We start from the raw sequence: 55,965 nt of genomic DNA, 5'->3' as shown, positions 1-55,965 counted from the left end.
GCCGACCAGGTCGGTCCGCGCGCCGGAGCAGGCCAGGTTGATGCGGGTCACCTCCGGCGGGAGCTGGAGCTGGTTGACCGGCGCGGCCGCCGACCGGTGGCACCAGTTATCCCGCTCGCCGTTGGTCCCCGCCTCGTACCGGCCGCCGCCCTCGCCGGACAGCGTGCTGTCGCCGAGGGTCACGACCGCGGCCGGGAGCTGCTTGGGTTGCAGCGGCAGTCCGGGCAGGTACTGGTCGCTGGTCAACACCGCGAGGGCCAGCACGGTGCTGACCAGCAGGAGGATTGTTGCTTTCGACTTGTGCGCCCGCATCAGGTGGAAGTCTATGGGGCCGAGGACCGGGGGCGTTCATCACCTCTGCGGGTTTTGGGAGCATTTGCGGGGCCTCGTTCGTTGAACCTGGTGACTGCCACCGACAGGAGGTCTCCGCGCCGTGCCGATCCTCGTTCTTCTCCTCGTCGCCTGTGTGGTCGAAATCGCCGTGCTGGTCGCCATCGGCCAGGCCATCGGGGTGCTGCCCACCGTTGGCCTGCTGATCGCCGCCGCCGTGCTCGGGACCTGGCTGGTGCGCTGGCAGGGCCGCCGCACCCTGCAGGAGTTCCGCGAAGCCGCGCGCCAGCGCAGGCCCCCGGAGAAGGAGCTCTCCGACGGCGTGCTCATCGCCGCCGCCGGGATCCTGATCATCATGCCCGGTTTCATCAGCGACATCGCCGGGCTGCTGTGCCTGTTCCCGCCGACCCGCGCCCTGCTGCGCAACCGGATGCTGCGCGCGGCGGAGCGGCGGTCGAAGGCGATGCAGGACCAGATGTGGCTGCACACCCAGCAGGCCTACCGCAGGCAGGGCGCGACCGCGCCCGGCGAGGACGTCATCGACGGCGAGGTGGTGTCGGTCACCGAGGACGACGAGCCGACCGCGACCGGGCCGGAGTTGCTGCCGCCACAACGATCTGCGCAGGCAGAACGGCCGGACGGCAGCCCGCGCAGGTGATCGGGTCGGCGTGCCGTCGGCGGGTCCCGGGCGGCGGGTAAGCTCGCCAGAACGATCGCGGCCGGGTTCGCCGGGGGCGTGCGACGACCCGCTTCGCCGATCTCGACCTGCGCAGTTGGAAACCCGGAACGGGGAAGCACGAAGGACATGTCCGAGACCACGTTGTTGCTCGGCGGGCGGATCCACTCGCCCGCCGACGCCGGTGCCACCGCGATGGCCGTGACCGATGGCACCATCGCGTGGGTCGGCGCCGACGAGGTCGGCCGTGCGCTGCATCCCGACGCCGAGGTCATCGACCTCGAAGGCGCGTTCGTGGCGCCTGCCTTCGTCGACGCGCACGTGCACGCGACCTCCACCGGCCTGCTGCTCAACGGCCTCGACCTGACCGGGTGCGCGTCGCTGACGGAATTCCTGCACGCACTGCGGGATCACGTCGCCGAGTACCCGGGCACGCTGGTGTGGGGCCACGGCTGGGACGAGACGTGGTGGCCGGAGCGACGGCCCCCGACCCGCGACGAGATCGACCGCGCCGCGGCGGGCGCGCCGGTGTACCTGTCCCGGATAGACGTGCACTCCGCCCTGGTGTCCACGACGCTGGTGGACCGGGCGCCGCTGACCCGCGATGCCGAAGGCTGGAGCGAGCACGGTCCGTTGACGCGCGTTGCGCACCACCACGTGCGCCGCGCCGCGCGGGAGGCTCTCGGTGCCGTGCAGCGCAAGGAAGCGCAGCTGGCCTTCCTGCAGCACGCGGCCTCGCAGGGCGTTGCGTGCGTGCACGAATGCGGCGGGCCGGACATCTCCGGGGCCGATGACCTGGCCGACCTGCTGGCGCTTTCCGCGCAGGGCGGGGTGCCCGAGGTCGTCGGCTACTGGGGCGAGCTGGGCGCCGTGGAGCGGGCCCGCGAGCTCGGCGTCCGCGGCCTGGCCGGTGACCTGTTCGTCGACGGCGCGGTCGGTTCGCGCACCGCGGCGCTGCGCGAGCCCTACGCGGACGACCGGACGACGGCGGGCGTGCTCTACCTCGACGCGCACGCGGTGGCCGAGCACCTGGTGGAGTGCACGCGGGCCGGGATCCAGGCCGGGTTCCACGTGATCGGCGACGCCGGGGTGGCCGAGGTCTGCGACGGTTTCCGCAAGGCGGCGGAGATCGTGGGCGCGCCCGCGCTGGCGAGCCTGCGCCACCGGCTGGAACACCTGGAGATGGTCGACGAGCAGCAGGCCGCGGAACTGGGCAGGTTCGGCGTCGTGGCGTCCGTCCAGCCGTCCTTCGACGCCGCTTGGGGCGGTCCCGGCGACATGTACGCGCGGCGCCTCGGCGTCGAGCGCGGCACCCGGCTCAACCCGTTCTCGAAGCTCGCCGCCAACGGCGTGCTGCTGGCGTTCGGCTCGGACGCGCCGGTGACGCCGGTCGATCCGTGGCGCGCGGTGCAGGCGGCGGTGCACCATCGCACCGCCGGTTTCGGCATCTCGCCGCGGGCGGCGTTCACGGCGCACACCCGGGGCGGCTGGCGGGCCGCCGGCGTCGACGACGGCATCACGGGCACGTTGCTGCCCGGCGCGCCCGCGACCTACGCGGTGTGGGATGCCGGGGAACTCGTTGTGGCGGCGCCGGATTCGCGCGTGCAGCGGTGGTCCACCGATCCGCGAGCGGGAGTGCCGGGCCTGCCCGACCTCTCCCCGGGCGCGCCGCAGCCGCGCTGCCTGCGCACGGTCCTGCGCGGCGAAACCATCTACACCCGGACCTCCGAGGACGACGAACTCGTCTGATCGCGCGAGGCGCACGTGCCTCGCCGTGGGCTCGGAGAGCGGCGATTTCGCGCGAAATCGCCACCTGATCCCGAGCCGTGGCTCCCGGCGCGCGGGCCGTTCGGCGTAGCGGGTTCGGGCTGGTGGCCGATGAGGTTTCCGGCGGTGTTGTGCTTCCGTGGAATGGAGGTGCTCCGCGCCGTCGGGAGGTGCGCCGGTGATCGCCCATGCGCTCAAAAGGCAGCTGCAGTCCGCTATTTCCCGCACCGAACGGCTCGCGTCCCCGGTCCGGCCGCTCGCCGCGCCGCCGCCCGGCTCGGGGCTGAAGCCGGTGCTCGGCGACTACGGGTTGCCCGTCATCGGGCACACCATCAGCGTCCTGACCGATCTGCTGGAGGCCTCGCGCCGCCGCTACGCGGAGTTCGGGCCGGTGTCGTGGGGCGGGATGCTCGGCACCGAGGTCGTCACCGTGATGGGGCCGGACGCGGTCGAGATCGTGGCGGCCAACCGCGAGAAGGCGTTCGGCAACGAGGGTTTCTACGACTACCTGATCGGCCCGTTCTTCCGCCGCGGCGTCATGCTCATGGACTTCGAGGAGCACCTGCACCACCGCCGGATCATGCAGCAGGCGTTCACCCGCGAACGCCTCGCCGACTACCTCGGCGCGATGACGCCGGCCATCGGGCGCGGCCTGGCGCGGTGGCGGCCGGGCGACCGGTTCCCGGTGTACACCGCGGCGAAGCGGCTCACGCTGGACCTGGCCACCGAGGTGTTCGTCGGCGAACGCCCCGGCGCCGAAGCGGACCGGACCGCAGAGGCGTTCGTGGCGGCCGTGCACGGCGGTCAGGCGATCGTGCGCGCCGGCGTGCCGGGTGGCACCTGGGCGCGCGGGCTGCGCGGGCGGCGGCTGCTGGAGGACTACTTCCGGGAGCGCATCCCCGCCAAGCGCGCGGGCACGGGCAGCGACCTGTTCAGCGTGCTGTGCCGGGCCGAGACCGACGACGGCGAGCGGTACTCCGACGACGACGTCGTCAACCACATGATCTTCGTGCTGATGGCGGCGCACGACACCAGCACGATCACGCTCGCGATGGCGGCCTACTACCTCGGCAGGCATCCCGAGTGGCAGGAGCGGCTTCGCGCCGAGGCCCGCGCGCTGGGGAAGCCGGCCATCGACCGGCCCGATCCGGACGGGCTTCCGCTGCTGGACATGGTGCTGAAGGAGGTCATGCGGCTCAACGCCCCGGTGGGCGGGCTGTTCCGGCAGGCGGTCGCGGACACCGAGATCCTCGGCCACTACATCCCGGCGGGCACCAGGGTGGTCGCCCAGCTGTACGCGACGCAGCGGATGCCGCAGTGGTGGCCCGCGCCGGACGAGTTCGATCCCGAGCGCTTCGCCGGGCACCGCCGGGAGGACAAGGTGCACCGCTACGCGTGGGCGCCGTTCGGCGGCGGCGTGCACAAGTGCATCGGGATGCACTTCGGCGGCATGGAGCTCAAGGCGATCATGCACCAGCTGCTGCTGCGGTTCCGGTGGACCGTCCCGGCCGGTTACGAGCCGCGGATGCGCTACGGGACCGGCCCGATGCCGACCGACGGCCTGCCGATCCGCCTGCAACGCATCTCGTGATCCGCGAGGCCCGGGTTCGCCGGGCCCCGCGGAAGCGGTCATGCGTTCAGCGGCCTGCCCAGGGCCGCCAGAACCGATTCGTGCACTGCCTCCGACAGGGTCGGGTGCGCGAAGACGACCTCGGCGAGATCATCGGCAGTGGCCTCCAGGGAACGTGCGATCCCGAAGCCCTGGACCAGTTCCGTGACGTCCGGGCCGACCAGGTGCGCGCCCAGCAGCTCGCCGGTCGCGGCGTCGAAGATGGTCTTGACGAAGCCGTCCGCCTCGCCGATGGCCATCGCCTTGCCGGATGCTTGCAGGTCGAACCGGCCGATCCGCAACGGCCGCCCGGACACCCGAGCCTGCGCTTCGGTCAGGCCGAGGCGGGCGACCTGCGGCCGCGCGTAGGTGCAACCGGGAATGTGGCTCGGATCCAGCGGTTTCACGTGCTCGACCCCGGCGAGCCGCTCGACGCACACCACGCCTTCGTGGCTCGCCTTGTGGGCGAGGCACGGCGCGCCCGCCACGTCCCCGATCGCGTAGACGCCGAACACGTTGGTCCGGCACCACTGGTCGGTGCGGACGAATCCGCTTTCCACCTCGACCCCGAGCTCTTCGAGCCCGAGCCCGGCCACGTTGCCCTCGACGCCCGCCGCGACCAGGACGCGCTCGGCGGTGAGCCGCTGCGCCGTGCCGTCGGCGAGGTTCAGCGTCGCGGTCACGTGATCGGCCGCCGCGGCGACCTCGGACACCGATGCGCCGGTGTGCACCCGGATGTCGCGCTTCTCGAACTTCTTGCGCACGTGCTCGGCGACCGCGGTGTCCTCGGCGGGCATGACCTGCGGCGCCATCTCGACGAGCGTCACCTCGCTGCCGAGATCGTTGTAGAGGCTGGCGAATTCGACCCCGATCGCGCCGGATCCGATGACCAGCAAGGACTTCGGCACCTCGGCGGGGACCAGCGCCTCGAAATACGTCCAGACCCGGTCCCCGTCGGGCACCACACCGGGCAGCGAGCGGGGTCGCGCGCCGGTCGCCAGGATCACGTGATCGGCGCGCAGCGTCGTCACCTGCTCCCCTGTGACCTCGACGACGCCCTTGCCTGCCAACCGGGCGGACCCGGTGAAGACGTCCACGCCGTTCTTGCGCATCAGGTATTCGACGCCGCCGGCGAGGCGGTCGGAAACCGAGCGGCTGAACGCCACCAGCTGCGCCATCTCGAACTCCACGCCGCTCGCGCTGAAGCCCAGCGGCCGCAGGTTCGCCAGCGTGTGGGCGACGTCCGCGCCGTGCAGCAGCGCCTTCGTCGGGATACATCCCCAGTTCAGGCAGATGCCACCGAGCCGGTCCCGTTCGACGACGGCGGTGCGCAGCCCGAGCTGGGCGGCGCGGATGGCCGCGACGTAGCCGCCGGGCCCGCCGCCGATGACGAGCACGTCGTACTTCTCGCTCATCGTTCCTCCTAGACCAACATCAGGGCCGGTGATTCGACGAAGCGCTTGAGCTCCCGCAGGAACGTCGCGCCGAGGGCGCCGTCGATCACGCGGTGGTCGCAGGAAAGCGTCACAGTCAGCACCGTCCGCGGAACGATCTGTCCATCGTCGACGAACGGGCGCTGCTCGCCGGAACCGACCGCGAGGATCGCCGCCTGCGGGGGGTTGATGATCGCGTCGAACTCGCGCACCCCGAACATGCCCAGGTTGGAGACCGTGAAGGTGCCGCCCTGGAACTCTTCGGGCTTGAGCCGGCCGCTCTTGGCCTTGGTCACCAGGGAGTGCACCTCGCCGGAGATCTCGGCCAGGGACTTGGTGTCGGCCCCGCGCACGATGGGCGTGATGAGGCCCGAGGGCAGCGCCACCGCGACGGAGATGTCGGCGGCCGAATACCGCAGCACCGCCTGGGATTCCTCGTCGAACTGGACGTTGACGTCGGGGACCTTGCGCAGGGCGGCCGCGCACGCCTTGACGACGAAGTCGTTCACCGAGAGCTTGACCGCCGGCACCGTGGCGTTGATCTGCTTCCGGAGGGCGAGCAGGGCGTCGATCTCCAGGTCTGCGGTCAGCCGGAAGTGCGGGGAGTTCTGCTTCGAGGCCTGCAGCCGTCGGCCGATGGCCCGGCGCATCGAATCGAGCGGCATGGTCTCGAATTCCGGTGTCGCCGCCGTTTCGCGGACCTCGGGTCCGGCCGTGGGAAGGAACTTCCGCTCCGCCTCGCGGACGTCCGCGACGCACACCCGGCCGCGCGCGCCGGTGGCCCGGCAGTCGTGCAGGTTGATGCCAAGGCTAGCCGCGAGCCGCCGCGCCACCGGCGTGGCGTTGACGTCGCGGTCGTCCTGCGTGGACCGTGCTGGAGTGCCGTTGCGCTGCGGTGCCGGAGGTTCGGCGACTGCGCCGCCTGCCGCGCGGATGGCGTCGTGGATGTCGGCGACCGAAACCCGTCCGGTGCGGCCGGTGCCGGGTACCTTGCCGAGGTCGACCTGGAGTTCCGTCGCGAGCTTGAGCGCGCGCGGCGTCGCGAAGACGTCGCCGCTCGTCGAGCCCGCAAGCGACGCCGGGACGACCGTCGCACCGGGCGGCGATGCGGCGGCAGCCGGTGCCGAAGCCGGTGCTGCAGCCGGCACCATGACCGGTGCTGCGGCTGGTGCTGCGGCTGGCGGAACATCCTTCGCCGCAGCGGTTTCCGCCGCAGGAGATCCCTTCGCCGCCAGGAACTCCTCGATCGCCGAGTCCGGGACGTCGGCGTCCGCCGACACCGCCATCGCGGCTCCCACCGGGAGCGTCTCGCCCGGCTTCGCGAGGATCCGGCGCAGCACGCCGTCGAAGGGCGCCTCCATCTCGTTGGTGATCTTGCTGGTCTCCACCTCGCAGATGGGGTCGCCCTTGCGGAACCCGGCGCCCTCGTCGACCAGCCACTTCGTGATGGTGCCCTCCTCCATGGAGAGGCCCCACTTCGGCACTTCGATCACGTTGATGTCGCTCATGATCAGCTCGCCACCAGCCTGCGGATCGCGGTTTCGATGCGGGCCGTATCCGGCAACCAGGCCTTCTCCAGCTTGGGGGAGAAGGGAACCGGCGTGTGCGGCGGCGTCACCAGCTCGACAGGAGCCCGCAGAGAGTCGAACGCCTTGGTCGCGATGAGCGCCGCCACGTCGTGGCCGAAACCGCAGCGCGCCGCCGACTCGTCCACGACGACCACCCGGCCGGTGGCGGCCACCGATTCGAGGATGCCCTCCTCGTCCAGCGGTGAGACGGTGCGCGGGTCGACGACCTCGACCGAGATGCCTTCCGCGGCCAGCCGGTCGGCCGCGTCGTTGGCGGCGTTGACCATGGCGGACAGGGCGATCACCGTCACGTCCGTGCCCTGCCGGGTGTAGTTGGCCACCCCGAACGGGATCGCGTAGGGCTCGTCCGGCACCTCGGCCGTCGTGTCGTAGAGGGTCTTGTGCTCGCAGAACACCACCGGGTCGTCGTCGCGGATGGCCTGGACCAGCAATCCCTTGGCGTCGTAGGCGTTCGACGGCGCCACGACCTTCAGGCCGGGCACGGCGGCGAACACGTTGTACGGCGACTGCGAGTGCTGGGCGGCCGCGGAGAACCCGGCGCCGATCATGCCGCGCATCACCATCGGTGTGCGGGCCTTGCCGCCGAACATGTACCGGAACTTGGCCGCCTGGTTGTAGAGCGCGTCGTAGCAGACCCCGAAGAAGTCCATGAACATCAGCTCCGCCACGGGCCGCAGGCCGGTCAGCGCTGCCCCGGCGGCCATGCCGATGATCGCGGACTCCGTGATCGGCGTGTCGATGACGCGCTCGGATCCGAACTGGGTCCACAGGCCCTTGGTGACGCCGAGGACGCCGCCGAACGCTTCGATCTTCTTGGTCTCCAGGTCCGGGTTGGTGCCGGCGTGGCCGCCGCGCAGGTCCTCGCCGATCTGCACGACGGTTTCGTCGCGCTCCATCTCCTGGCAGAGGGCGTCCTTCACGGCCTCGCGGTACGTCTTCTTCGACGTGGTCATCGTTGCCGGCCTTTCAGTACGAGACGTAGACGTCGGTGAGCAGGTTCTCGATCGGCGGGTACGCGGCGGCGCGGGCCCGGGCGACGGCGTCGCCGACGAGCTCCCGGGACTGCTCGTCGATGGCGTCGAGCTCCGTCGCGGTGACCTTCTTCGGGTCCGCTTTGTCGCGGAAGTTCTGCAGCGGATCCCGCGTCCGGCGCAGCTCCGCGACCTGCTCCGGCGTCCGGTACAGCTGCGCGTCGCCCTCGAAGTGGCCCCAGAACCGGTTCGCCCGGGCCTCGATGGTGGTCGGCCCGCCGCCGTCGCGGGCCCGCTCGGCGGCCTGGCGGGCGGCCTCGTGCACCTCGAAGAAGTCGGTGCCGTCGACCTTCACCGCGGGCATGCCGAACGCCGCCGCACGGGCGGCGATGTCCGGCGCGCCCACCGCGTAGTCGGTGCCGGTGGCCTCGCCGAACCCGTTGTTCTCGATGACGAAGATGATCGGCAGCCGCAGCACCACGGCCATGTTCATGGCCTCGAAGGCGGTGCCCTGGTTCGAGCCGCCGTCGCCGGTGAACGACGCGGCGATGCCGCCGTTGCGCAACGTCTTGGCACTCAGCGCGGCCCCGATCGCCAGCGACGGCGCGCCGCCGACGATCGCGTTGGCGCCGAGCATGCCGACCGACAGGTCGGCGATGTGCATCGATCCGCCCTTGCCGTGGCACAGGCCGTCGTCCTTGCCGAAGATCTCCGCCATCATCCCGCGGATGTCGCAGCCCTTGGCGATGCAGTGCCCGTGGCCGCGGTGCGTGGAGCCGATGTAGTCGGTGTCCCGCAGGTTCTCGCACACGCCCACGGCGATCGCCTCCTGCCCGGAGTACAGGTGGATGAACCCGGGGATGTCGCCGGTGGCGTTCTCCTCGTGCAGGCGGTCCTCGAACGCGCGGATCTCGGACATCCTTCGATAAGCGCGCAGCAGCTCTTGCTCGTTCAAGGCCATCTCGCTCCTCTTCCGCGTGCTGGTGGTCTGGTGACGCGAGGACCGGGCGGGTGGCCCGCCCGATCGGATCGCGCGGACCCGCCGTGGCCCTTGGGCTGCGAACATAAGCGGATCTCGGAAGCGCGGAACAGCGTTGCAGCGGGTTGCAATGCGGGATATCGAACCGTGGCAACGATCTCCTCGCCGGGTCACGTCCTCTGTGGATCGAAGATCGTCTCGACCGCACGCGGGTTCGGGGCCTCGACGAGGGATGCAACCCTGTGCAACCCTTGCGCACCCGCCCGGTCCGGTCGTCTCCTGTGGCGACGTGATGCGGGCGCGACAGCGTTGTTGCGCCGAGCGACAGGAGTTGGCCATGCGGACCCATCGCCTCGACGAGGCCGCGCTCCCGGTGGGCGCCGATCCGCGGCAGTACGCCCACGCGGTCGCCCGCGCCCACGATGCGGTCATCGGCGGCCGCCGCCCGGCGGCGCGGCCGCGGCAGCTGATCGTCGAGTCCTGGCGCCGCGCGCGCAACCAGGGCGTGAATCCGGACCACGGCGCCGACAGCCGGCCGGTGTCCGCAGGCGAGGTCGAGCGGCGCCGCGCCACTTGCGGCATCACCGATGACGCGCTGCTGGCGCTGCGCGGCGGGCTGGTCCCGGTGGCCGAAAGCGCCGGGCACATCGTGGTCATCGTCGACGTCGAGGGAAGGGTCCTGTGGCGGGACGGGCATCCTGGCGTGTTCCGCCGGGCCGACCGCCTCGGGTTCGTCGAGGGCGCGTGCTGGCTGGAGAACGCGGTGGGCACGAACGCCATCGGCACGGCCCTGGTCGAGGGCGTCCCGGTGCAGGTCCACTCGGCCGAGCACTACGTGCGCAGCCACCACGCGTGGACCTGCGCGGCCGCCCCGATCCGCGACCCGCGCGACGGGCGGCTGCTCGGCGCGGTGGACGTCAGCGGACCCGCCGACACCGTGCACCCGAGCACGTTGGCGCTGGTCCGCGCGGTGGCCGGGCTGGCGGAGGCGAAGTTGCGCGATGCGCACCGCACCCGCCTGGACCGGCTGCGCGCCGTGGCCGCGCCGCTGCTGGCGAAGATCGACGGGCAGGCCCTGGCGGTCGACCCGAACGGCTGGGTGGCCGCCTCGACCGGGCTGCCGCCGCTGGGCCGCATCGCGCTGCCGGATCGCCTGGACTCGCAGGAGGTGTGGCTGCCGGCGTTCGGCGTCTGCTCGTTCGAACCACTGCCGGAGGGCATCCTGCTGCGGCCGTGCGCGCCGGACGCGACATCGGTGGCCCGCGTCGTGGTCGACGTGCGCCGGCCGGGCCGGGCTGCCCTGACCGTGCACCGCAGCTCCGGGAACTGGACGTATCCGCTCAGCGGGCGCCACGCGCAGATCCTGCTCGACCTGGCGGAGAACCGGGCGGGCCGGAGCGCCGCCGAGCTCGCTGAGCAGCTGTTCGCCGACCGGACGCGGACGATCACGGTGCGCGCGGAGATGTCCCGGCTGCGCAAGAGGTTCGGCGATCTCCTGGACCACCGGCCGTACCGCTTCCTGGCGGAGCTGGACGTGACCGCGCTTCGCTGACCGGCACGCTCAGCAGGTGGGTTGCGTCGTGGGACTTGTAGTCTCGCCGGCATGAAGCGCACCTCCTTCGCACGCTGGCCGTGCTCGATCGCGCGGACGATGGATCTGCTGGGTGACTGGTGGACTCCGCTGGTGCTGCGCGAGGCGTTCTACGGGATCAAGCGGTTCGACGAGTTCCAGCAGGAACTGGGCATCGCCCGGAACACGCTCTCGGAGCGGTTGCGGCGGCTGGTGGACGAAGGGCTGCTGGAGAAGCGGCAGTACGACAGCTTCCCGGTGCGCTACGACTACGTGCTGACCGAGAAGGGGCGCGATTTCTTCGGCGTCCTCGCCGCGATGTCGCGGTGGGGCGACAAGTGGCTCGCGGGCGAGGAAGGCCCGCCGGTGACCATGCACCACGACCGCTGCGGCCACGACTGCCACGCCGAAGTGGTGTGCTCGGCGTGCGGCGAGCAGTTGAAGTCCGCGGAGACGAGCAAGCGGCTGGGGCCGGGATATCCGCCCAAGCTCGCCGAACGGCCGGACGTCCAGCGCCGGTTCGCGCGCTGAACCGAGTCGCCGGGTTGCGCGCTCGCGACCCTTGACATGCCAGTCTCGTTAAGCAACTCTCGTGGTCATTGCCCCTGAATGAGGCGAAGTGACGAGGAGGTCGGCCGGTGGAGTGGACGGGCGCGAGGTATGCGGACGGACCGACGGTGGAGCTGCGGACGCGGATCGACGCACCGCCGGACCGGGTGTGGGAGCTGGTGTCCGACATCGAGCTGATGCCTCGGCTGAGCTCGGAGTTGCGGTCGGTGGAGTGGGTGGACGGGGCGACCGGCCCGGCGCTGGGCGCCAGGTTCGTCGGCCACAACGCGCACGACGCGCTCGGGGAGTGGTCGACGACCTCCTACATCGTCGAGTTCGAGCCGGTGCGGGTCTTCGCCTGGGCCGTGACGGATCCGGACACCCCGAGCGCGACCTGGCGGTTCACCGTCGAGCCCGCCGACGGCGGTGCAGTGCTGCGGCAGTGGATGCGGCTCGGCCCCGGTCGCTCCGGGCTGTCGCCGGCGATCGACCGGATGCCGGAGAAGGAGCAGAAGATCGTCTTCGTGCGGCTGCGGGAGTTCGAGGCCGCCATCGCCGCGAACCTCGCCGCGATCAAGGAACTCGCCGAGAGCGAGGTGGACGCCTGATGCGCACGGCCACGTCGATCGAGGCCTCCGGTGGCGCCGACTGGTCGGAGCCGGTCGAGTTCGCGGTGGAGGCGGAGAAGCTCGGCCTGGACATCGTCTGGGTCGCCGAGGCATGGGGATCCGACGCGCCGTCGACGCTGGGCTACCTGGCGGCCTGCACCGAACGCCTGCTGCTCGGCTCGGGGATCATCCAGCTCGGCACCCGGACGCCGGTGGCCATCGCGCAGGCGGCGATCACCCTGTCGCAGCTGTCGGAGGGCCGGTTCCTGCTGGGCCTGGGGCCGTCGGGTCCGCAGGTGATCGAGGGCTTGCACGGGGTGCCGTTCGCGAAGCCGATGGCCAGGATGCGCGAGACCGTGGAGGTCGTCCGGGCGGCGCTTTCCGGCGAGAAGATCTCCTTCTCCGGCAGCCGGTTCCAGATCCCGCTGCCCGACGGCGATGCGAAGCCGATGCGCCTGTCGGCGCGGGCCGAGCACGACATCCCGGTCTACCTGGCGACGCTGTCGCCCGGGATGCTCCGGCTGACCGGCAGGATCGCCGACGGCTGGCTGGGCACCAGCTTCGTGCCCGAAGGCGCGGCCGAGGCGTATTTCGCGCACCTGGACGCGGGCCTGGCCGAGGCCGGGCGGACCCGGGCCGATCTCGACGTCTGCCAGGGCGCGGAGGTCGCCTTCGCCGCCGACGCGGGCGAACTGCGCGGGATGCTGGCCGACCGCAAGAAGAAGCTGGCCTTTTCCCTGGGCGGGATGGGCTCGTCCAGCACGAACTTCTACAACAACGCCTACAGCCGCCAGGGCTGGGCCGAGGTGGCGGCGCAGGTCCGGGGGCGGTGGCAGGCCGGTGACCGCGACGGCGCGGCGGCGCTGGTCACCGACGAGATGGTGCTCGGCACGACGCTGATCGGCACCGAGGAGATGGTCCGCGACCGGCTGCGCGTCTGGCAGGACGCCGGCGTGGACACCGTCCGGCTCTACCCGGCGGGCGAAACGCTCGACGAACGACTGACCACGCTGGGCCGCGCGATCGACCTGGTCCGCGAGGTGGAATCGGCCGCCTGACAACGATTTCGGCCGAGCAAGCGCGTTCTTCCCGCGACAGCCTTCGAGGGGCGCCGGTGCGCGGCGCCCCTCGAAGGTTTTCCGGTGCGAATCAGGTCGTGATCACGCCGAGGTCACTGCCCCCAGGCACCCCAAAGCGCCCAAGCCGACGGGCTGATGTCCTGCTGGGCGTCGTTCTGGGCGCCCCAACCGGAGCCCTGGTTGTTGTCGTTCCAGGCGTTCCCCTGCTGCTGCGGCTGCTGCTGTTGCTGCGACGGCTGCTGCTGCTGTTGCTGCTGCTGGGGCTGCTGCCAGAGGGGGTTCTCGTCGGCGCTGGCGAGACCCTGGGCGCCCAGCAGGAGGCCGGTGGATGCGGCGGCGGCAAGGGCGAGCTTGGCGGTGGTGCGCATTCTCAATCTCCTCATTGCTTGGAAGGGGTCGTGCGACTGGGAACTTGCCTTGCATCCGGGTGTCCAGCAGGGCCTGCGCCCCCAATGTGTGTCACCCCCGGCCGCCGTGTATCGGGCTGTGGTCGATCGTGCCCCGTTCGGGCTGCGTGCGGTGTCCCCCAGACGCTGAAAAGGGCGCGGTCGGGGCATTGTGACCATCCGCGTTCCGGGGCGAGCGAGTTGTTCAGTCCACTGAGGATGATTCGGCTTTTCGGATTCTGCGGCAATGGAAAGGGCTCGCCGTGCGGGTCGATCACCACTCCGCCAGGGAGCCGTCTTCGTTGCGCCACACCGGATTTCGCCAGCGCTGCCCGATTTCCGCGGCTCGGCGCACCGCCGCCTCGTCGACCTCGATGCCCAGGCCCGGTCCGGTGAGCCGGTCGACGTGGCTGTCGTGGAAGTCGAAGACGCTCGCGTCGACGAGGTAGTCCAGCAGGTCCGAGCCGGTGTTGTAGTGGATGCCGAGGCTGGTCTCCTGGATCAGCGCGTTCGGGCAGGCGAAGTCGATCTGCAGCGATGCCGCGAACGCGATCGGCCCCAGCGGGCAGTGCGGGGCCAGGGACACGCCGTGCGCCTCCGCCATCGCCGCGATCCGGCGGACCTCGGAGATCCCGCCCGCGTGCGACAGGTCCGGCTGCGCGACCGCGATGCCCGAGCCGAGCACGTCGCGGAAGTCCCACCGCGAGTAAAGCCGCTCCCCGGTGGCGATCGGCACGGTGGTGGACGCGCAGATCCGCCCGAAGTCGGCGGTCAGCTCCGGCACGATCGGTTCTTCCACGAACAGCGGGTGCAGCGGTTCCAGCAGCCGGCAGGCCTCGCGGGCGAGCGCGGGGGAGACCCGGCCGTGGAAGTCGATGGCGATGTCGGCGCGGTCGCCGATCGCCTCCCGCACCGCGGCGACGCGCCCCACCAGGAGGTCGAGCTCGGCCTTGGACTCCAGCGCGCGCACCCTGCCGGTGCCGTTCATCTTGACCGCGTCGAAGCCCTCCTGCATGCGTTCCCGGGCGTGGTCGGCGACCCGGTCCGGCTCGTCGCCGGCGATCCACGAGTAGGTGCGGACGCGGTCGCGCACCGCGCCGCCGAGCAGCTCGTGGACGGGCACGCCGAGCGCCTTGCCCTTGATGTCCCACAGCGCCTGGTCGATGCCGGCCACCGCGCTGGACAGGATGGGCCCGCCCCGGTAGAAGCCGCCCCTGGTCATGACCTGCCAGTGGTCCTCGATGCGGAACGGGTCCTGGCCGAGGAGGTGGTCGGAGAGCTCCTCGACGGCGGTGGCGACGGTCGCGGAGCGGCCCTCCACGACCGGCTCGCCCCAGCCGGTGATGCCCTCGTCGGTGCGCACGGCCAGGAACAGCCAGCGGGGCGCGACCGAAAAGGTCTCCAACGAAACGATCTTCATCGAACCGCCTTCCGGCGACCGCTGCGCGCGGTAGCTCTCCGTGTCCATAACACCTGATGGCGTCGGGTGTGCGGGCCGGGCGTTACCACAACGGCCTCGTGTTGCACAATGGTTAAAGCAGCGCTTGTCCGACCGCTGCGTTCTTGAGCCGCAACCACCATTCTCGGGGTGAGGATTGTGCCCAGTCACGCCACGTCCGGCAACGACGTCGTGCTTCACCGGCCGGTCGAAGGCCGCCGCGCCTGCCCGGTACCGAGCGACCGGATCGCGATCCGCGGCCCGTGGGGGACCCGGCGGCCGCGGCGCCAGCTCGGCACGACCGGCCTCGTCTCCGCCGACGTCGTCCGGATCTGACCCGGCACTACCGCCCCGGCCTGCGGCGCATCCTGGTCATCGCGTAGGCGATCACGCCCCCGGCGACGAGTGCGATCGCCAGCAAGGGCTTCGCGGTTCCGTTCACCAGTCGAGCCGCGCGGTCGCCCGCGCATGCGATGGCATCGCTGAGGGCTCGTTTCGACCGGCCGCGGATGTCCGCTCGGTGCATGAGCTCGTCGAGGGTGTTGCCCAGTTCGTGGAGGGTCAGGTCGTGCTCGGCCCGGAGCCCGGCGCGCTCCTGCTCCTCCTCGCGACGTCCGGTCATCGCTTGAGCGCCTTGCCCAGATCGCGGTAGTCCTGCTTGATCGACTCCAGGGATTCCGGCAGCGCGCCCGAAGAGCGCTTCAGCCGCGATCGCCCCACCAGCGCCGCGACACCCGCGACCGCCAGCAGCGCGACCGCGACGATGAGGGCGGCGAGCCAGGCCGGGAGCACGATGTCCAGCACGAGCACGACGGTCGCGATGAGCATGGCGCCGCCGAGCAGTCCCAGCACGCCCCCGGCGCTGATCAGCACCGCCCCCGTGCCTGCCTGCTTGCCCTTGCTGCGCAACTCGATCTGCGCCAGCCGCACTTCTGTGCGGACCAGGCGCGCGAGCTGCTCGCCGACGTCGCGGACGAGCCGCGCGGTGGATCGTTGCGACAGGTCCGGCGCGTGCACGGGTTCGGTATGCATCGTTCGGCGTCCTCCACACAACTTCGGGCGTGCACCGGCAGTACCCGTTCCGCGCGGTGGTCATTCCTGCGTCACGGCTGGTGGTGGCCGTTGCCGCCGTGTTCCGGGGGCGTGCGCGCCTGGTCGTGCAGGGCGCGGATGACGGTGTTCGCCGTGGCGACCAGCGGCACCGCCAGGACCGCGCCGCCGACGCCGGCGAGGGTGAAACCGGCGGTCACGCTGAGCACGACGGCCAGCGGGTGCAGCCGCACGGCGTGGCCGAGCAGCAGCGGCTGCAGCACGTGCCCTTCCAGCTGCATCACGCAGACGACCACGGCGAGCAGGATCAGCGCGGTGATCACGCCGTTGGCGGCCAGCGCGACCAGCACCGCCAGGCCACCGGTGACGACCGCGCCGATGTAGGGCACGAAGGCGCCGAGGAAGATCAGCACGGCCAGCACGAACGGCAGCGGCACGCCGAGCACGGTGGCCCCGATGCCGATCAGGGCGGCATCGGTGAACGCCACCGCCGCGGTCGCGCGGACGTAGGCGACCAGCGTGGTGAACCCGTCCTCGCCCGCGGTGCGCACCCGGAACCGGATCGCGCGCGGCATCGTGACCCGCACCAGGAACCGCCAGATCGAGTCGCCGTCGCGGAGGAAGAAGAACAGGGTGAACAGGCCGAGCAGCACGCCGGCGAGGAACCGCAGCAGGGTGCCGGTGGTCGCCAGCGCGGTCGTCGGCAGGCCGCCGCGGTCGATCCGCAGCGCCTCCGAAAGCTGTTGGAAGACCTGGTTGAGCTCCTGCTGGCTCAGGCTCAGCGGCCCCCGGATCAGCCACGTGTGGATCTGCTGGAAGCTGGCCACCAGCTGCTCGCTCAGCCCGGCCAGCCCCGCGACCAGCGTGTTGATCACCACGGCCAGCACGGCGCCGAGCGCGGCGAGCCCGCCGACGAGCACCGCGATGGTCGCGAGCGTGCGGTTCAGCCCTCTGCGGGCCAGCCAGCGCACCGCCGGCGACATCAACGCGGCCAGCAGTGCCGCCACCGCCACCGACATGACTTCGCCGTAGAGCAGGCTGAACACCTGCCACAGCACCCAGGCGACGGCCACCAGCACCAGCAGCCGCCATCCCACGGCCGCGGCGACGCGCAGGCCGCGCGGAACCGACCCCGCGACATCGCCCCGCCCCGAACCGTCCACCTCCCGTGGTTGGCCCGCGGTGCTGATCATCAAACGTGCCGGTGATCTTCACCGGCAGAGGGGGGAATGCGTCCGCTTTCGGCCTGCGTGGGCGTTGCCGCGTTCGTACGGTCGATTCGGGTGCGCGCACCCGAATCGCGAAAGCCTTTACCGAGGAGCAAGAGATGGCACCCAAGCTTCCGAACCTGGAGGAAGCTCTGCGAACGAGTGTGGGGGAGACGGTGGAGGCCGGGAGCATCACGCTCACCGAGCTAGTCGGCCAGCTCCGGGTGGAGCCGGACCCGGCGAAGCTCCGGACCGGCGGGGAAGTTCCGCTGTTCAACATCCGGTTCCCCGAACACGAAAGCGGCCTCAGCCCCGGGGAGGCGACCAAGGCGCTCTTCGGCGCGCTCGCTTCCCTCTCGCCGGAGGAGCAGCACAGGAGGCTCGCGACGCTCTGCAACAGCATCATCGCGTCCGTGGCCACGTCCGTCCGCCCTTCCACCGGCGCCGATCGCGAGGACGAGGGCGCGCCGTGCGGTGGGAGCACCGGCCACGGCGAGGCGTTCAAGCTGCTCTCCGCGATCTACCAGGCGCTCACCTTCGAGGACGCGGACGCGCTGCGACGGGCCTGACCCGCCCGGTGATCCGGTTGCGCGGCAACGCTTTTCCGGTGCCGGGGCCGCGCAACTCCGCGCCGGCGCGGATCGGTGGACGATCCGCGCCGGCCCGCCGGGGGTGGTCAGGCGACGATGCTGAAGACCAGGGCCGCGCCGCAGGCGACGAGCATGCCGGTGCAGTTGAGGAACAGGTTCCGGCCGAAGTCCTTCGCGCGGACGTGCGAGGCGAACGCGATCAGGAAGTACAGCACCAGGGCCGCGCAGGTCAGGATCGCCAGCGGCCGGAACCAGATGCCGATGACCAGCCCCGCGGTGGCCGCGAACTTCAGCACCGGGAGCAGCCACCAGTACCGCTCGGGGAAGCCGACGCCGACGAGGCACTGGCGGACGAATTCGACGGGCTTGATGCACAGGAGTGCATCGCCGAAATGGACGACGGCCAGCACGGCCAGCGGCCACCACGGTTCGATCATGTTCGCTCCCTGTTCGATCGGGCGATCAGTGCCTTCGCCGATGGGACGGGGTAGCGCGCCGAGTTGTGACAGGCCCGGTCCTCAGGCGTTCGCGGCTCGCCATTCCGCGAGGTGGCCGTGGAGGTCGCGCAGGGCCGCGTGCGAGCCGCGGTAGGCCTCGTACAGGGGAGCCAGGCGGTCGGCGCCGGGTGCGGGATCGAAGACGCGGTCCACCGCGACGGTTCCGGCGGCCGCGGTCTCGATGTCCGGGTAGATGCCCGCGCCGACGGCGCCGAGCAGGGCCGCGCCGAGCACGGCGCTGTCGTGCACCCGCAGCCGCTCGACGGGGCGCTGGAAGACGTCCGCGTGGATCTGCGTCCACAGGTCGCTTCGCGCGCCGCCGCCGGAGAAGGTCAGGGACGACAACGGGTTTCCGCAGGCCCGCTCCACCGCGTCGAGCACGTGCCGGCCGGACATCGCCACGCCCTGCAGGACCGCGAGGGACATGTCGGCCGTCGACGTCGCCGAGCTCAGCCCGAAGAAGCTGCCCCGCACGTCGGAATCCCACAGCGGGGCGCGCTCGCCCATCAGGTGCGGCGTGAAGACCACTCCCGGGGTTCCGGTCGCCGCGGCGGCGAGCACCTCCTCGATGCTCAGGCCCGCGACCTCGCCCCACCAGCGCAGCGCGTCGCCCGCGGCCTGCGTCGGCCCCGCGTGCACGAAAAGCCCGTGCCGCGGCGGGAACGTGACGACTTCCCCGACCGGCACCGACTCGTGCGACGCGCCGGCGACCACCAGCGACGTCCCGCACAGCACCATGCCGCGCCCGGCCTCGGTCGTGCGGCTGCCGAAGACGGCGCTGAACGCGTCCATCGTGGCGACCGCGACCTCGGCCGCGCCCAGCGCGGGATGGGTCGCGCGACCGACCGGGGCCTCGGGTTCGAGGATCTCCGGCAGCTTCTCGGCGAGCCCGTCGACGAGCCCCACGGCTTCCGGGAGGTACCCGGCGGAGCCGGCCACGCGAACCCCGGAGAGCTGGTCGGTCGCCAGCCGGCCGGTGAGCTTCGCGATCACGAAGTCCTTGGGACTGAGCACCCACCGGGTGCGGGCCCACTTCGCCGGTTCGGCCCGCGCGAACCACTCCGCGCGGGCCCCGGCGAACGACGCGTCGAGCACGATCGGCCCGCCCCAGATCCGGGTCTTCTCCGCCGGCGTGAACCGCGCGTCGAGCTCGCGGGCGATCTCGGCGCAGCGCTGGTCCTGCCAGATGATCGCCGGCGCCAGCGGGCGCAGCTGCTCGTCGGCGAAGACGTGGGTGTTCACCTGGCTGACGACGCCGACGGACCGCACCGCGCCCGCCGGGAGCCCGGCGAGGACGGCGTGGATGCCGGCCTCGCAACCGCGCCACCAGTCGAGCGGGTCCTGCTCGGCCCAACCCGGCCGCGGCCGGACGATCGGGTAGCCCGCGGTGTGCGCGGCGACCGGCGTCCCGTCCAGGCCGAAGGCGGCGACCTTGACGGCCGTCGTCCCGACGTCGATCCCCAGCATCACTTCCGGTGCGTGCATGAGCAACAACTACCACCGGCCCCGCGCGGCCCGGTCCGGCACCCGCGGTCCGTGCACTGCGATTTGAAGGTTCTCCGGAGTCGAGCTGCGGGTTCACCGGAGATTTCTCGGAAAAGTCTCAAAAGCAGTTTCAATGAGAAACTTGAAGGACCGAGACCGGTGAGAACGAGGAGGTTGCCGGTGGAAGCCACCGACGCGAAGCGATACATCGAGGAGACCTTCGACGGGGTCCGAGCCGTCGAGCACGCCGGGGACGCGTTCTTCGTCCACGACCCGGACGGCGATCTCCCCGACGACCGCTGGTCGCCGTTCGCGACGATCGTGACCGGCGACCACTACGAGGCGGTCTCCGACCTCGACCACCCGGGCGCCTACCGGATCAACATCGGCCTGACCAAGGACTCCTACACGAAGAGGTTCGGCCCGGCGCCCACGACCCGCGACGAAAGCGGCGTGCTCGTCACGGAGTTCGACTACGCGGCGCGAGACCAGGTCATGCCGCACCCGCACTACGCCTCCCAGTACTGGGTGTGCGTGGTGAACCCGGGGCCGGAAACCGCCGACGAGGTGCGGCGGTTGCTCGGCGAGGCGCACCGCTTCGCGGCCCGCAAGCACGCCAACCAGAAGGCCCGGAAGGCCAGGTCCTGACCGGTGCCTGCGCGGCTCAGGTGGTTTCGGCCGCCGAGCCGGTGAGGTGGAGCTTGCGCTGCACGCGCTGGTAGTACGTGGTGCGGCCGAGCCGCACCACCCGGGCGGCGGCGGGTTCGACGGTGATGTCCAGGACCGTGCCCGCCGACCGGTGCGCGACCAGCCGCCCGTCCACCTCCACGCCGAGCTCGCTGCTGGTGGGCAGGACGCGCAGTGCGAGCTTCTCCCGGTGCGACAGGAAGAGCGCGCGGTTGAAGACCGAGTGCGGCGCCACCGGCGTGACCAGCAGGCCTTCGACGCCGGGCGAGATGATCGGGCCGCCGGCGGAGAAGCTGTACGCGGTCGAGCCGGTGGGCGTGGCGACGACGACCGCGTCCGCGGCGTAGTTGACGAAGGGGTGCCCCTCCACCTGCACCTCGACCAGGGCCATGCCGTGGCCGGGCACCCGCACCAGCGCGATGTCGTTGAACGCGACCACCTCGCGGTCGGCGGTGCTGATCCGCATCCCGGAGCGGGTCTCGACGGTGAACCGGTCCTCGTCGATGGCGCACAGCGCCTCGTCCAGCTCGGGCACGTCGATCTCGGCGAGGAAGCCGAGCCGCCCGAGGTTCACGCCGAGCACCGGGGTCTGGTGTTCGCAGCCGAGCCGCAGGGCCCGGAGCATGGTGCCGTCGCCGCCGAGGCTGACGAGGAGGTTCGCGCGCCGGGCCAGCTGCGCGGGCGGCACTGCGGTGATCGGCCGGTCGTAGCCGGCGACTTCCGCCGGGGTGCCGAGCACCTCGATGTCCCTGGCGCGCGCCCAGGTCGCTATCGTCCCGATCACGTCGGGGCGGTGCCGCGCGGGGTGCAGCACCAGGCCGACCGCCTCGATCAGTCCCATCGCCAGCCGCCTTCCGGTCCGAGTGTGGTCGTCCACTGTAGATGATAAAGTTGATCAGTCCACTGTGGTGCGTAGCCCGCTCGTGGGGTGCTCGGTCCGATGCGCCCGTCACCGGACCGGATGGTTTGCGGCCGGTTCCCCCGGCGGTGCGAGACATCCGGGGCGGCGCGATGCGATCATCGAATCGTTCCACCACAACGATTCGCCGGAAGCCGGTCGCCCGCAAGCGGTGCCGGACCGGACGTCCCCTCGGCCTTCGAGACACTCCCGGTCGTGAACCGGGCGCCGTGCCACAGCCGCAACGGCCCAATCGTCGCCGATCACCATTCCCGAGCCGGCCGCTCGCCGCGCAGAACGCACGGAGGTCCCAGATGACTTCGCGACTCGACCCCGCACCGCAGGCCCGTGCCGCCGGCCTGCGCACCGCCCTGCCGCGCTTCGTGCACCTGGTGGGCTCGCTGCCGACCGGCCTGGACCCCGACCCGCGGACGCGGATGCGGTGGGTGCTCGACCACTCCGCCGGTGCCCGGCTGAGCGCGGTGCCGTGCGACGCCGATCCGCGCTGGATCGTCCGCTTCCTGATGTCGCGGGCGCAGATACCCGCGTTCGAGGTGGTCCGGTCGGGCGAGTGCGCGAGTTACGCGGACATGCCGCTCTACCGGGTGCGGCACGGGCACCGGCTGACGGTCGAGGACATCGAGCTGGGCCGGCTGGCGGAGGTCTCCCCGGCGGTCGCGTCCCGGCGGGAGCTGGACACCGGTCCCGGGCCGCTGCCGCCGGTGCAGGTCAGCGTGCCGTCGCCGCTGGACCTCGCGGTGTTCACGTTCGGCGCCCCGGCGCGGGTGCTGCGGTACTTCCCGCTCTTCGAGCGGATGATCTCCGCCGAGGTGGCCGCCGTCGCGCAGCGCCACGGGACGGACGAAGTGGCGCTGCAGCTGGAATCCCCGGCGGTCCTCTACTCCCTGCACCGCGCGCCGGAACCGGTGCGGCCGGTGCTCGCGCACCTGCTGGCGTTCCAGCTCGCGCGCGTGATCGTTTCGGCGCCGAGCAGCGCGCGGTGGACGTTGCACCTGTGCCACGGCGATCTCGGGCACGTGTCGCTGTTCGGCCCCGAGGACCTCGGGCCGGCGGTGCTGGTGATCAACGCGCTGGCCGCGCGCCTGCGCGTCTTCGGCCGCCGGATGCCGGCCGTCCACATCCCGATGGCCCACGGCGACCAGCCGCCGCTGGCGGACACCGCCGCCTACGCCCCGCTCCGCGGGCTCGTTCGCGGCATCGAGGTGATCGCCGGTTGCGTGGACGAGCGGCAACCCGAGTTGTCCGCGAAAGCGCTGTCGCTGGCGGAGGCCGCGCTCGGTCAGCGCGTCGCGGGGGTCGCGGCGGCCTGCGGGCACGGCCGGCGCACTCCCGCCGAGGCCGTGGCGAACCTCGAACTGGCGGCGCATCTCGCGGGCGGCTGATCGACCGGCGGGAACGCGCGCCGTTGCCGGATCGTTCGTGTTGCGTGGACTCGGTGGAGGCAGCGCTGTTGTGGACCATCCCGGGCAGCGTGCTGCTGGTCGTCGCGGTCGGGGGATACGAGCTGCTGCAGAAGCGGCGCCGGAAGCGCTCCGGTACCCCGCTGTCCGGCGCTTACGTCGACGAGGTCACGGCCTTCCTCTACGGGACGAAGCGGATGGAGCTGGACCACCGGGACTCGATGTCGATGATGCGCGACGACGAAGCCCAGGGTGCGCCGCCGAGCCAGGACGTCGATCTGGACCGCGGGATCGTGATCCTGCGGCGCGACGTTCCGGGTGCCGGCCCGGGCGGGCAACCGTAGCCCGCCGGGCCGTCCCGGCCTCGCAGGGGGACGAATCGTGTTGCCGGACAAGGGTTCCGCGGGTCATTCGGGCAGATCGTCACGGCCGCGCCCGATGCGCAGGTGCAGGACGCGACGCGCCGCCGGTCCGGCGCGGTGCCGGCTGCGGCCCGCCCCGTAGGCGAGCAGCCCCACTGCTGCGGCGAATGCCAGCACCAGCAGCACCTGCACCAGCATCGGCGTGTTCGCCGCCGCGCCGATCGCCGCGGAGATCGTGCCGATGTTCCCGGTGAACGTCAGGACGACCACCGCCCTCCGCCCCTGAACGGTCCTTCCGCCCTCCCGCCGGGAGAGTCGCGGCCGACCTCGGTGCATCTTCGCCCCTTTCGCCGTTCGGATGCTTCAGGAAGGGGGCGAAGCGTCAGCGCAGCGCGGACAACTCCTTGGCGGCCAAGGCGAAGCGGTTGCAGTCGGAGCACAGCTCGGTGGCGCACCGCTGCGGCAGCAGGCCCTGCGAGACCAGGTCGTCGAGCCCGGCGCGCAGCGCCGCGTCGGGGGTGACGGGCTGGCGGCGGAGGGCGGCGACGAGGACCGCGACGACCCGGGCGTCGAAGTCCGCGGCGTCGGCACCGGCGGGCTCGGGCAGCTGGTGCGTTCCGTCGCCGCACTCCGGGGCGGCGGTGGCGAGCGGCTTGTCGGTGCGTCGCGGCCTGCGGCCCATCGGGCGCTCGATGTAGCGCTCCCACCAGGTCACCTTGTCCGGTTCGGCGGCGGTGCCCGCGTTGACCCGGGTGCCGGCGCGGCAGTGCCGCTCGACGAGGGTGATGCCGGCCGCGACCCGCGCGCGGTAGTGCTCCGCCGCGCCGCCGAACTCGGCCGCGCAGCGGGTGGCGAGCCGGCGGTGCAGGGCGTCCTCGCTGTCCAGCGGCGCCATCACGCCCGCCTCGTCGGCCAGGTATTCCAGCAGGGCGCGGTGGAACTCGTCGGGCAGGCCGAGCGCCAGCGCCGACGTGCGGATCCGGTCGACCCGGGCCTGCGCGCCGACCTCGGTCCGGCGCCGCCGGATCCAGTCGTGCACGGCCTTCTTGCGCACGTGCACGCGCGCGGCGCCCAGCGGGTTCCCGAGCAGGCCCGCCCGGTCGGACAGGTGCCGGTCGCATTCCACGAGCATGTCGACGAGGAGGTCACGGCAGGCGCAGTCGCCGTCCAGCAGGATCGTGCCGATCAGCTCCCGGTCCGGGGCGGAAGCGCTGATCCGCAGGTCGCAGCGGGTGTCGGGGCGGGCACGGTGGATGGCCGCGCGGCTCGCGCGCGTCTCGTGCCAGATCACCTGCAGCAGCTCGGGCATGCCGACCGCCTGCTGCGACCGGCCGCCGCCGGGACGAAGGTCTGGAAGCACTGTCGTCATGTCCCGTAATTTTACGAGAACACAAAAAGTATCGTCACGGGTTTTTTCGATTAAAATGGGGCGACATACGATGCGCATGTCGCGTGAGTAGAGGAGGGGTGAATGGGCCTGCTGCCCGCCGAGGTGCCGGAAATCCCGGAGGCGAGGTCCGAGATCGTTCCGGCGAGACTCGCGCGCAAGCTCGCGCCGCTGTTCGGCGTGCCGTGGGAGAACGGCCCGTTCGGCCCCCGGACCTGGGTGTCCGACTACAACAAGATCACGTTGTCGGAGATCGCGCGCGGAGCCCCGCTGCGGGCCCGCGGCCGCGCGGCCGGGGCCCCGGCCGCGGAACCCGGCTCGTGGGCCATCGTCGACCGCGTCGCCGTGACCGGCCCGGGCGGGTCGCTGCCGAACGAGATCCCGAACGCCACGCTGAACCGCTTCGGGCCCGACACCAAGGCCGCGGTCGTGCTCACCGCGACGAACCGGCTGCTGGACCCGGTCGTCCGCGCGGTCGAGTCCGGGATGGGGCTGCTCGTCGCCGCCGACGGATCGGAGCTGCCGGCCCGATCGCGCCTCGCCGCGTGGGCCGCGCTGGTCCTCGAAGCCTTCCGGACGCAACCGGCCCTGGTCGCCGCGGCGATCCGGGCCCGCACCATCCAGCGCGAGCTGCTCCTCGACTGGTTCCTGCCGCTCGCCGGCGGTTCCGCCGGGCTGCCGCTCACCCGCTGCGAGGTCGGCGGGCCGCACGTCGACGGCGGCGCGGGCACCTCGTCGCGGCCCCGCGACCTCGAACTGGCCGACCGCACCGCGCGGCTGCTCGGCGCGGACGTGCCCGGCGAGGTGGTGGACCGGCTGCTGCGCGAGCTCATGGCCATCGGAACGCGGCGCAGTTCCAGCCACCTGTGGCTGAGCGAGCGCTGTCCCGGCCAGCTCGTCGTGGAGGCGCTCGTGCCGCCCACCGAGCAGGTCGACCGCTACGTCGAACAGGTCGGACACCTGCTCGACCCGGGCAGCGGGCCGGGAGTGCTGCCGCGCATCCCCGCGGCGGCCGAGCTGGCCGGGCTCCCGGTGCTCGCGCGGCGGGCGGTGCTGATCGGGCTGCTCACCGTGCTGCGGCAGGTGCAGTTCGACGCCGAGGAGCGGGAGCGGACCAGGGCGGCGATCGTGCCGCTGCTCGCGGACGTGGCGGCGCTCGCGACCGAGTGCCTGGGGCCCGGCGATCCGCTGGCGGTCCTCGCGCGCTGCCGCGCCGCCGACATGACCGTGCACACGATGCGCCACGACCGCCGCAACGAACTGGGCGGCGTGGTCGAGGAGTTGATGGCTCAGGTCGAGCGGTGCATCGAGCTGGCCGAGGAAGGCGTCGTGGATCGGGGCGCCGCGGCCGAGGCGATCTCGTCGGCCAACGTCGAGATCAACGTCGTGCGGCGGACCAACGCCGCCGCCCCCGACGCGAAGCTGCCGCCGCCCGCGGAACTCGACGACTGGCTGCGCCGCACCTGGGCCGCCTACCGGCGCATCCTGCAGATCACCCGCGACTGGTCCGGCGACCCGGACTCCCGGCTGGCCGTCGGGCACCACCTGCACAACTACGCGTCCTACCTGGCCTCCCACCCCGGCGACGAGAGCGATCTGCTCGCGGCCGTCGAGCTGTTCGCCGACACCGTCATCCCCGCCCGCGAGCTGTACTGGAAGCGGACGCAGAGCTTCCTGCCGCTGCGGCAGTCGCTGCAGGTCGCGACCCGGGCGACGACGACCCTGAGCAGGCGTGCCGCCGAAGCCGGGCAGCACGAGAAGGCCGCCGGTTGGGCGGAACGCGGGTACGGCTGGATCCGCCAGGCGCTCGACGACCGGGAGACCGCCGACCTGCTGGCCCGGGCGACCGAGCCCGCGGCGCACTTCTGCCTGCTCGCCGTGCCCGCGCTGCTCGCGGCCGTCGAGACCGGGGTGGCGGAGGCCGACGAGGCCGAGCGGGCCGGGCGGTTGCTCGCGGTGGCCGAGGGCTGGGTGCGGCGGGTCACCGGCGGCGACGTGGCCAGCTACAGCCACTACGAGCTGCTGGCCGACCTTCGGCGCCGCCTCGCCGCCATCGGCTGAATTCAGAGGCTGTTTCCAGGCTCGTTCTGCGTGGCGGTGCGGGTGGCGGCCCCCTGCGGGAGTTACGGCCGCCGTCTGGACTCCGGGATCCCCGACTTATGCATGACCAATACGCGGCATCGGGGACTGGCCTCGCCCAGTAGCCCGGAAGGGCGGGCACCGTCTGAGAACCCGCGGCGGTGCGAGCTGCGTAGGTGGGCTAAGCGCCTTCGGCGCTTCAAAAAGCAAAGAACACAACCACTTCCAAGCAGGATCTGAAACCGTTTCCCGGCAAGGGATTATGGAAGCAGCAGCTCGGACCAGGGGCCTTGGTAGCGCTCCAGCTGCCGCCGCGCCGCGTCCGGTGCGATGTCCGCAGCTGCGCCGAGCGAGCGGTAGTTCTCCACCAGGCCGGTCTCGCCCCACGGCCGGTGCGGGCAGGTCTCGTCCGCCGCAACCGGTTCCCGGGGCGAGCCCGGTCGGCCGGTGCCCGGGCAGCACGGTTCGTTCTGGGGCCGCGTGGATCGCTCCACGAACTGCATCGGGGCCCGCGCCCCGTGCCCGACGATGATCGCGGCCTTGGCACGGGCCTTGGCGGTGCTCTCCGCCTTGTCGCCCGGGGTCAGCTCCGCCACCAGCTTGCCGGTGAGCGCTTTGACGGCGGGCGGCCGATCCGACCACAGTGGAGGGAAGGCGGCCAGCGCGAACCGGTGGACGCCGGGCAGGGTGCAGCCGTCGACGGCGGACGGGTCGGCGGCTGCGGCCAGTTCCGCGGTCAGGTCCTTGAACTGGCCCGGGGTGATCCCCTGCGGCCAGGGCGGTCTTGCGGTCGCGAGCTCGTCGGGTTCCTCCTGCGCCATGCGGGTGAGCCGGTCGGTCGCGACTCGCAGCCTGCGCACGAGCGCCGGCAGGCTCCCGGTCTTCGGGTATTCATCGTGCTTGCTGCGCAGCCACGCCAGCAGCGGGTCCCGGGCGGCCGGTTCCGCGCCCGCGAACAGGTTCGCGATGAACCACGCGGCCAGCTGCTCGACGTCGGAGAGCCGGTCGCCGTGATCCCGCCCGCCGGGCGACGGCCGCTGGTCGAGGTCGTCGACGGGCACCTGGTCGGAGTTCTCGTCGAGGTGGAGCCGGTGGTTCAGCACGCGGTGCACGGCGCCGACGCGCTTGACCGCCGCGCGGCCGCCGGGCCCGGCGCTGCCGAGGTGCACCGCGAACTGGTCGATCGCCACCATCGCATCGGCTTCGTCGGGCCCGCGTCGCGTCGCGGAACCCGCGGGCCGCGTCATCGCCCTGTTCAGGATGCTCGCCAGCTCGGGCACCGCTTTCGCCAACTCGCCGAGCGGGTCGGCGCCGGGCAGGCCCCGGCGCGCCGCGGTGGCGACCCGGTAGGCGGCGAGGAGGATCAGGAAGTCGGCGTTCCCGTTGACCGGGAGCGTGTTTCCCGCGCTCGGCGTCGGTAGCCCCGCCGCCCGGTATTCGGCCTTGAGCCGGGCCCCGTCCTCCAGTACACCGAGGACGACGCCCGCCGCGTCGGTGTCGGGAACCTCCTGCTGCCCGGGGGTTTCCACGAGCGCCTCGACGATCGCCGGCACGACCACGTTGAGCAGCAGCTCCGGTTCGCCGACCGGGCGGACGTCGGCCATCAGCCGCCGGACGCGCACGGTGCGGGCCAGCAGCGCGATGGTGCGGTCGTCGTCGGAGTCGGCCCGGCCCACCCGGACCAGGACGTCGTACGGCAGAGCGGGAAACCTGCGGTAGCGGCGGAACTTCGCCACCGCGTTGCCGGTGCTGCCGTGCACGCCGGAATGCCAGCGGCCCCACGTCAGGCACGACGCGACGAGCACGCCGCACTCGTCCGAGTTGACCGGAGCAGGGGTTTTCTCCAGCTTCCCGGCCACCTTCCAGGCCCGGTCGACGGCCGCGTCCAGCAGCGCCGACTGCGAACCGAACTTGTCGGCCAGGGTGTGCAGGTCGCCGGCGTAGATCGTGCTGAGCACCTCGATGGCGGCCGCCACCAGCTCGTCGCGTGAAATCATGCCGGCCTCCGGCTCTCGGAGCGGAACCGCACGCCCACCGGATCGCCGGGCACGACGAGCCGGGCGCGCAGGACGCCGGACGGGTCCGGCTCGAACGTCTGCCACTGCTGCGAGCCGTCGTCCAGGCTCGCCTGGAGCACGGCGTTCGCCCCGCCGCCGGCGGGACGAACGCCCAGGCCGATTTCGACCGCACCCCCAGCGCGCGGTCGAATCTCCCACGTGACCTCGGGATCCACCCCGACAGCGGCGGCGAGCTCGTCGGGCAACCGCCAGGTCGACCGGACCGGCTCGCGTTCGCCGCCGGTCCTCCCGGATCTGAACCGCGGTTCCGGGCCCCGCAGGGCGTCGGCCCAGCCCGCCAGGTCGAGCCGCGTCCACAGCTCGCCCGCCCAGGCGCCCAACGTGCCCCGGGGCGCCGGGATCGCCGGGCTCAGCGCCGCCGCCCGGTACGGCGCCCAGGACTCGGCGAGGCCGTCCACCTCGCCGAGCTCGAGCTCGAGCCAGCCGCCGCGACCGCCCGTGGCGACCGCGTCGGCGACCGCCGCCGACACGCGCGGTCCCAGCAATTCCGCCACGTCGTCCGGAATTCCGTCGTCCCGCAACGCGACCGAGACGAACGTCGGCGGCCCTTCCGGGTCGGATGTCGCGAACCCGGCGACGAGTCCGCTGCGCAATTCCACCTCCGAGGCGGGCTCGGTGGTCAGCAGCGTCACGGCGACGGTGCCGCGCTCCGGGACGTGGTCGATCCGCAGGTGACCGTCCCAGGTGACGACGCTCATGAGCTTCCTCCGTGCTCGCCGTGTGTCCGCCGCGCCGCGACGGCTCGCCATCCGGTTGTCCGGCCCGGAAAGGCCGAACCCGGCCGCCCCGCGGACCGTGCCGGACCGGACCGGAAAGGAGGGACGCCATGCGTGGTGGCTCTGACGACAACCCCTGACGGACGACCGGAACGGGCGGCGCTTCGACCGCGGCGGACGCGCCCCCGAACGGCACCCATCGTGCTTCGCGACGCCGGGGACCCCTCCCCGTCCGTCAGTGCACGATCACAGGCCGTTGCGGACCGCGGATCACGGAAGGCAGCCATGACCGAACCGACCCGCCGACGGTGGCGCACCGCCGCCACCGGGTGGCTGATGGTGCTCGCGCTGCTGGTGACCGACGCCTGCTCCTCGGCGGGACCGGGAGGCACGACCGAGGAGGGCGTCCACCTCGTCTCGTACTCGAAGTCCGCGCCCTGGCTGGCCGGGCTCGATCCGGCCGAGGCGGATGAGCAGATCCGCGACTGGGCCAGGCTCGCGCTGGCGTCGTCGCTGGGTATGGACCAGGACCGCATCGTCGACGCCATGCACGACACGACGCCGCTGCGGGATCCGTTGTTCGACGGGCTCGTCGAGCAGCCCGTGGGCCCCGGCCGCTCGCTGTTCGACGGCAGGACGCTGCACCTGCTCGCCCCGGCGGACGATCCGCACTCGGCCCGAACCCTGGGCCGCCTCCTCGACCAGCACCGCGTCGACGCGGGTTCCGATCCGGCCGACGTGCAGGTGCACGAGTACCGGATTCGCCCGGAGAACCAGAAGGTCGAGCTGCGTGCCCAGACCAAGATCCCCACCGGGGAGTTCCGCGCGGCCAACGGATACCGCGAGGCGCCGGTCGACCGGCGGGCGGGTCTGGAGGACTTCCTGGCCGACACCAACCACCTCTCGCGGCTGGAGGTGCGGGGCGGCCAGGTCTGGGCGGCCGGCTGGGACTGGCCGGACCTGCCCGATGGCGCTGTCAGCCTGGAGGACGTCTCCGTGCTCCAGCGCGGATACCGACCGGAGAACGGAGCGGGGCCGGGATTCTCCTTGGATCCCAAGGGCATTGCGGGCGTCGACGAGATCCACGCCGCGATTCCCGAACTGGCGCCCGAGCTGGTCGGTCAGGTCGCGGGCGGGAACCTGGATCCCGAGCTCGCCCAGCTTGCCGAAGAGCACCTGTTCGGAACCGGTCCGTCCGCCGATGAGTTGCGCGCGCGGGGCCTGCCCGCGGACCGGACCCGGCTTTGGGCGCTGTACAAGGTGCTGCGCGGGATCCCGGCCGTCAACGAGGCCCGCTACGACGGGGGAATTGACGGCACCGAGGTCGGCATGACGGCCTTCTACTCCGACCTGGTGATGAAGGACTGGGTGGCCGGCGTGGGCACCGGGGTGCCCTCCGGGGCGGTTCCCGGGTTCGTGCCGAACCCGGCAGTGCCTACCCCGCCCGGGCTTTGCCCGCCGGTGGGGGAGCGTTCGCCGCCGCGGGAATCCGCCCGGTTGTGGCTGGGGCAGGCCGACGGCGCGTTCGGCTACCGGCCGGACGGCGTCGACGTCGGCGCCCAGGCGACCCGGCTGTTCGTGCGGTCGAACGGGCCGGACGGTCGGGAGGTCGAACCCACCTACCGCATGGGCCGCGCGTCGGCCTGGTGGGATCGGCACTACGCGGACGTCGCCGACTACGAGCCCGAGTTCTGGCGACTCGAAGAGCTGATGCGCTGGTCCGGCGCGCTCGACTGGCTTTCCGGGAGCGGGCCCGGCCTGCCGGTGCTGCCGGACGACGAGATCCGCTCCGATCTGCGGTTCGCGGACTGGCACGCGCAGAACGGCGACCTGCGCGAGCGCGCCCGGCCTGCCTCCGTGTCGCTGCCCGGCCGGCCGGAGTCGGTGCTGACCGTTCCGTCGGCCGCGTTCACCGACTGCGGGTTGTCCAATGTGTACGGTGGGGTCTCGCTCGGCGGAGCCCTGAAGCGGCACGGGATGCCGGCCGACAACCCGCTGCCGCCCGGGTTGCGGCGGGCCGAGCCGATCGACCCGGCCGCCACCAACGTCGACCCGGCCACCGGAACCGCCCGGATCAGGCAGCTCGGCGACGAAGGGTCGCCGGAGGGGCTGACGCGGGTCGTCCGGCGCGGCCCGGACGGCGCCTCGGTGAGGACCGAAGGCCCGCCCCGCCGGGAGATCCCCTTCGGCGAGGCGCGGTTCCGGGGCGAGGGCGGCCCGCGCAGCTTCGAGGTCGGGTACCGGTCCAACGAGCACGGCACGTCCACCGGCGTCGAGGTGCAGGGGCAGCCGGTCGCGTCGGTAGCAGTGCAGCACCTGGAGGCCGGCCGGGTGCGGCAGACCGACGTCGTCGTGAGCGCCGGCATGCTCGGCCGCCTCCGGGACCTGGTCAAGCGCGACAGCGAGGCCCCGGAACAAGGGCTGGAGAACGCGCCAGGTTTCCTCTACAGCTACCCCGAGCCGGGCGGGACCGGGTACCGCTTCGGCGAGGGCTGGGTCACCAAGACCACCGAGCCGCCGCAGTCGGGTTTCGTCGTGGAGCTGCCCGGCCACTCCTACCTCGGCGTCGACCGGCCCGCGCAGCTGTCCGGCGTCGACCTGTCGCGGCTGGCGGCCGTGCCGGATTCGTTCGTCATGACGTACGGCGAGCTGCAGCGGCAGGTGCCCGGCACCGCGACCGTCTACGTCGCGTCCGACCGCCCGACGCACCAGGTCCGGGCGATCGAGCCCGATGATCTGGTGAGCGTTCAGATCGCGCAGCCGATCGCGGTGCCCTTCGCGCAGGCGGACGCCGCCGTGCGAGCCGGCTTGGTTCCGGTCCCCGAGGACGAGCGGGCCTGGTCGTTGCTCGGCACGGGTTCCGTCGGCGCTCCGCCCGACCCCGATCAGGACATCGTGTTCGGCCTGCCACCCGGTGCCGGCGGCGCCTGGGGATCCGGGCCGTTCGGCCGGTCCCCGGTCTTCATCAGGCCCGCTTTCCAGGTCGTGCTCGTCACGCAGTGCCGGCCGGACGACGGGATTCCGCCGAAGATTCCGGAGGAATGCGCCTCATGACCGGACCGAGGAAGTTCGTAGTGGACCACGGCACGCCGTTGGCCCGGGAGATCGAAGCGGCGCGGAAGGCGTTCGCAAGGCGCGATGCGCGAGCGATGGACCTGGCGTACCGGGAGGCGGTCCGGCTCGCCGCCGAAGAGCCGGCGGAGTTGATGACCACGCTCGCCGTGCAGCACGTGAGCCGGCTGCGCATCCTCGGCGACAGCACGACCGCGTTGGAGCGCTGCGAGGAATACCTGGGCCGGGATTGGGAAGACCTCCAGCTTCGGCTGCTGTGCGCCGAGACGCGACTGGTGCTGGGCGACGACTCGTGGATCGGCGCCGAGGTCGACGAGATCGAGCGGATCGCGACCGAGCAGCCGATGCGCGGCGCGGACGAAGCCCAGCTGCACCGACTCCGCGGCATTGCCGCCGCGCAGCGACAGGACACCGGCAGAGCGCTGGACCACCTCGGCGAGGCTCGCGCGGCGTTCGCGGAACTGGGCGACGACACAGCCGTTGCCGCAGTGGAGCTCGACATCAGCGCGGTCGAACTGCAACGCGGCGCCGTGCCGAAGCCCGTGCGCGGCGACGACGATTCGCCGCAGGCCAGGTTGATCCGCTCGGAAGCGCTGCGGATGGACGGGTGGTACGAGAAGGCGCTCGCCGAGCTGACGCCCGCGCTCGACGACCTGCCGGACCCGGCGATGCGTTTTCCCTTCCTCTTCGCGAACGTCCGCCTGCTGCGCCTGCTGCACGCTCCCGTGGACGCGGAGCTGATGAAGGATCTCTACGAGGCGGCGAATCAGTCCGCGCAGCCGGAGGAGAACCGGAACGCCGCGCAACGGCTCGATCCGAATGCCGAGAGCTACAGCGTGATCGGAATGGGCGGGCACCTGCTGCAAGCCGCCCGAGCGTATGCCGAAACGGCCTGGCGGCTCGCCGAAACCGGCGAAGCCGAACGGCGCGTCGAGGCCAAGCAGCGGCTCGACGAGGCGGAGCGGTTGCTGCTCGCCGAGCAGGCACCGCCCGAGCCCACCGGGTGGCACGTCGCCGAATGGCACCTCGCCGCAGGCGAAATCGCTTTCGCGACCGCCAAGCTCGACCACGACCCGGCCACCGCCGCGCAGGCGGGCCGCCACTTCCAGGAGAGCGCCGAGACGCAGGATGCGCCGGTGGTCGACCGGATCAGCGCGCTGCGGCGCACGGGCGACGCCCACGACCTGCTCCGCGAGCTGGACACCGCCCACCGCGAGCAGCACCTGGTGAGGTCGGCGGCGGCCTGGGCCGAGGCGCACGGGCTGGAGGAAGGGCTGGCGGCGAAGCAGGAGGACGACGAGAACCGGATCCGGATGCTGCTGGCGAACCCGACGGAGTTCGACAAGCGGGTCGAGGCGGCGGACCGCGCGATCGAGCGCGGCGAGGAGTACGCGGTCGCCGCGGCGGTCATCGCGATGGAGGCCGCCAGGGGTTCGGCGATCCTGCCCCGGATCCTGCCCGGGGAGGAGCCCCCGGTGCGCGACCTGCCCGGCACCGGCGACTTGGCCGGGGCGTGGCGCTGGATCCGCCGGGCGGTGCGCGGGCTTCCCCGCAAGCAGCTGATCTGGATGCTGCACGCCACCCCGGACGGGGTCCACCACGCGTTCATCTGGCGCAGCGGGCCGTTCGGGTTGCACGTGCGGCACACGTTGGTCTCGGGAGAACCTGGCAGGACCAAGATCGGCCTCGCGAACGCGATCGACGAGCTGAAGGACTGCTGGCGCGACGGCGTCCGGCTCGAGGGGCGGCTGCGCACGCCCGGGAAGGCCGCGCGGTCGGTCTTCGACGAGAAGTTGAACGCCGTTGTGGGGCTGCTCGGGATCGGTCGGCTCGGTGAGCTGCCCGACCACGTCGAGCGGATCGCGGTGGTCGCCGGTGGTGATCTCGCGGAGGTCCCGTTCGCGCTGCTGCCCTGCCCCGGGGAGGCCGGGAAGCTGCTCGGCGGCGAGTACGCGCTGTCCGACCTTCCGTGCCTGTCCATCAGGCGGCCGCTGCGTCGGCGTGCTCGCGGCCAGCGGGGCACGCGAGGCCGCCAGCTGCTTTTGGTGCAGCCGAATGCGGCGGACCCCGACACCGTCGATGAGCAGGCGCTCGAACCGGCCGAGGAGGTACCCGGCCGCAAGGTGCTGGACCGGGCCGCGGCGACCCCGGCGGCCCTGCGCGAGGCGCTGGCCCCCGGCGGGTACCGCCAGGTCCGCGTCGACGGTCACGGCCTGTTCCAGCCGGATTCCGCTGCGGATTCGATCCTCCTCCTGGCGCCCGAGGGCGAATCCGGGCAGCTGAGCGCCCGCGAGTTCCAGGCCATGAACCTGGTCGGCACCGGCACGCTGATGCTGGGCGCGTGCGAGTCCGGGATGGCCGAGCGCATCGGGCGCGACGAACGCACCGGCTTCGTCCGCGCCGCGTTCCTGGCCGGAGCGTCCTCCGTGGTGGCCGCGCGATGGGACGCGCTCGACGACGTCGCCGCCCGGGTGCTGAACAGCTTCGAGAAGAAGCTGCGCCGCCACCCGCGCGACACGGCGCTTTTCCTCGCACTGCAAGAGGAACACGAAAAGCACCACGCGGGCCCGGGCGGGCATCCGGCGCGCTGGGCGGTGTGGACGCTCTATGGCGACGTCGGACCCCAGAAGGTTTGGCACGAGCCGCTTTCCCGCTGGTGGGACGCGGCCCTTCGACACCTCGGGAGAAAGGATGCGTGAATTGCGATCGGCAACCGGGCGGTGGATCGCCGGGGCAGCGGCGCTGCTGGCCTGCGCGATGCCGCTGACCGCGATGCCGCCCGCGTCGGCGCAGGACGCGCCGCCCGCGCTGAAGCCGGTGCGGATCGTGCTGCTGGTCGACCAGTCCGGGAGCCTGGAGGAGCAGGACGTCGCGGCCGAGCGGGACGCGGCGCGGGTGATCGTCCAGGGCGAGCCCGCCCGGGACTCCACCGTGTCGGTGTTCGGGTTCGGCAGCGCGAACGAGCCCGGCCGGTCGGCGGTCGACCCGATCTGCGCGCCGACGGTGACGGATTCGCCGCAGAACCGGCAGTCCCTCGCCGAATGCGTCGGCGGGATCCACCGGCGCACCCCGGCCGAGGGCAACGGCACCGACCACGTCGAGGCCCTGCGCCAGGCGCTGAGCACCCTCAGCGCGCCGGGCGGGGAAGACCAGCCCAAGATCGTTTACCTGTTGACCGACGGCGTGCTGGACGTGACCGACAGCCCCGGCTACGGCACCACCGCCGACGAGCGCAACGCCGAGGCGCGGTTCCGGCTGCGCGGCGTGCTGGACTCCCTCAAGCAGGCCGGGGTCAGCGTGTGGCCGCTGGGGTTCGGCCAGGCCGACCCCGCACAGCTCGACCGGTTCGCCACCGGGGCCGCGGAGCACAGCTGCGGGCTGCGCACCGAGAAGCCGCACGCGACGGTGATCAAGCAATCCGCGGACCTGTGGGGCGCCATCGGGCGCGCGTCCAGCGCGGCCCGCTGCACGAGCGTCGGGGAGCCGGTCCCCGGGCAGCTGCCTTCCGGCGGGACCGTGGACCTGCCGGTGGAGGTCCCGGCGATCGCCAGCGAAGGCACCATCCTGGTGTTCAAGCGCGACCGGCGGGTCCGGGTCGACTACCTCGACCCCAACGGCGCGAAGGTCGAGCTGGCGGCCACCGGGGACCCCGGCGGCTCCTACTTCGAGCTGAGCGGTCAGGACACCGAGGCCGAGGCGTTGCGGATCCGCAACCCGGTCCCCGGTCGCTGGACCGTGCGGCTGACCTCGTCGCCGGGCGTGCCGCCGCAGGAAGTCGGCGCCACGACGGTGTTCCAGGGCGCGGTCCGCGCGATGCCGTACTTCACGCCGCAGAACCCCGCCCCGGGGTCGACGGTGGAGTTCTTCATGCAGGTGCGCGGCGCCAGGACCGCGATCAAGGACCCGGCGCAGCTGACGGGCCTGACGTTGACCGCCGGACTCAGCGGTGACGGGTTCGCGCCGCTCCCGCCGGTCGAACTGTCCGATGAGGACAGTAACGGCGAGTACCGGGGCCGGATCGTCGTGCCCACGACCGCGAAGGGACGGCTCGACTTCGCCGCCGGCATCACCGGCGTCGGCGTGAGCGGTGACCACCAGATCATGCCCACCCGGGTCTCGTCCGAATCGGGAGGAGTGCAGACCGTGCTGAACCTCGATGGCGCGGGCGGCGAAGTCGTCGCCGGAACCTCGCTGAACGGCAGCGTCGACGTCAACAACGCGACCGGTCAGCCCCGGACGCTCCGGTTCGAGGTGACCGATCTCAGCCAGGGCGCGCTGGTGCAGGCGTCGCCGGAGAAGCTGGTGGTGCCGCCGGCGGCGGGCTCGCAGCGGCTGGGCTTCACCCTCACCTTCGACCCCGCGACGGCGCTGGGCTCGAACCAGGGCCGCATCCGGCTGGTGGACGAGGCCACCGGCGAGGTGCTGCGCGAGCCGGTGTTCGAGCGCGAAGTGGTGGCACCGCCGACGCTCGTGGAAACCCTTTGGTGGCTTTGGATCCTGCTCTTCGCCGCGGTCGTCGCGGCGGTCGGGGCGACCCTGCTGCGGAGTAGGCGGCGCAACGCCGAGCGCGACGTCCGCGGGATCCGGGTCGAGCTGCGCCGCCACGGCCAGCCCACCGGCAACTCGGTCAAGGCGCACCAGCACGGGGCGGAGTTCCGCTTCGGCGTCCACCGCGGCGAAAGCGCCGCCGACACCCGCATCACCGGCGGTTCCGGCGGGGATCGCTACCGGGTGCGGCGGGCCGCGGGCGGGCCGGTGCTGACCGGCCCGGCGGGGCAACCGCTCGGCCTCTCCCCGGGCGGTTCGCTCGAACTGGCCGACGGCGTGGAACTGGTCGTCCACGACCGGCCTGCCCGGCGCCGCAAGGCGAAACCCGCCCGGGGCAAGCCGGTCCACAGTGGAACTCCGGCGAGACCGAAGCGGTCCTACGACCCATACGACCTCTGAAGTGAGGACCTCACCATGAAGATCCACCAGCCGATGCTGTTCCTCGGCCTCGGGGGCACCGGATGCCGCGTCGGCCGCGAGCTGGAGCGGGTGCTTCGCGAGGCGCTCTGCGGCCCCGACGGCACCGAGCTCGTCGCGCGCATGCGCGGGCACGACTACCTGCCCTACCAGCTGCCGTCCTGCCTGCAGTTCGCCTACGCGGACCTCAGCATCGACGAGCTGAGCAAGGTGCTGCCGAACGTGGTGCCCAGCTCCGACCACCACGCCGCCGCGCAGCACACCACGCACCTCATCGCGAACCTCGTGCCGCCGAACCACCACAACAGCGCGCAACTCGCCCAGGCCATGCGGATCACCCTGGACGGGCGGATCGACTGGCTGCCCGGACCCGACACCGACCCCCGGGTGGCGCCGCTGAGCGCGGGCGCCGGCCAGCTGCCGACGGTCGGCCGGGCGGTGCTGTTCGAGACGATGCGCCAGGGCCACGGGCCCGCCGCCGTGCTGCACGGCGTGACCGCGGCGATGCAGCGGATCAAGGCGTCCGGCGCGGTGCTGCACGAGCTGGGCGGGAAGATGACCAACAAGGTCGACGTGTTCGTCGCCTTCTCGGTGGCCGGCGGCACCGGCAGCGGCATCTTCTACGACTACCTGCACCTGATCGGCGAGCACCTGCGGCAGGCGGGGACCGAGGCCAGGGTCTACCCCTTGGTGCTGATGCCATCCGCCTTCAACGAGGGCATGGGCGGCGGTCGCGCCGCCGTGCTCAACTCGGCCACCGCGCTCGTCGACCTGTTCCGCCTGATCGACGACCAGAACGCGCAGGGGGCCGGGGACGACCTCAGAGGCGCGCAGGACCGGGGCCCGCTGTCGGTCTGGTATCCGGGCGAGTCCCGCCCGATCAGCCTGCAGCCCGCCACCGTGCAGACCGCTTTCCTGTTCGGCCGCCCGGAGGACGGGGTGAGCGGCGATGACCTGGTCCGGTCGATGGTCTCGCTGGTCACGACCTTGATCGGCGCCGGAGCGGAAGGCGATCAGTCCTTCGCCGACCGCTTCATCAACGACACGGTCGGTCGCTCGGCGTTCGACCAGACCGGCATCGGGCGGCGCGGCGTGTCGACGTCGGCGGTCGCCTCGCTGAACATTCCGCTCGCGGTGCTGGCGGACGTGGTCAGCTCCCGGCTGCTCGCCGAGGCGGTGCGGGAGATGCGCAAGCCGCCCACCGGGGCCGGGGTGCACAACCGCGACCTCATCGAGCGCTTCGACGTCGCCGCCGGGCTGGAGGGCTTCCTCACCTGTGCGCCGCTGGAGCCCTTCGCCGACGTCGAGGACGTCCCGGTCGGCTACGACTCGATCATCCAGGCGCTGAACGCACGGGCGCGGACCATGCAGGAGAGCCTGGAGCGCAACGAGCGCCTGCTCGGCCCGCACCTCGGCCGGGTGGCCCGGGACTTCGACCCGGTCAAGGCCGCGGAAGAGCTGTCGCGCACGGTCGACCCGTTCCGGCTGCGGCGCGTCATGCGCGGCGATCCGGGCTACCCCGAGAAGCTGGACCGGGGCGGTTTCGAGAAAGTCCTCAACGACCGCAAGGAATCCCGGCGGGCGCCGGGCGAGTTCGAACTGCACCCGCCGCAGCCCGAGAGCGTGCAGCGGCGGCGCGGGCTGCGGAAGCTGCACTGGATGGACTCGACCGTCCAGGAGGCGGTCGAGGACCAGGACGCCTGGTACCGGTTGCGGGTCCGGCAGCAGTGGCACGATGCGTGGCGCAAGAACGAGCGGGTCTGGGAGCCGCGCTGGCGCTCGTTCTGCGATCAGCTCGCCGCCATCACCGACGAGTTCGCGGACCACATCGCCGCGGCCGACCGCCAGTTCTCCGACCGCGCGGCGCAGCTCGACGCGCCCCGGCTCGGGGTGTCCTACCTGAAGCCCCCGGACGAAGGCGGGCTGGAGGGCTTCTACGCCCGGGTTCACGCCGCGCTGAAGTACCGCTTCCGCGACCGGCTCGACGCGAACGCGACGGCGGCGGACGTCGTCGGGCTGATCCTCGGCGAGGACGGCTGGTCCGGCGCCTTCCGCGTCGGCCGGGAGCGGCCCGACGCGGCGGTTCACCTGGTGCGCCAACGGATTCGCGGCGCCGTCTCGGAGTGCTTCCGGCCCGGCGGTGGGGAACGGTCCCTCGTCCCGTCGATCCGCGACCTGCTGATGGCGACGGTCGGCCGGGCCGACCGGGCCGTCGACGACGAAGCCGTCGCGCACTTCCGCAAGGAGCTCGCCGGGCTGGTGCCCGGCGGGTACGCGCCGCCGGGGGAGGGCGACCTGAAGGTGCTCATCTCCTACCCCGGCAGCGCACCCGACAGCGATGTGGAGACGTTCCTGAAGAACCAGTTGCTGAAGTCCGTGCACGCGCCGTCGATCGAATTCCGGCCGAACGAATCCGATTCGCTGGTCGTCTTCTTCTTCCGCAGCTGCATGGGCATCACCGAGGTGCCCGAGGTGCGCGCGGCCGTCCAGCTCGCGGCCGAGGCCCGGCGGTACGAGCGGCCCGACGACCGGTTGGCCTGGCGGCAGCGGCTCGGCAGGGCCCCGGGCTACCTGATCTCCACCCCGGCCGATCGCGCGCTGATCCTGCAGAGCTTCCTCAACGCGATGTGGAACGGCAGCGTGGAGGCGGACCCGCCCGGTCAGGACCGCAGCCCGCAGCGGATCCGGATCCACCCCGGGAACGCCGCAGCCACGCCGCTGACCCTGGAGCTGACGCCGTTCCGGGAGCTCTCGTCGTGGGGGAGCCTGCTGCAGGCCTACGAGGAGTGGGTGCTCGGCAACGACAACGGCAACAAGCGCGCCCTCGCCGCGGAGCTGATCGCGACCAAGCCGCGCAACGTGGACCGCGACCCCGCACCGCCGTCGCCGCTTTTCGCCGCGTTCCAGCAACTTCCGGAGAAGGAGGCGCAGCTGCTCGACGAGATCCGCAACCGGCCCGGCATCGGCGCGGGCGAGCAGCTCGACCTGATCGAGGAGTTCTGGACGCGGACCCTGCCCGCCGCGATGGAACTGCCGTTCCGCGGCGTGCAGGCGCCGTTCGCGAACCTGCGGGACATGACCGAGTACTTCGACTACCAGTCCCCGGCGGGCGACCGGTGACCGCCCGCCGCGACGACCCCGTCCTCGTCGTCGACCTGCGCGACGGCGAGTGCGACGCGGAGCAGGCCGAAGGCGCGGTGCTGGTGCTCGACGACGCGGAGAGCGCCGCCGACCACGACGACTTCTACCAGGCGCTGCTCGGGAATCCGGCGGTTTCGGGCGTGCTCTGCGTCGCCGTCGACGGCGGGAACGCCGACGGCGCGGTGCGCATCCGGCCCGCGCCGTCGCTGGCTCCCGTCGAGCGCGCGGCGACCGTCTGGATCGGCCACGCCGAGGGGATCCGGTGGCGGCCGGCGGATCCCCTCGTGCGCGCGGTCGCACGAACCGGCCATTCCGGCCTGGGGCAGCTGATCGACGCCCTTGCCGACCCGGCGGTCTTCGCCGCCGTCGTGAAGGCCGTCAGCACGCTGCCCTACAGCACGGCCAGCGCGGGCATGGCCCTGGAGCGGACCAGCCTGCACGACGCCGAGCTGCGCCGGGCGCAGGAGGAGGCCATCGCCTGGTTCACCGATCCGGACGCGGGCCGGGTCGGTTCCCGGGAGCTGCCGCGCGACGAATTCCGCGCCGCGGTGCGCGAAACCATCGAGGTCGATGCGGCCGAGGACGTCCTGGTTCCCGGCGCCGAGCTGGCCGGTGCGCACGCCCGCGCGGTCACGGCGCTCAACGCGGCCGACCACGCGCTGACCCGCGTCGACCACTTCCTCGCCCCGTTGCCGAAGCGGCGCCCGAGACCGGTCGTCGGGCCGGCCCTCGCCGAAGCGCGGGCGGAGGTGCAGGACTTCCACGACAAGGCGACCCAGCAGTTGCAGCGCATCGACGAGAACCTGCGGGGACAACGCGTCGACCGGGACGTCGTCACGCGGCTCGGGGCGCGCGGGCCGGCTCCGGCGCGACCGCGCGACATCCGCGACCGCACGCGGCGGCTCGTCGAGGAATGGCTCGGGCGCTACCGGTCGGTGGCGTGCCTGCTGCCGGACCTCGACGCCGGGCGGGTCGGCCAGGAACCGCAGGGTTGCGCGGCGGCCATCGCCGAGCTGGCGGACCTCGCACCGCTCGCCGGCCCCGTGCCGCGGCTCGCGACGTGGCCGTCGCTTTCGCTGGCGGCGCCGCTGGCCGCGGTGGCCGGTGGCCTGGCGGCGCTGGGCACCTCCGCGCTGGGCGTCGTCGCCGCGTTCTTCGTCCCGCTGCTGGCCCTGGCCTGGTTCGCCGCCGGTCTGCTGCTGCAGGCGCGGCAACCGACCGCCACCGGCGAGCAGGGCTTCGCCGAAGCCGCGCCGCCCGCCGCGTTGTTCTGGGGTTTGCCGGTGCTCGGCGGCTGGCTGCTGGTCTTCCTCGTTGCGGGCACGGGAATTCCGGACGCCTTCGGTCTGGTCGCGGCAGTGCTCTCGGTGTCGCTGTCGGCCTGGACGATGGGAGTCGGCTGGCGGCGATCGGTGCGGCAGTGGCGGCGCGAGCTCGACTTCGACGGCGTCCGGGACCGGCTGGCCCGGACCGCGCAGCTGGTGGACGGCGTGATCCGGGCCGAGTGGCGGCCCTCGGCGCGGCGCGTGCTGTTCGCCGAAGGGCTGCGCCAGGTCTCGATCGGCCTGACCGCGGTCCGGGACGCGCTCGCCGAGCGCGCGGCCGACCTGCTCGGTCCGCCCGGGAAGCCCGGCGAGGACGGCTCGGACGGCCCGCCGGACCGCGACATCCACCAGGAGGCGTGCGAGGTCGTCGTCACCGACCTGGTCGACCTGACGATCGCCGCGCTCCGCCCGTGCTGGGCCGGGATCGAGGCCGATCGGCCCGGGGCGCGCGAGGAACACGTGCGGGAGGCCGAGCGGCTGCTCGACGCCTACCGCGAACACCTGGGGCGGTACGGGTTGCTCGTGCCGCCGCCCTTCGCCCGCGAACGCGCCCATCGCGCGGAACTCGCCGCCCGGCTGTGGGACGGCTCGCCGGTCGGCGACGCGCTCCGATGCGACGTCGACGCCGAGATGACGCAGCTGTGCCACGCCAGGCAGCTCGGCGCGGTCAGCGCGCTGGCCGATCGCGCGGAGCTCGTGCGGTTCGCGCCCGCGGCGGTTCGCGGTGGCAGGCACGGAGACCCGTGGCCTGCCGTCACCTGGACCGGGGACGCCGAGATCGCGGGCACCCTGCGGCTCGTCCCGCTCCGCGAGGGGGTGTTCCAGTGACGACGGAGGTCAGGTGCCGCGCCGTCGACGGCACGTCGCGCACCCTCCGGCTGACGGTCGTCGGCGATGCCGGCGTCTCCGGCGGCCTGCCCACTCGCGTGGTGTCCGTGGACGGCGGTCCGCAGCTGCTGCAGAAGTGGTTGCCCCGCAACGATTCCGGCTATCCGGGCTTGCTCGGCCCGCTGGACCGCGAAATCCGGGCGCTGCACCGCTTCGCCCTGACGTTCCCGCGCGACACCTACCCGCCCGAGCTGCCGAGGCTGTGGTACTACGACGTGGACGGAGCCGAGCCGTTCGTCCTCGTCGAGCCCTATCGGGGCGAGCCGGTCGAGGGGCTGTTGCCCGAGCTCGCGGCGCAGCACCGCTACCGGCTGCAGGTCGGCCTGCTGCGCGCCCTGCACCTCGCCGCCATGGCCGGGATCGCCCACGGGCGGGTGGATCTCGGTGCGCTGCGGTGGGATTCCGCGACCAGGACGGTGCAACTCGTCGACTTCGAGCACGCCGCCGGGATCGGCGAGCAGCGCCGGTCGGCCGACGACCGGCGCGTCGATGTCCGCGACGACGTCTGGGACGCCGGGCTGGCGCTCTGGCGCACCGTGCACCCGCACACCGGGCGCGGGGCCCCGGACCTCTCTGTGGACGGCGGCGCGCTGAGCACGCTGCTCGACGGGGTTTTCGTCAACCCGCCGGACTTCCGCCCGACGCCGGCGGACCTGCTGACCAGGCTCCGCGAGCCGACGGACGTCCCGGTCCTCGCGCCCGGCAGCGCCCTGGTGCCGGGCGTCGAGGCGTACAAGAACCTGTTGCGGCGCAAGCGGGAACGGATCGCGGCGCAGGCGGAGCGGGACGCCCCGGCGCGATCCTGGCTGCCCTGGCGGCGCGCCTCGAAGTCCGAAGTGGACGAACAGCCGGTGCTCGTCCGCTGCCCGGTGTGCCTCGACTCCTATCCGCCGCCGCTGCCCGACGACGAGCTGTGGCGCCACGAGGACGACGGGTTCGTCAAGGACGACTCGTCCTCGCTCGACCCGCAGAAGCGGCACTTCCGCAGCCTCAGCGCCTACCGCCGCTGCCCCAACCCGTCCGACGACGTCGCCGAGCACTTCCTGCCCGCGACGTACTTCGACCACGGTCCGCCGCTGGTCGTGGCGCTGATCGGCCGCCCATCGGCGGGGAAGACGCACCTGCTCGCCGCGATGCTGCGGGAGGTGGTCGACCGCGGCGGCCTGACGCCCTACGGGCTGACGGCGACCGCGCTGGACCTGCACCGCCACGACCGCTACCGGAAGCAGGTCCTGGCGGCGGCCGAACGCGGCGAGCGGCTGCCGGGCACGCCGGAGGGACTGACCGATCCGGCGGAGATCCTGCTGATCAGCGGGCCAGGAGGCAGCCGGCCGCTGGTGCTCTTCGACGTGGCGGGCGAGGACCTGCAGGCGGTCGGCGATTCCCGGCTCGCGCGGTTCCTGATCGGCACCGGTGCCCTGATCTTCGTGCACGGGCTGGAGCCCGTGCCCGAGCGCGTCGGCAACCAGGCGTTCGAGATGTCGCTGGCCCGGCTCCGGGCGATCCCGGAGTTCGAGCGGCTGCCCACGGCGATCGTCGCGACCAAGGCGGACCGGCTGCGCTACCTCCCGCCGATCGATCACTGGCTGCGGCACCGCAACGCCGCCCTCGCGTCGGTCGATCCCGTGCTGCTGCACGTGGAGAGCAGCTCGGCCTTCGCGTTCTTGCACGGCCGCGGCGACCACGCCGCGCTCGCGCCGTTCAGCGTCTTCGACCGGTGCACCCTGCACTTCGTGTCGGCCAGCGGCAGCGAAGCCGCGCCAGGGGAGGAGCGGTTCGCGCGCGGGTTCGAGCCGGTCCGGGTGCTGGAGCCGCTGGTCGCCATCCTCGCGATGGCCGGGATGATCGGGGGCGGGCCGGCCGGCCGGGTCGGGGCCTGAGCCCCGTTTGGGGTTCAGTCGCTGGGGTGCTGAACGAGTCGCTGGAGGATCGTGAGGATCTGCTGGCGTTCGTCCAGGGAGAGCGACGGCTTCTGCCTTGAGCCGGTACGTTCCGGTCAGGACTGTCAGCGTGGCACTCTAGGATGATCTCCGATGAAGGCGAACACGGCGGTGAAGTTCCGCTTGTACCCCAGCATGGTGCAGGCGGAACGGCTCACCGCGTGGTCGCACACGTGCCGGGCTGTGTGGAACACCGCGCTAGCCCAACGTGTCTGGGCCTATCAGCGTCGGCTGACGGTGCGGGCGGTCGAGCAGTGCACCGACCTCACCGATGCGCGCAAAGAACACGTCTGGTTGAAAGATCTGCCCGCGCAGTGTGCTCAGCAGGTCCTTCGCCAGCTTGACGCGGCATACGACAATTTCTGGAACCCGAACCACCCTGTGGGTTTCCCCCGGTTCAAACGCAAGGGACATCGGCAAGGAATCACCTTCCCTGGCCAGACGGTGCAGGTGCGTCGGGTGTCCCGCCGAGTTGGGCAAGCGAAGCTCCCCAAGCTCGGATGGGTCCGGTTCCGCTGGTCCCGTGCGCTGGGCGGAATCGTTCGCAGTGCCACGGTGAGCCGGGACGGGCTCGGGTGGCATGTTGCGTTCGGCGTCCACGCTGAAGAACCAGACGAGCTGCCGACCAACACCGGGCCGGTAGCGGGGGTGGATATGGGCATCGCCTGCTCGGTGTTCGTCTCCGACGAAACCACCGAGCGCCAGCGACCTGACGCTCTCACCCCGGGAGAACGCCAGCGCCTCAAGGGTTTGGAGCAACGCAAGGCCCGGCAACTGGCGTTCGCGAAGAAACACAACGGAGGCAGGTACTCCAACAGGCTCCGCAAGACCATCGCGCAGATCAGCGCGCTGAAGGCTCGACAGGCCCGCAGGCGGGCGGACTGGAACCACAAACTCACCAATGATCTCGCCAAAAACCACGGCATGATCGCGGTGGAGGACCTGAAGGTGTCCAACATGGTCCGTTCGGCACGCGGCACTGCCGAGCAACCCGGCCGAGGCGTCAAGCAAAAGGCCGGGCTCAACCGATCGATCTCTGATCAAGGATGGTTCGAGATCCGCCGTCAACTCGGGTACAAGACTCGCCGGTACGGCAGTGAGCTGATCGTGGTCCCGGCGGCTGGCACCTCTCAGACGTGCCGGAGATGTCACATCCGCGATCCCGGGTCACGGCCCGGCTGCGGCCGGTTGTTCGCCTGCACTCACTGCGGACATACCGAACACGCCGACCGCAACGCCGCACACATCATCCTCGATCGAGCACTCTGCACCGCCGGACGGAAACATGCCATGCGGCGTGAGGCGGGCTCCCGCGCGGGCGGTCGCGCGAGGGCACAGAGCACGCGCAGTCCCGCAACGGGGCAAGGCACCCGCACAACGGGTAGCCGGTTGCGTGAACCAGCCTTGATGTCACCGCAACCATGACATCAAGGAATCCCCGCCCTTTTCAGGGCGGGGAGGACGTCAAGTCACGCAGATCCAGGGGATGGACCGCTCGACCGGGCTCAACGCCGTGATGGTGGGCATGGTCGTCGCGCTGCCGGCGATCCCGCTGTTCGCGATCCTCGCCGACCGCGTCGGCCGCCGCCCCGTCTACATCGGAGCGTCGATCGCCACCATCGGCTGGGCGTTCGCCTTCTTCGCCTTGCTGGACACCAGGAATCCGGCGGCCGTCATCGCCGCCGTCGTCGGCGGGCTGCTGATCTTCAGCGCCTACAGCGCGGTCATCGGCGCCTTCTTCTCGGAGCTCTTCCCGACCGAGGTCCGGTACTCGGGCGTCTCGCTGGCGTACAACCTCGCGTCGGTCCTGGCGGGCTCCCTGGCGCCGATCATCGCCATCGCCCTCCACTCGGCGTTCGGCACCGGCTACGCCATCGGCGCCTACCTCGCGGTGATGGGCGCCATCTCGCTCGGCGCGTCGCTGATCGCCACCGAAACCCGGTCGGTCGACCTGGCCGAGATCGGCGCGGCCGAGCCCGCGCAGGGAGATCCGGCGGCGCGCGTTCGCTGAACCTGGCGGAGGAAATCTCATGAGCACGACGAGAACCACCGCGGCCACGGCACCCGAGCTGGCCTACGAGTGGCTCAAGAACACCATCATCACGCTGCCCCGCGACGAGGAGATGTTCCTGACCGAGGCGCAGGTCGCGGAGGCGTCCGGCATCTCGCGCACGCCCGTCCGGGAGGCCCTGCTCCGGTTGCAGGCCGAGGGCTTCATCCGGCGGGTGCCGCGCAAGGGAGCGTTCATCCCGGCGCTGTCGGACAACGACGTCGAGGCGGTCGTGCAGGCCCGCCGCGTCGTCGAGGAGTGGTCGGTCAACGAGGTCGCGCCGCAACCCGGAGCGGTCCCGGACAAGCTGTACCGGATCCTGCAGGACCAGGGGCAGGACGCCGACCCCGTCGACTTCATCGCGCACGACCTGGAGTTCCACACGACGATCATGCGCGCGGCGGGGAACCCCTTGATGAACGACTTCTACAGCTCCTTGCGGGAACGGCAGATGCGCATGGGCGTGCGCATCGTCCTGGCCGACCAGGCCCGCAAGAAGCAGGTGCTGATCGAGCACCGCGCCATCGCCGACGCGCTGGCCGCCGGGGCTGCCGAGTCCGCGGTCCGGGCGGTGCGCGACCACCTGCGAACGACGCTGCACTCGATGACGCAGCCCGCGCGCTGATCGCCCGGCACCGGGCCGATCACAGAACTCCTCGCCATGCAACGGAAAGGTCACCCCATGCTTGACGCCTCCACGGACGTCCTGGTCCTGGACCGGCTGGAATCCGGCGAACCGCTGCGGTTCCGGGACTTCCACGCCCTGGTCGCCGGGTACACCGGACGGGACGAGAAGGCCGTGCGGCACCACATCGACGAGCTCGCCGCGATCGGCGTCGCCCCGCCCGAACAGGTCCCGATGTTCTACCGCGTCGCGGCGGACACCATCTCCACCGCCGGGAGCACGCCGATCACCGCCACCAACACCTCCGGAGAGGTGGAGCCCGTCATCCTGCGGCACGGCGGGAAGTACTTCCTCGGCATCGGATCCGACCACACGGACCGGGCGCTGGAGACCGTCGACGTCGGCGACTCCAAGCGCGCCTGCCCCAAGCCGATCGGGCCGGTCGCCGTCGAGATCCCGGACTGGGCGGACTTCGACTGGGACGCCTGCCGGGCCCGCAGCTGGGTCGACGGCGAGCTCTACCAGGACGGCACGCTCGCGAACCTGCGCACCCCGCGCGAGCTGCTCGGCATCTTCGCCGAACGGCACGGGGACGACGGCGGCGACCTGATCTGCTTCGCCGGCACCCTGCCGCTGCTGCGCGGCGAGTTCACCCCCGGCGACCGGTGGGATCTCGAACTCGCGCTGCCCGACGGCCGAAAGCTCACCCACACCTACCGCAGGACCGGAAGGAACTGATCATGCGCACCGGAGCCGACTACCTGGCGTCGCTGCGCGACGGGCGCGTGGTGCTCGTCGACGGCGAGCAGGTCGACGTCGCCACCCACCCGGCCTTCGCGCCGGTGGCCCGCACCGTCGCCGAACTCTTCGACATCGCCGCGGACCCGGCGAGCGGAATGCAGTACACCGCACCGGAAACGGGCGCGACGGCCAACCTGGCCTTCGGGATTCCCCGCAGCCAGGAGGAACTCCGCCTGCGCCGGGAGGCGATCGAGACCTGGGCGAGGCACACCCACGGCTGGGTCGGGCGCAGCCCCGACCACGTCGGCACCTTCCTCGCCTCCTTCGCCGCCCACCCCGAGGTCTTCGCCTCCGGAGACCGCGACTTCTCCGCCAACGTCACCGCCTTCCACCGGCGGCTGCTGGCGGAGAACCTCTACGTCTCCTACGCGATCATCCCGCCGCAGGTCTCCCGCGCCACCACGGCATCGGGCTGGGACGGCGAGTACCTGCAGGTCGGCGTCGTCCGGGAAACCGAGGAGGGCATCGTCGTCCGGGGCTCGCAGATGCTCGCCACCGGCGCGGCGATCGCCGACGAGATCTTCGTGTCCTGCATCAAGCCGCTCGGGCCCGACGACCAGGACTTCGCCGTCGGCTTCGTGGTCCCCACCGCCGCGCCGGGGCTCAAGCTGTACTGCCGCCGCCCGTACGCGCCCGCCGCGACCAGCTCGTTCGACTACCCGCTCACCAGCCGCTACGACGAACCGGACGCGCTGGTCGTGTTCGACGACGTGCTGATCCCGTGGGAGCGCGTCTTCGTCAACCGGGACACCACCGTGGTGCGCCGCCAGTTCTTCGACACCGGCGCGCACGCGCTCGGCAACTGGCAGGCCCAGATCCGGTTCGCCACCAAGCTGAAGTTCATCGCCGGCGTCGCCCGCCGCGTCACGCAGGTCAACGGCGTGGACAAGATCCCCAGCGTGCAGGAGAAGCTGGGCGAGCTGGGCGCGCTCGTCTCCGGCGTCGAATCGGCCGTGCTCGCCGCCGAGTACACCGCCGCTCCCGACGAAGCCGGGCAGTGGCTGCCGGGCAAGCGCGCGCTCTACGGCTCGATGGGACTGCAGTCCGAGATCTACCCGCGGGTGCTGGCGATCCTCCGCGACCTCGTCGGCGGCGGCGTGCTGCAACTGCCGTCGAGCGTCCGCGATCTCACGAGCCCGGTGACCGCCGCCGACATCGAGCACTACGTGCAGTCCCCGGGCGTGGCCTCGGAAGAGCGCGTGAAGCTCTTCAAGCTGGCCTGGGACATCGTCGGATCCGAGTTCGCCGGGCGGCACCAGCAGTACGAGATGTTCTACGCCGGGGCGCCGTTCGTGGTCAAAGGCGTTTACAGCTACCGGAACTACGGCTACGAGCAGGCGCTCGAGGACGTCGAGCGGTTCCTGGGTTCCTACAAGATCGAAACGGTGTGAGAGGTCAGCATGGCTAAGCCCGAGTACGAGTTCTTCCCCGTCAGCGACGTCGACTTCACGGTCTGCCCCGGCGACGACCCGAAGATCACCGAGCGGATCCTCGCCAAGGACCCGGAGTCCGGCGTGGCCACCCGGATCCTGCGCTACGAGCCCGGCGCCGACTCGACGCCGATGGGCGTGCAGAAGCACGACTTCTGGGAGGAGGTGTACATCCTGGAGGGCTCGTTCACCGACCTGACGCTCGGCGAGACGTTCTCCGCCGGCCAGTACGCCTGCCGCCCGCCGGGGATGCCGCACGGCCCCTGGCGCACCGACGAGGGCGTCGTCACCTTCGAAGTCCGCTACTACGACAAGTAGGTCCGCCATGTCCCTGCCGGCTTTCCAAGCGGCGAACGCGGTCGGCATGCGCACCAGCATGGGCCGCTTCACCACCGGGGTGGCGATCGTGACCAGCGGGGCCGGGGACCAGGCCTGCGGCATGACGATCAGCTCGCTGACGTCGATCTGCCTGGACCCGGCGATCCTGCTGATCTCGCTCACCGAGGGCTCGCGGACCACCGACATGGTCACCGGGACCGGGCGGTTCGCCGTCTCGATCCTCGGGGCCCGCCAGGAGGCCATCGCCCGCCGCTTCGCCACCCGCGGTGGCGCGCGGTTCGAGGGAATGGACTGCGAGCACGGCGAGTTCGGGCTGCCGATGATCAAGGATGCCCTGGTGCAGGCCGAGTGCGACGTGCACAGCGCGCACGACGTCGGCGATCACCGGGTCTGCTACGGGCTCGTGCGGAACCTCCGCTGCCGGGAGGGCGCCGGTCTGGCGTTCTACTCCGGGCGGTTCGGCGACTTCCACGACTTCGGTCACGAGGAGATGCCCTGGATGTTCTGATCCCGGCTCCTCCGGTAGTCCGATCGGGCTACTGCGCGTGAGAACTACCCGGTCGAGTGACAGGACCGGGCTGCGCTGGGCCAACGCCGTTCGCCGCCGCCGGGCGGGCCTCGGCGGCGACGGGCCGGCCGGGCCGGGATCCGGCGCGGTGCGCCGGGCGCCGCTCGATCAATTTGAGCAGCTCAGCGCTTTGCGCCGGGGAGCGCGGGCGGCCGCGCACGGCCGGAGAACGCCCCGCACGAGCGACGGGGCGTTCTCCGGTCGGCATCACGCACGACCGCACGCCTGGCGCGCCGCGCGCGCCGCGCGGGCATACCTTTGCCCGGAGTGATCGCGGGCCTCCCCCCAATGCAGCCGCGGTGCCGCGATCGCCCGCCGGTGGCCTGCTTCTTCGGCCTCCCCAAAATCCCTCCGGAGGAGCAGGCCACCACACCACCTTCCCCCGGGCCACCCGGCGATGGTTGCCCGGACAAGTTGAGTCCGCAACCGTTCGCCGCCCGGGGTCACCCCACCGCTGGGGCTCAGGGCTCCAGGCTCAGGAAGTTCCAGCGGGCTCCCGGGGCCAGGCCGCTGAGCGACCTGCCGCAGTTCTGCAGGACGACGGCGCCGGAGGTGACGTGCTGGGTGCCGGTGCCGAGGTCCCGGTGGAACCGCTGGATCGGGCCGCGCCGCAGCGCCGCGGTGCCCGCCCATTTGTGGACCGCCTGCCCGACCGCGTGGGCGGACCAGGTCGCGTTGTTCAGCGCCAGCCGGGCCAGGGTTTCCTGTTCGGTGCTGGGCATCCCGCCGCTCGCCAGGGTCTGCTCGACGTCGGCCCAGACCTGCCTCGCCCACGCCTGGGCGGAACGCAGCTTGCTCTCCGCGGTCGCGTACTCCGCGTGGAACTGCTGGGTGTCGACCGCGGCGTTCGGGGCGCCGGTCTTCTCGGCGGCCAGGGCCTTGAGCTCGTCGAGCAGCCGGCGGCCGACGCCGATCGCCCAGCCGGTGTGCGAGACCCCGGACAGGGTGGCCAGGCCGATGCGGTAGACCGCGCCGCCGTGGTGGGCCCGCGTGGTGGCGGGGTCGAAGGCGTGCGTCTCGGGCACGAACACGTCCTCGCAGGTGTAGTCGATGCTCCCGGTGGCGCGCAGGCCGAGCACGTCCCAGTTGTCGATCAGCGTCGCCTGTTCCTTCGGGAAGGTGCAGATCAGCGCCTGCTCGGTTTCCGCGCACCAGGCCCCGGCGTGGATGTGGCTGGCGAGCGCGATGCCGGAGGCGAACTGCCAGCGGCCGCTGACGCGGAAGCCGCCGTCGACCCGCTTCGCGGTGCCGAGCCGGGTGCCCTGCCCTGCTATCAACGCGAACCGGCCGCCCGCGACGTCGGGGAACAGCTCCGCCGCGGCGTCGGGGGCGACGTAGGCCGCGGTCGTGCCGGTCACCAGTTGCAGCGCCATGCACGTCCAGGCCACCGAAGCGTCCAGATAGGACAGTTGGCTGACCGTTTCCAGTTGCTGGGTGGGTGAGAACTCGTAGCCACCGAGTTCTCGCGGGATGCCGGTCTTCAGCGCGCCGGAGTCGTGCAGGGCCTGCACGACCTCGTCGGCGAGGCGGCCGGATTCGTCGCTGCGGTCGGCGTGGTCGGCCAGCAGTGGGCCGAGCGCGGCCAGCCGTTGGCGGAGCGGGGTGAACTCGTCGCTGATGTAGAGCTCGGAGGTTTCGGTGGTCATCCTCGTGACTCCTTGCCGAGTGGCCTGCCATGATCAAGTTCCGGTCGGCAGCCTATGTCGCCGGCCCGGCCCGCGGTCCCGGCTCCGGCCGCCGTCGTCAATTTGTGACCGCAGCCTGCGACAAGCTGGTGAATTTCCAACATTTCCCCGAATGGGTGAGGAAAAACTTGGCACCGGGCGATATGGTTTGGACAGGTGCGCACGAAGATGTCGATCGGCAGACTTCCCCGATCCGATTCGGGGACCAAAAAAATGGGGGCGAGGGATCGGGGATTCGCCATGCGCGGGTCCCCGGTCGCTCGATGGCCACGGAGTGGTCTGAAATGGATCTGCTTACGAGGTGCAGCGACCTCCCGTACGAGCAGTTGTGCGAGGAGATCCGGATTGCCGGGCGGGCGCGCAAGGAGGCATTGGGCCGGGGCGCGATCGCCGACGTAGAGGCGGCGGAGTCGGTGCTGGACTGGTTCCTGGACGAACTGGCCGACCGGCTCAGACGGGGGGTGCGCCGCGACGAACTGCCGCGGCCCGAGCCGGTTCCGCAGTGACGGTCAGCCGTGGCCGGAGTTCGGGACCGCGTCGATGAGCAGTTCGCCGGGGTCCCGGCGCGGCGTCGCCGGTGCCGGCTCGCCGTAGCCGATCAGCAGCCATGCCTGCGGATGGGGCGCGTCGCCGAGCAGCCGGCCCAGGGCATTGCGGATGTCCTGGCCTTCCGCGAGCGGCAGCGGTGTGGCGGCCAACCCGCGCGCGGTGGCGGTCAGCCACACCCGCTGCCAGGCCTGCCCGGCCTCGAGTTCGCTCTTCGCATCGCTGCCCGGCGTGCACAGCACGGCCAGCAGTGGCGCGGGTTCGGCGTCGGTCTGCAGCCGGCGCAGCAAGCCCGCCAGCTCGTCGTGCTCGGCGGGCCGGACGAGGTGCAGCCAGGCGCCTTCGGCGCGTGCCGCGACCCGCAGGACGTGCTGGACCGAAGCCGCGACGGCGGTCGGCTGGAGCGGGCGCCGCTGCGTGCGGCGTTCCGGAATCGCTTCGTACAGCGCGATTTGCTCGGCGTCGGGGCGCTGGTGGCCGCCGCTGCGGACCTCCGCCAGCACGCTCGGGGACGACAGCCGCGGCAGCAGCGTCACGACCGGCCGGACACCGGCGTGCGCCAGCGAGAGCCGGAGGTTCAGCAGCGCCGCGCCGCAGGCCAGCCGCAGGTCGTGGTCGTCGGGATCGCCGGCAGGCGGCAGGTGGGAGGGAGCGGCGTGCAGTTCGATGACGTGTGGCAGCACCCGGAACCGCCACGGCTGGCTGTTGCGCGGCGAGGGGGCGAGGCCGGCCAGCTGGACGACCTGCGCGACCTGATCCGGTACGAGATCGAAAACAGCGGGAAACCGTCGCATGTCGACTCCTCGACGGCAACGCTGCCAGGACCGCCCGGAGGCGGGCAGAGTCGAACGACCCGCGCGGGATCACGGGAATGCCGCGCGGGATCCGCGGTTCAGCCGGTGTTGCGGGAGTTCAGGCGGGAGCCGGGGGCGGCGAGTTGGCTGCGGGCGGTCACCAGGGCGGTGCGGGCGTCGTCACGAGATCCCTGGGCCAGGCGATCGGCGGCGGTGCGGACCGCGTTCGCGGCGTCGGCGGGGATCTCGATGTGCGGGTGCTGGTCGAGGAGACCGACCGCGCGGGCCAGCTCGCGGTGGGCTCGGTCGGCGGGATTGTGCTGCGCGGTGAGCAGGTCGATCAGTGCTGTGTCCACCGCGTCGCGCAGGGCTGCCTCGGTCGAGGAGTGCGGTACTGCAGTCACGGGGCGGAAGTCTAAGCGCTGCAATGGATGTTCAGCACCCTTCAACATCACCCACATGGGTGTTCCTTGGTCACATGAGTCGCGCCATGAACAGGAGTGTTCCGGATCTTGCCGGGCCGGGGTGTGGTCAGCGGCGCGCGAAAGCGGCAGCATCACCGCGACCCGGAGTGCACCCGACCGGCGGGACTTTCGCCCCTTGAACCCTCCGGAAGCGGTGGTACTCACGGAAATGTGGCCGCATCGAATCGCGCGGGAGAGTCTGCCATGGACGGTGTCGTGAACAATTCTCTTGATGTGTGGCTGACCGGAGCGAGCGGGCGTCGACTGGTCCAGGTCGCCGACCGGCCGTGGGTGCGCGACGAGGTGCAAGGATTGCGGGACGCCCGGTCCCGCAGAACCGCGGTGAACCTGGCGCTGTTGCGCGCCCCGCTCAACGGCGTCGACCTGGACAGCGCCGACCACGCGATGCTGACCTGGCTCGCCGATCGCGACGCCGACATCGTGGCCGGAGTGCACAGCCTGCTGGATCGCGCCCGGGCGGCCCCGCCGGCCCCCTAAGAGTCCTTTCGGGATGTGGCGTCAGCCGCATGCGGTGTGGGACTCAGCTGGCACCGCCGCGGGTTCTCAGACGTCTTCTCGCGAGGACAGCCCCGATGCCGCGTATTGGTCATACGTAAGTCGGGGATCCCACAGCGAGAAGGCGTCTGAGGTTCCGCCACCTGCACCGCCACGCAAACCGATTCTGCAACCATTCCTAAGCCTGTCGCGAGTGACCGTTCGCGAGCTAGGACACCGTCGACGCTTCGCTCTCGGCGCGTTCCTCCAAGCGCTGCATGGCGGTCGCGCGGGCTGAGTGCACGTGGTGCAGGGCGGCTTGGCGGGCCGCTTCGGAATCGCCCGCGAGCAGCGCGTCGAGGATCCGCTGGTGGTCTTCGCGGGCCGCCTCGACCCTGCCGGGCACCATCAGCGTGGTCTGCATGCCCTGGTGCAGGATCTGCTGCAGGACGCCGAGGGTCTGCTGCAGGAACTTGTTGCCGGCCGCTTCCACGATGGCCAGGTGGAACGCCTCGTCGAGCTGCTGCAGGCGCTCGAAGTCGCGCGGCACCTGCTCGGTGGCCTCGGCCATGCTCTCCAGGACGCTCGAAACCCGTTGCAGCGCCTCGGCATCCTGCCGCTCGGCGGCCCAGCCCGCGGCGGGGACTTCGAGCACCTCGCGCATCGCGAACAGCTCGCTGATCGAATGCCGTTGCGTGGCCAGGGCCTCGCGGAGTTCCCGGGCGGTCTCGGGCTCGGCGATGAAGACGCCGCGGCCGTGCACGACCCGCAGCACGCCCCTGGCCTTCAGCGCGCCGATCGCCTCGCGCACCGTCGGCCGGCTCACCCCGAGCAGCTCGGCGAACTCGCGCTCCGGCGGAAGCCGGTCGCCCGGGCTGTACCGGCCCGATTCGATCGCCTGCGTGATCTGCTGCTCGACCTGGTTGGCGACCGACCCCGGCGACAGCCGCTCCCACATGCCCCATCCACCTCCGCGAGACCATTGCTGGCCACGAGTCTACGTTCGGCGTGTCATCCCCCCGGTGGGCCTGCTCAGGATTCGGCGGTGACGCGGTCGAGCCAGTTCCACATCAGCGCGTTGAACAGCTCGGGCTGGTCGATCTGGAGGTTGTGCCCCGGCCACGTCGACCGCGGCGAACGTCGCGCGCGGGTAGGGCGGGAGCAGCGCGAACTGATCGAGGTAGCCGAGGCGTCACTCGACGGAGTTGAGTAGCCCTACTCAGGAGCGATGCGTGCCCGGCGTTATACGGTCGCCCGGGTTTAGGGAAGGACCAACTACATGAGCGCGCACTTGGCCGGGGTTGCCGTGCACCTGCCGGAGCGGGAGGTCGGCACCGCGGAGGTGGAGCGGCGGATCGCGGCGGAGAGCGCGGCGTTCGTGCCACCGGCCGGGAT

51 protein-coding genes (2 of these 51 cut by a window edge) are annotated in these 55,965 nt (G+C 72.0%); 30 read left to right on the top strand and 21 right to left on the bottom strand.

What is annotated here, in order from left to right:
* A protein-coding gene (locus AC07EQ_RS10380) for a GDSL-type esterase/lipase family protein (protein ID WP_478387713.1) crosses the window boundary here: on the bottom strand, positions 1-312 show its 5' portion. Its footprint begins 765 nt before the window's first position; 312 of the gene's 1,077 nt are visible here — the first part of the coding sequence; the start codon lies at positions 310-312; its stop codon lies beyond the left edge, outside the window.
* Between the two features lie 121 nt (positions 313-433).
* Between AC07EQ_RS10380 and AC07EQ_RS10375 the strand changes: the two genes are divergently transcribed.
* From AC07EQ_RS10375 to AC07EQ_RS10365, 3 genes are all read left to right on the top strand, one after another.
* Positions 434-988: an FxsA family protein gene (locus tag AC07EQ_RS10375; RefSeq protein WP_478387712.1), complete on the top strand. Its 555-nt coding sequence runs from the start codon at positions 434-436 to the stop codon at positions 986-988.
* Positions 989-1,135: 147 nt separating this feature from the next.
* Positions 1,136-2,755, top strand: coding sequence for an amidohydrolase (locus AC07EQ_RS10370; RefSeq protein WP_478387711.1), 1,620 nt, complete (start codon positions 1,136-1,138; stop codon positions 2,753-2,755).
* A 196-nt stretch (positions 2,756-2,951) separates the two neighbouring features.
* A complete protein-coding gene (locus AC07EQ_RS10365; RefSeq protein WP_478387710.1) occupies positions 2,952-4,364 on the top strand; it encodes a cytochrome P450 in 1,413 nt (470 codons plus the stop codon).
* A gap of 38 nt (positions 4,365-4,402) precedes the next feature.
* On the opposite strand, the gene lpdA is transcribed toward AC07EQ_RS10365, so the two are convergent.
* Genes lpdA through AC07EQ_RS10345 form a run of 4 tightly spaced genes read right to left on the bottom strand, consistent with a single transcriptional unit; the run spans position 4,403 to position 9,336 of the window.
* Positions 4,403-5,797, bottom strand: a complete 1,395-nt coding sequence (gene lpdA, locus AC07EQ_RS10360) for a dihydrolipoyl dehydrogenase (protein ID WP_478387709.1) — start codon at positions 5,795-5,797, stop codon at positions 4,403-4,405.
* An 8-nt stretch (positions 5,798-5,805) separates the two neighbouring features.
* Positions 5,806-7,323: a 2-oxo acid dehydrogenase subunit E2 gene (locus AC07EQ_RS10355; RefSeq protein ID WP_478387708.1), complete on the bottom strand. Its 1,518-nt coding sequence runs from the start codon at positions 7,321-7,323 to the stop codon at positions 5,806-5,808.
* A 2-nt stretch (positions 7,324-7,325) separates the two neighbouring features.
* Positions 7,326-8,357 (bottom strand): alpha-ketoacid dehydrogenase subunit beta, encoded by a 1,032-nt coding sequence (locus AC07EQ_RS10350; RefSeq protein WP_478387707.1) that lies wholly within the window; start codon positions 8,355-8,357, stop codon positions 7,326-7,328.
* A gap of 13 nt (positions 8,358-8,370) precedes the next feature.
* On the bottom strand, positions 8,371-9,336 hold the full coding sequence (locus tag AC07EQ_RS10345; RefSeq protein ID WP_478387706.1) for a thiamine pyrophosphate-dependent dehydrogenase E1 component subunit alpha: 966 nt from the start codon (positions 9,334-9,336) through the stop codon (positions 8,371-8,373).
* A 355-nt stretch (positions 9,337-9,691) separates the two neighbouring features.
* Between AC07EQ_RS10345 and AC07EQ_RS10340 the strand changes: the two genes are divergently transcribed.
* The 4 genes from AC07EQ_RS10340 (at position 9,692) to AC07EQ_RS10325 (ending at position 13,139) form a co-directional block, all read left to right on the top strand.
* Positions 9,692-10,906: a helix-turn-helix domain-containing protein gene (locus AC07EQ_RS10340; protein ID WP_478387705.1), complete on the top strand. Its 1,215-nt coding sequence runs from the start codon at positions 9,692-9,694 to the stop codon at positions 10,904-10,906.
* A 51-nt stretch (positions 10,907-10,957) separates the two neighbouring features.
* Entirely contained in the window at positions 10,958-11,455 is a 498-nt protein-coding gene (locus AC07EQ_RS10335; RefSeq protein WP_478387704.1) for a winged helix-turn-helix transcriptional regulator, read from the top strand.
* Between the two features lie 107 nt (positions 11,456-11,562).
* Positions 11,563-12,081, top strand: coding sequence for an SRPBCC family protein (locus AC07EQ_RS10330; RefSeq protein ID WP_478387703.1), 519 nt, complete (start codon positions 11,563-11,565; stop codon positions 12,079-12,081).
* Positions 12,081-13,139, top strand: coding sequence for an LLM class flavin-dependent oxidoreductase (locus tag AC07EQ_RS10325; RefSeq protein ID WP_478387702.1), 1,059 nt, complete (start codon positions 12,081-12,083; stop codon positions 13,137-13,139). Before AC07EQ_RS10330 ends, AC07EQ_RS10325 begins: the two co-directional genes overlap by 1 nt.
* Before the next feature lie 113 nt (positions 13,140-13,252).
* Here AC07EQ_RS10325 and AC07EQ_RS10320 read toward each other — a convergent pair whose 3' ends face one another.
* Together AC07EQ_RS10320 and dgoD are read right to left on the bottom strand one after the other, a co-directional pair.
* Positions 13,253-13,543, bottom strand: coding sequence for a hypothetical protein (locus tag AC07EQ_RS10320; protein WP_478387701.1), 291 nt, complete (start codon positions 13,541-13,543; stop codon positions 13,253-13,255).
* A 277-nt stretch (positions 13,544-13,820) separates the two neighbouring features.
* The gene (dgoD, locus tag AC07EQ_RS10315) at positions 13,821-14,966 is read right to left on the bottom strand and encodes a galactonate dehydratase (RefSeq protein ID WP_478387740.1); all 1,146 of its coding nucleotides are present in this window, start codon (positions 14,964-14,966) and stop codon (positions 13,821-13,823) included.
* A 168-nt stretch (positions 14,967-15,134) separates the two neighbouring features.
* Between dgoD and AC07EQ_RS10310 the strand changes: the two genes are divergently transcribed.
* Entirely contained in the window at positions 15,135-15,320 is a 186-nt protein-coding gene (locus tag AC07EQ_RS10310) for a hypothetical protein (protein WP_132480729.1), read from the top strand.
* 7 nt (positions 15,321-15,327) lie between these two features.
* On the opposite strand, the gene AC07EQ_RS10305 is transcribed toward AC07EQ_RS10310, so the two are convergent.
* From AC07EQ_RS10305 to AC07EQ_RS10295, 3 genes are all read right to left on the bottom strand, one after another.
* Positions 15,328-15,606 (bottom strand): hypothetical protein, encoded by a 279-nt coding sequence (locus AC07EQ_RS10305; protein ID WP_478387700.1) that lies wholly within the window; start codon positions 15,604-15,606, stop codon positions 15,328-15,330.
* The gene (locus tag AC07EQ_RS10300; protein ID WP_478387699.1) at positions 15,603-16,016 is read right to left on the bottom strand and encodes a phage holin family protein; all 414 of its coding nucleotides are present in this window, start codon (positions 16,014-16,016) and stop codon (positions 15,603-15,605) included. Before AC07EQ_RS10300 ends, AC07EQ_RS10305 begins: the two co-directional genes overlap by 4 nt.
* Before the next feature lie 71 nt (positions 16,017-16,087).
* Complete coding sequence (locus AC07EQ_RS10295) at positions 16,088-17,227, bottom strand: AI-2E family transporter (RefSeq protein WP_478387698.1); 1,140 nt, start codon at positions 17,225-17,227, stop codon at positions 16,088-16,090.
* A gap of 134 nt (positions 17,228-17,361) precedes the next feature.
* Between AC07EQ_RS10295 and AC07EQ_RS10290 the strand changes: the two genes are divergently transcribed.
* A complete protein-coding gene (locus AC07EQ_RS10290; protein WP_478387697.1) occupies positions 17,362-17,811 on the top strand; it encodes a hypothetical protein in 450 nt (149 codons plus the stop codon).
* Positions 17,812-17,918: 107 nt separating this feature from the next.
* Here AC07EQ_RS10290 and AC07EQ_RS10285 read toward each other — a convergent pair whose 3' ends face one another.
* Positions 17,919-18,269 carry a DoxX family protein gene (locus AC07EQ_RS10285; protein ID WP_478387696.1) on the bottom strand — a complete coding sequence of 117 codons (351 nt, stop codon included), beginning with the start codon at positions 18,267-18,269 and terminating at the stop codon, positions 17,919-17,921.
* A gap of 81 nt (positions 18,270-18,350) precedes the next feature.
* Positions 18,351-19,814, bottom strand: coding sequence for a xylulokinase (locus tag AC07EQ_RS10280; protein WP_478387695.1), 1,464 nt, complete (start codon positions 19,812-19,814; stop codon positions 18,351-18,353).
* A 180-nt stretch (positions 19,815-19,994) separates the two neighbouring features.
* Here AC07EQ_RS10280 and AC07EQ_RS10275 point away from each other — a divergent pair, with 180 nt between their 5' ends.
* On the top strand, positions 19,995-20,462 hold the full coding sequence (locus AC07EQ_RS10275) for a DUF6194 family protein (RefSeq protein ID WP_478387694.1): 468 nt from the start codon (positions 19,995-19,997) through the stop codon (positions 20,460-20,462).
* 16 nt (positions 20,463-20,478) lie between these two features.
* Here the strand turns inward: AC07EQ_RS10275 and AC07EQ_RS10270 are convergent, their stop codons facing one another.
* The gene (locus tag AC07EQ_RS10270) at positions 20,479-21,342 is read right to left on the bottom strand and encodes an NAD(+)/NADH kinase (RefSeq protein WP_478387693.1); all 864 of its coding nucleotides are present in this window, start codon (positions 21,340-21,342) and stop codon (positions 20,479-20,481) included.
* A 371-nt stretch (positions 21,343-21,713) separates the two neighbouring features.
* Here AC07EQ_RS10270 and AC07EQ_RS10265 point away from each other — a divergent pair, with 371 nt between their 5' ends.
* Both AC07EQ_RS10265 and AC07EQ_RS10260 read left to right on the top strand, forming a co-directional pair.
* Positions 21,714-22,802: a hypothetical protein gene (locus AC07EQ_RS10265; RefSeq protein ID WP_478387692.1), complete on the top strand. Its 1,089-nt coding sequence runs from the start codon at positions 21,714-21,716 to the stop codon at positions 22,800-22,802.
* Positions 22,803-22,846: 44 nt separating this feature from the next.
* Entirely contained in the window at positions 22,847-23,164 is a 318-nt protein-coding gene (locus tag AC07EQ_RS10260; RefSeq protein WP_478387691.1) for a DUF6191 domain-containing protein, read from the top strand.
* Positions 23,165-23,227: 63 nt separating this feature from the next.
* On the opposite strand, the gene AC07EQ_RS10255 is transcribed toward AC07EQ_RS10260, so the two are convergent.
* Together AC07EQ_RS10255 and AC07EQ_RS10250 are read right to left on the bottom strand one after the other, a co-directional pair.
* Complete coding sequence (locus AC07EQ_RS10255; protein WP_478387690.1) at positions 23,228-23,452, bottom strand: hypothetical protein; 225 nt, start codon at positions 23,450-23,452, stop codon at positions 23,228-23,230.
* Positions 23,453-23,564: 112 nt separating this feature from the next.
* Positions 23,565-24,551 (bottom strand): hypothetical protein, encoded by a 987-nt coding sequence (locus AC07EQ_RS10250; protein ID WP_478387689.1) that lies wholly within the window; start codon positions 24,549-24,551, stop codon positions 23,565-23,567.
* 102 nt (positions 24,552-24,653) lie between these two features.
* On the opposite strand from AC07EQ_RS10250, the gene AC07EQ_RS10245 reads away from it, so the two are divergent.
* On the top strand, positions 24,654-26,630 hold the full coding sequence (locus AC07EQ_RS10245; RefSeq protein ID WP_478387688.1) for a hypothetical protein: 1,977 nt from the start codon (positions 24,654-24,656) through the stop codon (positions 26,628-26,630).
* A gap of 278 nt (positions 26,631-26,908) precedes the next feature.
* Here AC07EQ_RS10245 and AC07EQ_RS10240 read toward each other — a convergent pair whose 3' ends face one another.
* Positions 26,909-28,645, bottom strand: a complete 1,737-nt coding sequence (locus AC07EQ_RS10240) for a hypothetical protein (protein ID WP_478387687.1) — start codon at positions 28,643-28,645, stop codon at positions 26,909-26,911.
* Positions 28,642-29,424 carry a hypothetical protein gene (locus AC07EQ_RS10235; RefSeq protein WP_478387686.1) on the bottom strand — a complete coding sequence of 261 codons (783 nt, stop codon included), beginning with the start codon at positions 29,422-29,424 and terminating at the stop codon, positions 28,642-28,644. The genes AC07EQ_RS10240 and AC07EQ_RS10235 overlap by 4 nt, the downstream gene beginning before the upstream one ends.
* A 303-nt stretch (positions 29,425-29,727) precedes the next feature.
* Here AC07EQ_RS10235 and AC07EQ_RS10230 point away from each other — a divergent pair, with 303 nt between their 5' ends.
* From AC07EQ_RS10230 to AC07EQ_RS10170, 13 genes are all read left to right on the top strand, one after another.
* Positions 29,728-32,496 (top strand): hypothetical protein, encoded by a 2,769-nt coding sequence (locus AC07EQ_RS10230; protein ID WP_478387685.1) that lies wholly within the window; start codon positions 29,728-29,730, stop codon positions 32,494-32,496.
* Positions 32,493-35,213: a CHAT domain-containing protein gene (locus AC07EQ_RS10225; protein ID WP_478387684.1), complete on the top strand. Its 2,721-nt coding sequence runs from the start codon at positions 32,493-32,495 to the stop codon at positions 35,211-35,213. Before AC07EQ_RS10230 ends, AC07EQ_RS10225 begins: the two co-directional genes overlap by 4 nt.
* A complete protein-coding gene (locus AC07EQ_RS10220) occupies positions 35,206-37,461 on the top strand; it encodes a vWA domain-containing protein (protein ID WP_478387683.1) in 2,256 nt (751 codons plus the stop codon). The genes AC07EQ_RS10225 and AC07EQ_RS10220 overlap by 8 nt, the downstream gene beginning before the upstream one ends.
* A 15-nt stretch (positions 37,462-37,476) precedes the next feature.
* On the top strand, positions 37,477-40,599 hold the full coding sequence (locus AC07EQ_RS10215) for a tubulin-like doman-containing protein (RefSeq protein WP_478387682.1): 3,123 nt from the start codon (positions 37,477-37,479) through the stop codon (positions 40,597-40,599).
* The gene (locus AC07EQ_RS10210) at positions 40,596-42,773 is read left to right on the top strand and encodes a hypothetical protein (protein ID WP_478387681.1); all 2,178 of its coding nucleotides are present in this window, start codon (positions 40,596-40,598) and stop codon (positions 42,771-42,773) included. The genes AC07EQ_RS10215 and AC07EQ_RS10210 overlap by 4 nt, the downstream gene beginning before the upstream one ends.
* Positions 42,770-44,713 (top strand): hypothetical protein, encoded by a 1,944-nt coding sequence (locus AC07EQ_RS10205; protein ID WP_478387680.1) that lies wholly within the window; start codon positions 42,770-42,772, stop codon positions 44,711-44,713. The genes AC07EQ_RS10210 and AC07EQ_RS10205 overlap by 4 nt, the downstream gene beginning before the upstream one ends.
* A 153-nt stretch (positions 44,714-44,866) precedes the next feature.
* On the top strand, positions 44,867-46,198 hold the full coding sequence (locus tag AC07EQ_RS10200) for an RNA-guided endonuclease InsQ/TnpB family protein (RefSeq protein WP_478387679.1): 1,332 nt from the start codon (positions 44,867-44,869) through the stop codon (positions 46,196-46,198).
* A 61-nt stretch (positions 46,199-46,259) separates the two neighbouring features.
* A complete protein-coding gene (locus AC07EQ_RS10195; protein WP_478387678.1) occupies positions 46,260-46,784 on the top strand; it encodes an MFS transporter in 525 nt (174 codons plus the stop codon).
* 19 nt (positions 46,785-46,803) lie between these two features.
* Positions 46,804-47,448 (top strand): GntR family transcriptional regulator, encoded by a 645-nt coding sequence (locus tag AC07EQ_RS10190; protein ID WP_478387677.1) that lies wholly within the window; start codon positions 46,804-46,806, stop codon positions 47,446-47,448.
* A 57-nt stretch (positions 47,449-47,505) separates the two neighbouring features.
* Complete coding sequence (locus AC07EQ_RS10185) at positions 47,506-48,186, top strand: DUF2848 domain-containing protein (RefSeq protein WP_478387676.1); 681 nt, start codon at positions 47,506-47,508, stop codon at positions 48,184-48,186.
* 2 nt (positions 48,187-48,188) lie between these two features.
* A complete protein-coding gene (locus tag AC07EQ_RS10180; protein ID WP_478387675.1) occupies positions 48,189-49,640 on the top strand; it encodes a 4-hydroxyphenylacetate 3-hydroxylase family protein in 1,452 nt (483 codons plus the stop codon).
* Between the two features lie 9 nt (positions 49,641-49,649).
* A complete protein-coding gene (locus AC07EQ_RS10175; RefSeq protein WP_358571369.1) occupies positions 49,650-49,997 on the top strand; it encodes a cupin domain-containing protein in 348 nt (115 codons plus the stop codon).
* Positions 49,998-50,004: 7 nt separating this feature from the next.
* A complete protein-coding gene (locus AC07EQ_RS10170) occupies positions 50,005-50,526 on the top strand; it encodes a flavin reductase family protein (RefSeq protein ID WP_478387674.1) in 522 nt (173 codons plus the stop codon).
* Positions 50,527-51,047: 521 nt separating this feature from the next.
* Here the strand turns inward: AC07EQ_RS10170 and AC07EQ_RS10165 are convergent.
* A complete protein-coding gene (locus tag AC07EQ_RS10165) occupies positions 51,048-52,232 on the bottom strand; it encodes an acyl-CoA dehydrogenase family protein (RefSeq protein ID WP_478387673.1) in 1,185 nt (394 codons plus the stop codon).
* A 323-nt stretch (positions 52,233-52,555) separates the two neighbouring features.
* On the opposite strand from AC07EQ_RS10165, the gene AC07EQ_RS10160 reads away from it, so the two are divergent.
* Positions 52,556-52,777: a hypothetical protein gene (locus AC07EQ_RS10160; RefSeq protein ID WP_132480804.1), complete on the top strand. Its 222-nt coding sequence runs from the start codon at positions 52,556-52,558 to the stop codon at positions 52,775-52,777.
* Positions 52,778-52,780: 3 nt separating this feature from the next.
* Here AC07EQ_RS10160 and AC07EQ_RS10155 read toward each other — a convergent pair whose 3' ends face one another.
* The gene (locus AC07EQ_RS10155; RefSeq protein WP_478387672.1) at positions 52,781-53,611 is read right to left on the bottom strand and encodes an Acg family FMN-binding oxidoreductase; all 831 of its coding nucleotides are present in this window, start codon (positions 53,609-53,611) and stop codon (positions 52,781-52,783) included.
* A gap of 98 nt (positions 53,612-53,709) precedes the next feature.
* Entirely contained in the window at positions 53,710-54,015 is a 306-nt protein-coding gene (locus tag AC07EQ_RS10150; protein WP_132480810.1) for a hypothetical protein, read from the bottom strand.
* A 264-nt stretch (positions 54,016-54,279) separates the two neighbouring features.
* Between AC07EQ_RS10150 and AC07EQ_RS10145 the strand changes: the two genes are divergently transcribed.
* Entirely contained in the window at positions 54,280-54,573 is a 294-nt protein-coding gene (locus tag AC07EQ_RS10145; protein WP_478387671.1) for a hypothetical protein, read from the top strand.
* Between the two features lie 226 nt (positions 54,574-54,799).
* Here the strand turns inward: AC07EQ_RS10145 and AC07EQ_RS10140 are convergent, their stop codons facing one another.
* On the bottom strand, positions 54,800-55,528 hold the full coding sequence (locus AC07EQ_RS10140) for a FadR/GntR family transcriptional regulator (RefSeq protein ID WP_478387670.1): 729 nt from the start codon (positions 55,526-55,528) through the stop codon (positions 54,800-54,802).
* Positions 55,529-55,615: 87 nt separating this feature from the next.
* On the opposite strand from AC07EQ_RS10140, the gene AC07EQ_RS10135 reads away from it, so the two are divergent.
* The gene (locus tag AC07EQ_RS10135; protein ID WP_478387669.1) at positions 55,616-55,783 is read left to right on the top strand and encodes a hypothetical protein; all 168 of its coding nucleotides are present in this window, start codon (positions 55,616-55,618) and stop codon (positions 55,781-55,783) included.
* Between the two features lie 66 nt (positions 55,784-55,849).
* A protein-coding gene (locus AC07EQ_RS10130) for a 3-oxoacyl-ACP synthase III family protein (RefSeq protein ID WP_478387668.1) crosses the window boundary here: on the top strand, positions 55,850-55,965 show its 5' portion. 883 nt of this gene lie beyond the right edge of the window; 116 of the gene's 999 nt are visible here — the first part of the coding sequence; its start codon is at positions 55,850-55,852; its stop codon lies beyond the right edge, outside the window.

The sequence above is a fragment of the Saccharopolyspora sp. NPDC045839 genome (assembly GCF_056431645.1).
Note: the sequence above shows the minus strand (reverse complement) of the source record. Positions and strands in the feature narration are given on the sequence as shown.

What these genes read in the sequence shown, in the direction of transcription:
- AC07EQ_RS10370 (WP_478387711.1), top strand. Translation starts at nt 1,136, where the DNA reads ATGTCCGAGACCACGTTGTTGCTCGGCGGGCGGATCCACTCGCCCGCC.
- lpdA (WP_478387709.1), bottom strand. Translation starts at nt 5,797, where the DNA reads ATGAGCGAGAAGTACGACGTGCTCGTCATCGGCGGCGGGCCCGGCGGC.
- AC07EQ_RS10355 (WP_478387708.1), bottom strand. Translation starts at nt 7,323, where the DNA reads ATGAGCGACATCAACGTGATCGAAGTGCCGAAGTGGGGCCTCTCCATG.
- AC07EQ_RS10350 (WP_478387707.1), bottom strand. Translation starts at nt 8,357, where the DNA reads ATGACCACGTCGAAGAAGACGTACCGCGAGGCCGTGAAGGACGCCCTC.
- AC07EQ_RS10345 (WP_478387706.1), bottom strand. Translation starts at nt 9,336, where the DNA reads ATGGCCTTGAACGAGCAAGAGCTGCTGCGCGCTTATCGAAGGATGTCC.
- AC07EQ_RS10340 (WP_478387705.1), top strand. Translation starts at nt 9,692, where the DNA reads ATGCGGACCCATCGCCTCGACGAGGCCGCGCTCCCGGTGGGCGCCGAT.
- AC07EQ_RS10335 (WP_478387704.1), top strand. Translation starts at nt 10,958, where the DNA reads ATGAAGCGCACCTCCTTCGCACGCTGGCCGTGCTCGATCGCGCGGACG.
- AC07EQ_RS10325 (WP_478387702.1), top strand. Translation starts at nt 12,081, where the DNA reads ATGCGCACGGCCACGTCGATCGAGGCCTCCGGTGGCGCCGACTGGTCG.
- AC07EQ_RS10320 (WP_478387701.1), bottom strand. Translation starts at nt 13,543, where the DNA reads ATGAGGAGATTGAGAATGCGCACCACCGCCAAGCTCGCCCTTGCCGCC.
- dgoD (WP_478387740.1), bottom strand. Translation starts at nt 14,966, where the DNA reads ATGAAGATCGTTTCGTTGGAGACCTTTTCGGTCGCGCCCCGCTGGCTG.
- AC07EQ_RS10305 (WP_478387700.1), bottom strand. Translation starts at nt 15,606, where the DNA reads ATGACCGGACGTCGCGAGGAGGAGCAGGAGCGCGCCGGGCTCCGGGCC.
- AC07EQ_RS10300 (WP_478387699.1), bottom strand. Translation starts at nt 16,016, where the DNA reads ATGCATACCGAACCCGTGCACGCGCCGGACCTGTCGCAACGATCCACC.
- AC07EQ_RS10295 (WP_478387698.1), bottom strand. Translation starts at nt 17,227, where the DNA reads ATGATCAGCACCGCGGGCCAACCACGGGAGGTGGACGGTTCGGGGCGG.
- AC07EQ_RS10290 (WP_478387697.1), top strand. Translation starts at nt 17,362, where the DNA reads ATGGCACCCAAGCTTCCGAACCTGGAGGAAGCTCTGCGAACGAGTGTG.
- AC07EQ_RS10285 (WP_478387696.1), bottom strand. Translation starts at nt 18,269, where the DNA reads ATGATCGAACCGTGGTGGCCGCTGGCCGTGCTGGCCGTCGTCCATTTC.
- AC07EQ_RS10280 (WP_478387695.1), bottom strand. Translation starts at nt 19,814, where the DNA reads ATGCACGCACCGGAAGTGATGCTGGGGATCGACGTCGGGACGACGGCC.
- AC07EQ_RS10270 (WP_478387693.1), bottom strand. Translation starts at nt 21,342, where the DNA reads ATGGGACTGATCGAGGCGGTCGGCCTGGTGCTGCACCCCGCGCGGCAC.
- AC07EQ_RS10265 (WP_478387692.1), top strand. Translation starts at nt 21,714, where the DNA reads ATGACTTCGCGACTCGACCCCGCACCGCAGGCCCGTGCCGCCGGCCTG.
- AC07EQ_RS10250 (WP_478387689.1), bottom strand. Translation starts at nt 24,551, where the DNA reads ATGACGACAGTGCTTCCAGACCTTCGTCCCGGCGGCGGCCGGTCGCAG.
- AC07EQ_RS10245 (WP_478387688.1), top strand. Translation starts at nt 24,654, where the DNA reads ATGGGCCTGCTGCCCGCCGAGGTGCCGGAAATCCCGGAGGCGAGGTCC.
- AC07EQ_RS10240 (WP_478387687.1), bottom strand. Translation starts at nt 28,645, where the DNA reads ATGATTTCACGCGACGAGCTGGTGGCGGCCGCCATCGAGGTGCTCAGC.
- AC07EQ_RS10235 (WP_478387686.1), bottom strand. Translation starts at nt 29,424, where the DNA reads ATGAGCGTCGTCACCTGGGACGGTCACCTGCGGATCGACCACGTCCCG.
- AC07EQ_RS10230 (WP_478387685.1), top strand. Translation starts at nt 29,728, where the DNA reads ATGACCGAACCGACCCGCCGACGGTGGCGCACCGCCGCCACCGGGTGG.
- AC07EQ_RS10225 (WP_478387684.1), top strand. Translation starts at nt 32,493, where the DNA reads ATGACCGGACCGAGGAAGTTCGTAGTGGACCACGGCACGCCGTTGGCC.
- AC07EQ_RS10220 (WP_478387683.1), top strand. Translation starts at nt 35,206, where the DNA reads ATGCGTGAATTGCGATCGGCAACCGGGCGGTGGATCGCCGGGGCAGCG.
- AC07EQ_RS10215 (WP_478387682.1), top strand. Translation starts at nt 37,477, where the DNA reads ATGAAGATCCACCAGCCGATGCTGTTCCTCGGCCTCGGGGGCACCGGA.
- AC07EQ_RS10200 (WP_478387679.1), top strand. Translation starts at nt 44,867, where the DNA reads ATGAAGGCGAACACGGCGGTGAAGTTCCGCTTGTACCCCAGCATGGTG.
- AC07EQ_RS10195 (WP_478387678.1), top strand. Translation starts at nt 46,260, where the DNA reads ATGGACCGCTCGACCGGGCTCAACGCCGTGATGGTGGGCATGGTCGTC.
- AC07EQ_RS10190 (WP_478387677.1), top strand. Translation starts at nt 46,804, where the DNA reads ATGAGCACGACGAGAACCACCGCGGCCACGGCACCCGAGCTGGCCTAC.
- AC07EQ_RS10185 (WP_478387676.1), top strand. Translation starts at nt 47,506, where the DNA reads ATGCTTGACGCCTCCACGGACGTCCTGGTCCTGGACCGGCTGGAATCC.
- AC07EQ_RS10180 (WP_478387675.1), top strand. Translation starts at nt 48,189, where the DNA reads ATGCGCACCGGAGCCGACTACCTGGCGTCGCTGCGCGACGGGCGCGTG.
- AC07EQ_RS10175 (WP_358571369.1), top strand. Translation starts at nt 49,650, where the DNA reads ATGGCTAAGCCCGAGTACGAGTTCTTCCCCGTCAGCGACGTCGACTTC.
- AC07EQ_RS10170 (WP_478387674.1), top strand. Translation starts at nt 50,005, where the DNA reads ATGTCCCTGCCGGCTTTCCAAGCGGCGAACGCGGTCGGCATGCGCACC.
- AC07EQ_RS10165 (WP_478387673.1), bottom strand. Translation starts at nt 52,232, where the DNA reads ATGACCACCGAAACCTCCGAGCTCTACATCAGCGACGAGTTCACCCCG.
- AC07EQ_RS10160 (WP_132480804.1), top strand. Translation starts at nt 52,556, where the DNA reads ATGGATCTGCTTACGAGGTGCAGCGACCTCCCGTACGAGCAGTTGTGC.
- AC07EQ_RS10155 (WP_478387672.1), bottom strand. Translation starts at nt 53,611, where the DNA reads ATGCGACGGTTTCCCGCTGTTTTCGATCTCGTACCGGATCAGGTCGCG.
- AC07EQ_RS10145 (WP_478387671.1), top strand. Translation starts at nt 54,280, where the DNA reads ATGGACGGTGTCGTGAACAATTCTCTTGATGTGTGGCTGACCGGAGCG.
- AC07EQ_RS10140 (WP_478387670.1), bottom strand. Translation starts at nt 55,528, where the DNA reads ATGTGGGAGCGGCTGTCGCCGGGGTCGGTCGCCAACCAGGTCGAGCAG.